Origin of the sequence: Curtobacterium flaccumfaciens UCD-AKU (assembly GCF_000349565.1) — a bacterium.
Lineage (GTDB): Bacteria > Actinomycetota > Actinomycetes > Actinomycetales > Microbacteriaceae > Curtobacterium > Curtobacterium poinsettiae.
The window spans coordinates 344,614-386,238 of the sequence record NZ_KB714609.1 but is presented as its reverse complement, the minus strand read 5'-3'; the positions used below and the strand labels follow the sequence as shown (position 1 = coordinate 386,238).

The window sequence follows — 41,625 nt, the reverse complement described above, 5'->3', positions numbered from 1 at the left end:
CAAGTAACACCCCCGCACCACGATCGGCCCGGACCACGCAGCAGCGCGGTCCGGGCCGATTCGCGTTGCGCGAACCGCACCGCGCCGCGGGCCCGCGCCTGGCAGAACCAGTCGTACCCGGCGGCCGTCGTCGCCCTCGCCACGGGCTGGGCGACACCTCACGCGCTCACGCTCGCGAGAACTGTCGCTCAGCGCGAAAGCCCGGCGACGGCCCGCGCCGCCGCGCCACGGCACCGCTCAGCGGCGGCGCCACCACCGCCGCGGCTTCGCGTCGGCCAGCGCCTGCTCCGCAGCCCGAGCGGCCGCCGCCATGCGCAGCTCGCGGCGCTCCCGCCAGGCGAGCACCTCGGCTTCGACGTCGCGCATCGGCGTGACCACCGGCGGCCCGCCGAGCAGCTGTCGCCGGGCCTCCTTCACCCGTGCGTTGAAGTCCACCAGGACGTCGCGCACATCGGTCTCGAGCGACAGGGCGTCGAGGGCGTCGTCGAGTTCGGCGTCCTCCGTCCGGAGCGCCAGGGCCGGTGGCGCGATGCCCCGGATGTCCTCGCGCTCGATCTTCGACTTGATCCACCAGTCGGGATCGTGTTGGCCGTCGATCCCGGGCAGCGGTTTGCCGTGGTAGGGGTTGCCCTCGAAGACTCCTCGGCGTTCGGCTTCGGCGATCTGCGCCCGCGCGTGGGCCGCGACGTCGGCGGCCTTGAGCAGCCGGCGTTCCTCGCGCTCCGACCGCACCTCGTCGGGGTCGAGTGACCCCCGCTCGATCTCCTGGTCGACGAGCTGCTGGTACCGGTAGCGCGCGGCCCGGCGGAGGCGGTCCATGCGTGCATCGACGTCGTTCATCGTCAGACCATGATGCCCCGCGCCCCCGACGGTTCGTCCAGCCCCGTCAGGACTTCTCTGAGACTTCTTCGATGGTCAGCGCCGCCTGGATGAGCGCCAGGTGCGACAGGCCCTGGGGGATGTTCCCCATGAAGTCCCCGTCGACGGCACTGAGCATCTCGCTGAACAGACCGACGTCGTTCGCCTGCGCCACCATGTCGTCCATCAGGTGCTTCGCGTCGTCGACGCGTCCGACGCAGGCCATCGCCGCAGCGAGCCAGAACGAGCACGCCACGAAGGGCGATTCCTCGTCCTGGATGCCGGAGTACCGGTACACGAGCGGGCCGTGCTGCAGCTGTTCCTCGATGGCCCGGATCGTGGACTCCATGCGGGGCCCACGGTCGAACGCCGACATCGCGTGCAGCAGGATCGAGCAGTCGAGTGCGTCGGTACCCGGGTACATGACGTAGTGGCCGAGCTCCTCGTTCCACCCGTTCTCGGCGACCCAGTCCTCGATGAGCTCGCGGTTCTCGATCCACTTGTCACGGGGGCCGTCGATCATCCCCGCGTCGTGCAGCTCGACCGCGGCGTCGAGCGCCTGCCAGCAGCCGATCTTGCTCGTCGTGTAGTGCTGCGTCTCCTGCAGCTCCCACATGCCCGAGTCTGCTTCCGGCCACCGGTGGCAGGCGTCGTCGGCCAGCCCCTGCAGCACCGACGCGGTCTTGCGGTCGAGCACGTTGCCGGCGCGGACGTACTGGCGCATGATCTCGAACACGTCGCCCCAGACGCCGAGCTGCAGCTGGTCGCCCGCCCGGTTGCCGATCGTGACCGGCCCGATGCCGTTCCAGCCGGGGACGTCGCGTTCCTCGACCGAGTCGCTCTTGGACCCGTCGAGTGCGTAGAAGATCGGCATCGTCTCGTCGTGCTCGGCGATCGTGCGCATCACCCACGAGACGGCCGCGTGGGTCTCCTCGCGCAGCCCGAAGCGGGTGAGTGCGTGCACCGTGTACGCCAGGTCGCGCACCCAGGCGAACCGGTAGTCCCAGTTCTTCCCGCCGGTGCGGTCCTCGGGCAGGCTCGTCGTCGGTGCCGCGGCGATCGCACCGGTGGGGGAGAAGATCAGGAGCTTCAGGGCGAGGGCGCTGCGCTGGACGGCATCCGACCACGGCCCGTCGTAGCTGAACTCCTTCGACCAGGTCGCCCAGTTCTCGATCGTGCGGTCGACCCCCTCGAGCGTGCGCTCCGGCTCGGGCAGGAAGATCGGTTCGTCGTACGTGCCGACGATCGTCAGGATCGACTTCGAGCCCTCGGTCGTCGAGAACCGGCCGGAGAACCGGGGTCCGTCGTCGTGAACGGGTTCGAAGCCCTGCTCGACGATCGCGATGGTGACGCCGTCGATCCCGATGACGGTGCCGTTCGCGGTGTCGAGGCGTCGGGGTTCCGCGGTGTTCAGGATCGTGCCGGGCACGACGGCCCACTCCATCTCGACGGAGCCCTGGACCCCCTGGACGCAGCGGCCGATCTCGGCCCACGGCAGACGTCCGGCGACACCGGTGACCATGGCGTCGGTCACGGTGGCGGTGCCGGACGGGGTGGTCCACGTCGTCACGAGCACGTTCGTCCCCGGCAGGTAGGCCCGGGACACCTCCGCCTGGTCGTCGACGGGTCGCAGGGCGACGTGTCCGCCGTGCTCGGCGTCGACGATGCTCGCGAACACCGGCGGCGAGTCCATCGACGGGATCGGCAGCCAGTCGATCCGGCCGTCGAGCGCGATGAGGGCGACGGTCCGCCCGTCACCGATCGCGCCGTAGGAGCGGAGCGGCACGTACCCGTTCGTCCGTTCCTCGTTCTCGGTCGCGTCGGGGGTGTCTCGCGTGCGCTCGGTCATGCGTCCAGCCTGCCCCGGCCCCGGCGGCGACCATCAGGCGGACGTACCCCTCGTGGAGAACGCGCGACGCGCCTCCCGCCTGTGGAGAACCGCCGGAGCACCACCGGCGCGCAGCCGACACGCCCACATGACTTGCGCACCCCGGGCGTGTCGCACTACCGTCGTCCTCCTGCCGATCAGGCAGACCGCCCGCCCCGGGCACACCGGAAGGACCGCGCATGCGCGCCGTGCAGCACAACGAGGAACGCGTCGAGCTCCAGCTCGCCGCGGCCGCCGTGCTGCCCGAGCAGCAGCGGTCCCTCCGCTATCCCGCGTAGGCACGCGACGTCCCACGACGCCTCGTGCCCACCCGGCCCGGGGCGTTCGTCAGCACCGCTTCCTTCCGTCCGCCACGTCCGGCGACGACCAGGAGGCCCGGCGTGCGACCGTCTCGGACCGTCACCTCGACCGTCACGAAAGCGAGACGACACCATGAAGAAGATCAACGACCGATTGCTCAGCTGGGCCTCGATGCTCGAGGACAACACCGAGCAGCAGGCCCGCACGACCGCGCGCATGCCGTTCGTGTTCCCGCACCTGGCCCTCATGCCCGACGCACACCTGGGCCTCGGGGCCACCGTCGGGTCCGTCATCCCGACCCTCGGCGCGATCATGCCGGCGGCCGTCGGCGTGGACATCGGCTGCGGCATGATCGCGGTCCGCACGCAGTTCACCGCGAGCGACCTGCCGGCCGACCTGCAGGGTCTGCGCGAGCAGATCGAGCGCGCGATCCCGCTGTCGGCCGGTGCGTCGAACCGGAAGATCGTGGCGACCGCCGCACCGCGGATCGCGGAGCTCGAGGCGATGGCCGAGACCGCCGGGTTCGACCCCGACGGCGTGCACGGCGGCTGGCGCAACCAGCTCGGCACGCTCGGCTCCGGCAACCACTTCATCGAGGTCTCCCTCGACGAGCAGGACCGGGTCTGGCTCTTCCTGCACTCCGGGTCGCGGGGTGTCGGCAACAAGATCGCGCAGCGCCACATCAGGGTCGCCAAGAAGGCCATGGAGCGCTGGTGGATCCAGCTGGCGGACCCCGACCTGGCCTACCTGGTCGAGGGCACGCCGGAGTTCGACCGGTACATCGCCGAGCTGCGGTGGGCCCAGCACTTCGCCCTGCTCAACCGCGAGGAGATGATGGACCGCGTCGTCCGGCAGCTGTCCGAGGCCGTCGGCACGCCCGTCGACGAGCGCGAGCGGATCAACTGCCACCACAACTTCACGCAGCGTGAGACGCACTGGGGCAAGTCCGTGTGGGTCTCGCGCAAGGGTGCGATCCAGGCGAAGGCCGGTCAGCCGGGTCTGATCCCCGGGTCGATGGGCACGGCGTCGTACGTGGTCGAGGGGCTCGGCAACAAGCCGTCGCTCGAGTCGTCCCCGCACGGCGCCGGGCGGCTGTTCTCGCGGAGCGCTGCCCAGCGGACCTTCACCCACGAGCAGCTGCGCGAGGCGATGGTCGGCATCGAGTACCGGGACACCGACGCGTTCCTCGACGAGATCCCGGCCGCGTACAAGCCGATCGACCAGGTGATGGCGGACGCCGAGGACCTCGTGTCGATCCGGCACACCCTGCGCCAGGTCGTCAACGTGAAGGGCGACTGAGACGCGCCCACCGACGGACGGGAGGCCCGTGGCGGCACCGCCACGGGCCTCCCGTCCGCCACGTGGCGGACCGCACGGCCCGGCGCGCCCCGGACAGGACGGCGCGCGTCGGGCACGCTTGTCCGTGATGAGCGACACGGCGGAGCACGCAGCGAAGGAGACCGGACGACAGGTCCGGCGAGCGGCCGACAGCCGTTGGTTCGAGGTCACGGCACGCGCCGGGTTCGTCGGCAGTGGCATCGTCCACCTGCTGATCGGGTACCTGGCGATCCTGCTCGGCATCGGGAACGCGTCCTCGGGCGGTGAGACCGACCAGTCCGGTGCGCTGCAGCAGATCGCCGCCGTGCCCGGTGGGGTGTTCCTGCTCTGGCTGATCGCCGTCGGCACCGCCGCACTCACCGTGCGTCTGGTCGTCGAGGCGATCGTCGGCGGACGGTCCGACACGACCCGCGGCTGGCTCGCCCGGCTGAAGGACGTGGCGAAGGCCGTGGTCTACGGCGTGATCGCGTACTCGTCGGCCTCGTACGCGCTCGGCGCCGGGTCGAGCTCGAGCAGCTCGTCGCAGAGCGCCGCGGCGAAGACCCTCGCGACGCCGGGCGGGGTGTTCGTGCTGGTGCTGGCCGGGGCGATCGCGGTCGCGGTCGGCATCGGCCTCGTGGTGATCGGCTGCCGTCGGTCGTTCCGGAAGCAGATCACGCGACCGTCGGGCCAACTCGACCGCGTGGTCACCGTCCTCGGCGTCGTCGGGTACGTCGGCAAGGGCATCGCCGTGGTGATCGTGGGCGTGCTCATCGCCGTCGCGGGGCTGCAGAGCGACCCCGACCAGGCCACCGGCCTCGACGCCGCGTTCGACGCCGTCCGGAGCATGCCCGGCGGGGTGTTCGTCCTCGTCGCGATCGGCATCGGGTTCCTGGCGTTCGGCGTCTACAGCTTCTTCCGCGCGCGCTTCGCCCGCCTCTGACCCGCTTCCGCGCCTGAGCGGGCGCGGACCCGCCCCGCGGTAGACGGGGTCGATGAGCACGAACGTCACCACCGGCCCCGCGACCGTCTTCGTCGACGCCCGAGCGGTCCTCGCCGAGAGCATCGTCTGGGACCCGTCCGCGCAGCTCCTCCGGTGGACCGACATCACCCTCGGCACCCTCAACACCGCCGGGGCCGACGGCACCGTCCGGTCGAGCGTGCCGCTGCCGCCCCCGCTGGCGAGCTTCCAGCCCCGCGCCTCCGGCGGGTTCGTCGCGGCCCTCGGCGACGCCGTCGTCGTGACGGACGAGCAGGGGGCCGTGGAGCGTGAGATCGCCTGCGTCACGCACAGCACCTCGGGCAACCGGTTCAACGAGGGCAAGTGCGATCCGTTCGGCCGGTTCCTGGTCGGCAGCATGAACGTGACCACCGGCGAACCCGACGCCGCGCTCTACTCGGTCGAGGCCGACGGCACCGTCCGGCTGCTCCGCGGCGGCTTCGGCGTGACGAACGGCATGGAGTGGTCGGAGGACGGCAGCACCATGTACGTCACCGACACCAGCGCCTCGACGGTCTTCCGGGGGTCGTACGGCCCGGACGGCGAGCTCGGCGAACTCGAGCCGTTCATCGTCGGCCACGCGCACGACGGCCTGGTCCGCGACGACGAGGGCTGCTTCTGGAGCGCGATCTACGGCGGTTCCCGCGTCGAGCGCTACGGTCCCGACGGCTCGCACCTGGAGACGGTGGAGCTCCCCGTCGCCAACCCGACGTCGGTGGCGTTCGGCGGCCCGGACATGTCGACGCTGTTCATCGGCACGGCCCGCGAGAACCTCACCGAGCAGGACCTGGAGCAGGCGCCGCCCTCCGGCGCCGTCTTCGCGGTGCCGACCACGGTGCACGGCTTCCCCGCGAACACCTTCAGCGGCTGACCACGGCGTCGCCGCCCGAGCGGACGGCGGCCGGGTATCCTGGGCGACCGCCCGACCGGAGGAGACCCACGTGGACGACGAACGCCAGGCACCCCGTCCGGACCCGGCCGGGGAGCTCGCCCAGGCCGAGGACGCCGACGTCACGGTGCAGGTCGACCGCGTCGCACTCGACGGCACCTACGTCCGGGTGAGTTCGATCGGTGAGCCGGGCGAGCGGGCCTTCGTGCTCGTCGCGGGTCTCGGCATCGCGTCGACCTACTACGAGCGGCTCGCGCCGCACCTCAACGAGAACGGACCGGTGCACGCGCTCGACCTGCCGGGCTTCGCGGGGGTTCCGCGGTTCCGTGGGAAGGTCTCGATCGAGCGGTACGCCGACGCGGTCGAGCGGGTCATCGACGACCTCGGGCTCGAGGACCCGGTGCTCATCGGGCACTCGATGGGCACCCAGGTCGTCACCGAGGTCGCCGCCCGCCGTCCCGAGCTCTCCGACCTCGTGCTCATCAGCCCCGTGGTCGACTCGTCGGCGCGCACGGTGCGGCAGTCGGCGTTCCGGTTCCTGCGGTCGACGCTGCACGAGCCGGCCGCGGTCCGCTGGCACGGCATCACGGCGTACGCGCTGTGCGGCTGGCACTGGTTCCGCAAGGTCCTGCCGCGCATGATCGCGTTCCCGATCGAGGAGCGTGCCGCGCACGTGCAGGCCCGCACCCTGATCGTCCGCGGCGAGCACGACGCGATGGTGCCGCGCGACTGGGTCCGCCGGCTGGCGCGCGTGTTCCCGTACGCGGTCCTGCGCGAGGTCGTCGACGGTGCGCACTCGGTGATGCACGCGCAGGCCGACGCGGTCGCGCGGCTCGCGGTGGCGCACGTCGACCACCGGATCCCCGACCGCGGCGTGTCCTCGCTGCAGCGGGTGCGTGACGACTCGACGGCGTCGGACCTGGCCCGGCTCAGCCCGGGGGACGCCTGGTTGCTGGTCAAGTCGCGGTTCATCGAGCTGTTCGGGATGGCCCGGAACGACGACGAGACGCTCGAGGCCGCCAAGTCCGCGCACGCCGTCGCGATGGCGGACGGCGACGACCTGCCGGTCGACCCGGCGGACCGCCGGGCGGTCGTCGACGAGGTCGCGCCGGAGTCGAAGTAGCCAGCACGGTCGAAGCAGCGAGCCCCGTCGAGGCGGCGGGCGCCGCGGTGTGCGGGTGACCGCCTGGAGGCCCGGTGCCGGTCCGACGGACCGGCACCGGGCCTCCAGGGCGTCGCGACCACCGCGACGGGCGAGCGATCAGGCCGTGATGCGGCCCGGCAGCATGTCGGGCGTCAGCGAGTTCGCCTCGGCGAGCACCTTGCGGGCCTCGTCGGTCTTGTCCCACACGTTCCAGAGCAGCACACCCCGGACCGTGTCGTCGTCGTCCAGGTAGTAGACGACGCCGGTCACGGTGGGGTCCTGCCAGTCCTCGACCGTGCGGAGCTTCGCGCTGACCTGCCCCACGGCCTCGTACCCCATGTCGAAGACGTCGGAGTAGAACATCGGCGTGTGGTCGTAGGTCTCGTCGGCGTCGGCCAGGTTGCGGCCGGCCTGTCGACCCTGCTGCTGGGCGTTGTCGACGTGTTCCACCCGGCGTGTGCCGAGGATCCGGTCCGGGTACTCGGCGACGTCCCCGGCGGCGAACACGGAGTCGTCGTCGGTGAGCAGCGTCGAGGACACCACGATGCCGTCGCGGACGGTGAGTCCGGCGTCGGCGGCGAGCTGCGTCGCGGGCTCGATGCCGAGCCCGGCGACGACCGCGTCGGCCTCGACCACGGAACCGTCGTCGAGCGTCAGTCGCACACCGTCGGCCGTCTCGGCGCCCTCGGACACCCGGCGGCCGGTGCGGAGCTCGACGCCGTGGTCGACGAAGCGCTGCTGGAACGCCCGTGCCAGGTCGTCGGGGAACATCCGTCCGCCGACGATCTCGTCCGGGTCGACCAGCGTGACGCGTGCGCCGTTCTGCACGATGCCCGCGGTGATCTCCTGCCCGATGTAGCCGCCACCGACGACGGCGACGTGCGCTCCGGCGTCGGCGAGCTCGCGCAGGCGGCGGTAGTCCGACGCGCTGCGGTAGTCGAGCACGCGTGCCGACGGGGACAGCCCCGGCAGCCCGCGGGGCTTCCCACCGGTCGCGAGCAGGAGCCGCTCGTAGCCATGGGTCGCACCGTCGGCCGTCGTGACGGTCTTCGCAGCACGGTCGATCGCCGTCACCGCGGTGCCCAGGACGAACTGCGCCCCGGTCTCCTCGGTGTGCAGGTCGACCTTGTCGTCCCAGCTGAAGTCCGGGTCGGTCCAGAGCTTCTTCGAGAGCGCGGGCCGGGCGTAGGGGCGGTCGACGTCCTCGCTGAGGATCCCGATCGACCCGTCGGTGTCGAGCTCGCGGATGCCGCGGGCGGCCGCGTCGGCGACCATCCCGCCGCCGACGATGAGGTAGCGGAAGTCGGTCATGACGCCTCCTGGTTGTGCTGTGGTGCCACGATCAGATCGTCGCGACCGAGCCGGAGTCGACCCGGTAGTTGGCGCCGTTCACGAAGCTGGCCAGGTCGGAGCACAGGAAGGCCACGACGTTGGCGACCTCTTCCGGCTCACCGCGCCGCTTGAGCTCCATGTACGGCCGCTCCTCGTCGAGGAAGCTGCCGATGGCCTCGTCGAACGATGTGCCGCGCTGCTTGGCCCGCTTGTCCATCATCGCGTCGGTCATCGGCGTGTGGATGAACGCTGGCGAGACCGTGTTCACCAGCAGGCCCTCGGAGGCGTAGGAGCGCGAGAGCCCCTTGGCGAACGAGAGCACCCCGGCCTTGGCAGCGCAGTAGGGCAGTTCGTCGTCGTACGGTTGCGAGGCGTCCTCGGACACCAGGTAGACGATGCGTCCCCAGCCGCCCTGTCGCAGGTCGCCGATGAACTCGCGGGTGATCCGCACCGGCCCCATCAGGTCGATGTCGATCGTCTCCGCCCAGCCGGCCTCGTCGATCTCGTGGAACATGCCCTGGGCGCCGGTGACGCCCGAGGACTGCACCAGGATGTCGATCTCGCCGACGGCGTCACGCACCTTGTCGTGCAGGGCGGCGAGGCTCTCGGCGCTCCGGACGTCGGCGGCGAACGCGTGCAGCTTGCCGAGGGGAGCCTCGAGCTGGTCCGCACTGGTGTCGAGACGGCTCTGGTCGATGTCGGTGACGACCACGGTCGCACCCTCTGCCAGCAGGATGCGCGCCGTGTTCCAGCCGATGCCGGAGTCACCGCCGAAGACGAGTGCGGTCTTGCCCTGGATACCGAGGTCCACCCGGGCCCCTACGCGTGCGCCGACGCGTCGGCGACGGCGGGCGTGGTGGCGGACGCCAGCGGGGTGCTGGGCGCGCGGTTCTCGGCGGAGACCATCCAGGCGAGCTGCTCGAGGCGCTCGATGAAGCCGTGGAGCAGGTCCGCGGTCGTCGGGTCTTCCTCGTCGACCTCGTCGTGGACGTCGCGCATGGTGCCGGTCGCCTGGTACAGCCGGAGCGTGACCTGGTCGATGGCGTCGTGCGTGGTGATCTCGCCCGAGGGGAACGCGTCGAGGTGGCTGCCCGCGGAGACGGTCGCCGAGCGGCCGTCCGGCACGAGGTACAGCGCGCGCATGCGCTCGGCGGTGTCGTCGGCGAACTCGCGAGCGGCGTCGACGATCTCGTCGAGCTGCAGGTGGAGGTCGCGGAAGTTGGTGCCCAGGATGTTCCAGTGGGCCTGCTTGCCCTGCAGGTGCAGGTCGATGAGGTCCACGAGGACCGCCTGGAGGTTCTTGGCCATCTTGTCCGAAGCGTGCATGGTTGTGGCTCCTTTCGCGTCGGTGTGACCGTTCCGGTCTACGCGGTGCCGCAGTGCACGTTCTCAGTGCGCTCGGAGGCAGCGTCCCCCGACGACAGTCGGAGGCCTCGGCGCGACGGTGCTCAGTGCGACGGCGCGGGGTCGACCTGGTCGACCGCCTGGCGCATCTGCTCCAGGAAACCGGCGACGACCCGGGCCTCGGACGCGGGGAGTCCCTCGGCGATCGACATCATCCGGCGGTGCATCACGCCGAGCGTGGCGCGGACCTCGTCGTCGGTCTCGGTCGTCGGCGTGATGACGAGGGCCCGGCGGTCGGTGGGGTGCGGATCGCGGCGGACGTGGTTCGACTTCACCAGGCGGTCGATCAGGATCGTCGTCGACGCGGACGAGATCTTGAGGTACGCCGCGAGGTCCTTGGGGCTCACGGACGTGCCGGAGCGCTGCGCCTGCAGCAGGAACCGTACGGCGAGCAGGTCGGTCTCACCCATGCCCATCGAGTCACGGGTCCGGCGGCGCATGGCGGTCTCGGCGGACCGGTACCGGCGCAGGGCGTTCAGCACGGCGACCCCGCGCTGGGTCGCGTCGTCGTCCGGGAACCAGTACCCGGACGCCTCGGTGATCTCCTGCGTCGACATGGCGTTCAGGGTAACCCGTCTCGTATCTCGGTCGTCTAGCGGACTCCCGGGTTCCGCCACGACCGGTGCGTCCGCACCGTCCGATGCGTTCGCAACGACCGTTGCGTCCGCACCGGACGGACAGGAGGCCCGTGGCGGGATCGCCACGGGCCTCCTGTCCGGTGGTTCGTCGCGTTACGCGGCTGCGGACTCGTCCGTGCCGGCCGCGGCCTCGGCGAGCGCGGTGAGCGCGCCCTGCACGAGCGTCGTGACCTCGGCGTCCTCGCGCGGGTGGGTCTCGGCGAAACGGACGACCGACTGCGGGATGGCGACCTTGACGTCCTCCAGGACCTTCGCGCCGGCGATGCCGGCGACCTTGCGGGCGTCGTCGTGGGCCCAGACGCCGCCGTACTGGCCGAACGCCGAACCGATGGCGGCGAGCGGCTTGCCGGACAGCGGCGAGGCGCCGAACGGACGCGATGCCCAGTCGAGGGCGTTCTTCAGCACGGCGGGGATGGTGCCGTTGTACTCGGGGGTGACGAGCAGGACGGCGTCCGAGGCGGCGATCGCGTCGCGGAAGGCGACTGCCGGGGCGGGCGGGGTGTCACCGTCGATGTCCTCGTTGTAGAACGGCAGGTCGACGATGCCGTCGAAGGTGTGCAGCTCGATGCCCTCCGGCGCGTGGTGCGCGGCGGCCTCGGCGAGCTTGCGGTTGATGGAGTCGGCGCGCAGGCTGCCGACGAGGACGAGGACGTTCGTCATGGAGCTCCTTCTGTTGCGGGATGCTGTTGCTGGACGGAAAGGTGTCAGCAACAACCAATGCGATCGTAGGGGGCGCTATTCCCGGTCCGCTGAGTACGGTGGCGTCGTGACCACGCTTCGGACCCCGGCCAGCACGCCACGAACCACCGACCCGACCTGGTGGCGCGACGCCGTCGTGTACCAGGTCTACCCACGCAGCTTCGCCGACACGGACGGCGACGGACTCGGTGACGTCGCGGGCATCACGAGCCGGGTGCCGTACCTGGCATCGCTCGGCGTCGACGCGCTGTGGCTCTCCCCGTTCTTCCCGTCGCCCCTGGCCGACGGGGGCTACGACGTCGCCGACTACCGGGCCGTCGACCCGAAGCTCGGGTCCCTCGAGGACCTCGACGCGCTGCTCCGGGCCGCCCACGAGCACGACCTGAAGGTCATCGTCGACATCGTCCCGAACCACACCTCGGACCAGCACGAGTGGTTCCGGGCCGCGTTGGCGTCCGCGCCGGGGTCGCCCGAGCGGGCGCGGTACGTGTTCCGCGAAGGGTCCGGTACCTCCGGCGAACTGCCGCCGAGCGACTGGGTGTCGAACTTCGGCGGCAGCGCCTGGACCCGGGTGCCCGACGGGCAGTGGTACCTGCACCTGTTCGCCCCCGAGCAGCCGGACCTGGACTGGTCGAACCCCGAGGTCCGTGCCGACTTCGAGGACACCCTGCGCTTCTGGTCGGACCGCGGTGTCGACGGGTTCCGCGTGGACGTCGCGCACGGGCTGGCGAAGGACCTGTCGACCCCGTACCGGCCGTCGGACGAGCAGGACCTGCCGCTCGACGGCTCCGACCCGCTGTACGACCGTGACGAGGTGCACGAGATCTTCGCCACCTGGCGTCGGGTGCTCGACGAGTACGACCCGCCCCGCGCGGCCGTCGCCGAGGCCTGGGCCCCGGCACCGCGCCGCGTCCTGTACGCCCGGCCGACCGAGCTCGGGCAGGCCTTCAACTTCGACCTGCTCGAGGCCCCGTTCGAGCCCGATGCGTTCCGTCGGATCATCGAGCGGAACCTGGCCGCCTCGGAGCAGTCCGGCGCCTCGAGCACCTGGGTGCTCTCGAACCACGACGTCGTGCGGCACCCCACCCGCTACGGCCTGCCGGACGGCACGGACACCGATGCCTGGCTCATGACCGACGGCACGACGCCGGAGCTCGACCGCGCACGGGGGCTCCGCCGGGCACGAGCGGCCACCATGCTGATGCTCGCGCTGCCCGGGTCGTCGTACGTCTACCAGGGCGAGGAGCTCGGGTTGCACGAGGCCGCGGCGATCCCGCGCGACCTGCTGCAGGACCCGAAGTGGCTCCGCACCGGGCACACCGTGAAGGGCCGCGACGGCTGCCGGGTGCCGATCCCGTGGACGCGTTCCGGGCCGTCGTTCGGCTTCGGGGACGCCGCGCCGCACCTGCCGCAGCCGCAGGACTTCGGGGAGTCCTCGGTCGAGGCCGAGGACGGCGACCCCGAGTCCACCCTGTCGCTGTACCGCGAGGCGCTCGCCGCCCGCCGTCGCCTGCAGCAGGGGGAGGCCCTGACGTGGCTGGAGTCCGGCTCCGAGGTCGTCGCGTTCGCACGGAACGACGGGTGGCGGTCGGTGACGAACTTCGGCACGGCCCCGGTGCCCCTGCCCGACGGCACGGTCGTCGCCGCGTCCGGGCCGCTCGACGGGGTCGCGCCGGGACTGCTGCCGGGTGAGACGACGGTGTGGCTGGCCTGAGCGGTCCGGTTGCGCCGTTCTTCCTCCACAGCCCGGAGGCCCGTGGGGGCGTTCCACAGATCATCCCGCCGCCGCCCGGGGGTGACGTCCCGGTCGCGAGCATCGGGGCATGACAGATCCCAGTGCTCCTGCTCCAGCTCCTGCCCCTGATCGGCGGTCGCGCCGGTCGTTCCGGTCGCTCCGCTCGCGGGTCGTCCGCCGTGTCGCCGCGGCCTGCGCCACGGTGACCGCGCTCGGCGTGCTCGCGGCGCCCGCCGTCCTGCCGTCCGGGTCGAGCGCCGCGGCTCTCGACTTCCCGTACGTCAACCAGTTCTCCAGCGCGTCCGGCGGCGCCCTGCACGGTGACGCCGCGGTGTCCGGCGGGCGGCTGCGGCTCACCGACGACGTCCTGAACCAGGCGGGAGCGTGGTCGACCAACGACACGTTCCCGTCCGACACCGGACTCGAGATCGAGTTCACCTACGCGATGTACACCGCGAAGGACGACCCCGGGGCCGACGGCCTGCTGCTGTACCTGGCCGACGGTGCCGCAGCACAGGGCGTCGGGTCCTTCGGTGCCGGCCTCGGGTACGCCTGCCGCAAGGAAGCGACCGAGGGCGGCGGGCGGCAGTGTGACCTGCCCGGCGTGCCCGGGGGCTTCGCAGCCGTCGCGATCGACCACTACGGCAACTTCTCGTCGCGCATCAACGGCTCCGGTCCGGGAGCGCAGCCCGACCACGTGGTGGTCCGCGGCTCGGGCAACGGGACAGAGGGGTACCGGTACGTCGCCGGTGCGACCGCTCCCGGTGGCACGGTGACCTCCGGCTCGACGCCCCGCACGGTCCGCATCACCCTGCTGCCCGACGACGACGGCGGGCTCTCCGTCACGGTCCGGCTGCAGGCCGGCTCGACCATGCGCACCGTCCTCGACTCGGTGCCGCTGCACGGCGACGGCCAGGCTCCGTTGCCCAGCACGCTGCGCCTGGGGTTCGCGGGGGCCACGGGCAGCCACGTCGACAAGCACGAGGTCGACGCGCTCCGGGTCTGGAAGCCGGCCGACCTGTCCGTCGAGCACGACCTGCCCACGACCGTGACGGCCGGTGAGTCGCTCCGCTACACCGTGACGGCGCGCAACCCCGGCCCGAACGCCGCCGACCCGAGCCCACTGCAGGTCGACGTGCCCGACGGCGTCGAGGACGTCACCTGGACCTGCACCGCCGCCGAGGGTTCCGCCTGCGCAACCGGGTCGGGCACCGGGGACGTCGCGACCGACCTGTCCCTGCCCCGAGGGGGTTCGGCCGTCGTCACGGTCGAGGGCCGGGTGGCCGAGGGCACGTCCGGAACACTGGAGAGCGTGGCGACGATCGCCCCGCCGACCTCGTTGTCCGACACGAACGAGGCCGACAACACCTCGCGAGCGAGCACGACGGCGACGGCACCGGTCGTCGCGGCACACGTCGAGACCGACAAGTCGGTGTCGCCGTCGACCGTCCAGCCCGGCGACGAGGTCGAGTACCTCGTCACCGCCCGGAACCGGGGCCCGTCGGTGGCGCAGCAGGTCGGTGCGGTCGACGACCTGCCCGAGGCGATGCGGTTCGTGGGCTCCGACGACGGGTGCACCGCCGAGGGCCAGCGGGTGACCTGCAGCTCCGACGTGTCGCTGGACGTGGGCGAGACCCTGGACTTCCGGATCCGTGCCGCGCTCGATCCCGCGTACCGGGGCGACGGCTCCGACGTCGTGAACGTGGCCACCGCGACGTCGCCGACCGACCCGGACGGTGGTGACCCGTCCACCGGCGTCGCGATCGTCGTCGGCCCGGACGACGAGGCGCCGGAGCCGAGCCCTTCGCCCACCACCGGTCCGGTGCCGACGACCGGCCCCGCCACGGACGACGGGGACGGTGACGCCGGTGGTGACGGCCCCGCGCCGGACGGTCGCGACGACGGGGACAGCGGCGCCGGTGACCCCGCGGCCGGTCGTGGTCCGGGTGCCCCCGTCGGAGCCCTCGCCTACACGGGCGCCGAAGGACTCGGCCTCGCCGCGGCGCTCGCCGCAGTGGCCGCCGCGGTGGGCTCCGTGTGCTGGTGGCTCGCCCGACGTCGTGTCCGGCTGGGCGCCCCGGACGACGACCCGCAGCAGCCCTGACACCACGGGGACGGCACCGCAGGACGGTGTCGTCCCCGTGCAGGGGGGTGTGGACGTCCACAGGGGGTCGAGTCCGCTCCGGTCGGGCGTTCACCACACCGGCGGTAGGATCGGATCCACGATCCGCATGCCCGAAAGAGGTCTCGTGTCCGACACCGTGGACGACGCCACCACCGTGGAAGAAGCGACCCAGCGCGCGCGGTACTGGCCGATCCCGATCCTCCGAGCGGTCCCCGCTGCGATCGTCGCGATGGTGATCACCTTCTCGACCAACCACGCCGCGGGCTACGGCCTGCTGCTCTTCGGCGGCTTCGCCCTGGTCGAGGGCCTCGTGCTCCTGTTCGCCGGGATCTCCCGACTGCCCCTCGACGGTCGTTCGCGTCGCACGACCCTGCTGCAGGCCGTCATCACCCTGCTCGCCGCCGTCGCCGCGATCGCGTGCAACGGCTTCGGGCTGCCGGCCTTCATCACGGTCATCGTCGCGTTCGCGGTGCTGACCGGAGCCCTCGAGCTGTCGCAGGGGCTCCGGGCCCGGCGGCGTTCGCCCTTCGCCCGCGACTGGACCACGATCGGCGGCCTCACGCTGCTGCTCGCGGTCGCCTTCCTCGTCACCCCGCCGGACTACTCCCAGCAGCTCGGTGGCGTGGAGAAGGTCACCGGCACCCTCGACGCCTCGATCGTGCTCGTCGGCCTGCTCGGCGCGTACCTCGCCATCACGGCCGTCTTCCACGTGATCGCCGGCCTCTCGCACAAGTGGGGCACGGCCACGCCGGCCGTCGCCCCGGACGGAGCACCACACGCATGACCACCCCCAGCCGACGTGACCGTCTGCGCCCGGTCGAGCTCCTCGGGATCTCCGCGATCATCGCGGTGTTCACCGGGCTCGTCGTGCTGTTCTCGACGCGGGAACTGCAGCTGGCCGTGATCTTCCTCGGCGTCGCGTTCATCGTGGTGGTCGTCGTGCTCGCGATGCTGCAGCTCGCCTCGTCGAGTGACCAGGACGACAACGACATGCTCGGCGGACACAAGACGCCGGCCGAGGGCGACGGCGACGACTTCCACTGAGTCCCGCCGCTGACGGCTGACGGCTGACGGCTGACCCCCAGTCCTGGGCGGACACGCCCGAGGTCACGAATCCGGAACGGTCCTGTCAGGATCGCCTGTCCTGCCGACACCTCTGAGTGAAGGGGGTGGGATGTGGATGTGACGACCGGCACCGACACGGACGAAGGACTCGTCCGTGCGATGGCACAGGGAGACACCGGCGCGCTCGCCCGGGCGTTCGACCGGTACGCCGCCACCCTCACCCGCTACGCGTGGGCGCTGGTCGACGACCGGTCCGACGTCGAGGAGATCGTGCAGGACGCGTTCCTGACGCTCTGGCAGCGCGCCGCGACCCTCGAGCTGCCGGCGGACACGGTGCTGCCGTGGCTGCTCGTCGTGTGCCGCAACCACGCCTTCAACACCGGGCGCAAGCAGGCCCGGCGCCGCACGGACGAGCTCCCGGAGCACCTCGCCTCGCCCGCCGACCACGACGAGGCCCGCGAGACCCTGCGCTGGGTCCGCGCCGAGATCGCCGCGCTCCCGGACCTCGACCGCCGCATCTGCGAGCTCTGCCTGCTCGAGGGGCACTCGTACGCCGAGGCCGCCGAACTCCTCGGACTCACGGTCGGCGCGGTCACCCAGCGGGTGTCCCGCAACCGTCGACGACTCAAGAAGGTGGTGATGCACGATGAACACTGAGCCTCCGCAGGGAGACGACCTGCAGCGCATGCTCGTCTCGATGAAGCAGAACGTCCTCGAACGTGCCACCCCGCTCCCGAAGCGTCGTCGTGGCCGGTCCGGGATAGTCATCGGTGTCGTCGCGCTGCTCGCCGTCGGCACCGCCACCGGCGCCGTCGCCCTGACCCTGTCGCAGCAGAACGCCGACCCGGTCGCCGCTCCCACCCAGACCCGGCAGCCCGAGCCTGCGCCGTCCTCCACGACGCCGAGCTCCGCCCCGATCACGGGTGCCCCGGTGCCGAAGCCCACCCCGACGTCGACACCGACCCCCGTCGCGGCGACGATCCCCACGGACTGTCGCGCGCTCGTCCCCGCCGAGGACTACGACCGCTTCTTCGGTGACACCCCGCTGACGCAGGCCGACCCACCGTCGGGTACCGATCGAGTGCCGGATGGTCAGGACCCGGAGGGCACCCAGTCGAAGGTCTCCTGCTCGTGGCGTGACCCGCGCGCGGACGTGTCCGGGATCGAGGTCCGGGCCGGGACCGCCACCGAGGCGACCATCCAGCGGGAGATCGAGGAGTTCCCCGCGTACGACGGCGGCGGGACCTGCACGGAGCGTGACGGCGGAACCTTCTGCCAGTCCCGCGGGATCGTCGAGCCGTACGGCGTCGAGAAGGCCTACACGTACTTCGCCCGCGGTGACACCTGGATCACCATCGAACAGACCAACGTCCCGACCGACGGGCTCCTGCCCGCCCTCATCGCGACGTTCTGGGGGGACTGACGGACTGGAGGCACGTGGCGGACCCGACCCGTGCCTCCAGTCCGTCGGTGGGGCCGAACCCACCGCCCCGCGTCACCCCACCCGCGCCGCAACGATGTCGCGCGCCAGCGTCCGGACCGCGCGGCTCGGCTCCGGGGACGTCCGGACCGCCAGACCGATGCGGAGCGGGTCGACCTCGTCCTCCAGGTCGAGCACCGCACCGTCGTACCGCACCCCCGAGTCCGGCACGACCCCGACTCCGAGCCCGGCCGAGGCGAACCGGATCACGGCGGGCATGTCGTTCATCTCCGCGACGATGCGCCGACGGATCCCGAGCCGCTCGAGTGCCCCGTCGAGGATGATCCGGTTGCCGAACCCGTGCGCCGTGTCGATGAACGGTTCGTCGGCGAGTTCGGCGAGCGACACCGACGACCGGCCGGCGAGCGGGTGGTCCGCCGCGGTGAACACCCGGAACGGCATCTCCCGCAACGGCTCCACGACGACGCCGGCGGGCACGGTGGGCAGGCCCGTGTAGGCGATGTCGAGCCGCCCGGCGACCAGGTCCTGCACGAGGCCGGTCGTCCCCGACGGCGAGGTCATCAGCTCCACGGCGACGAGCGGGTGCTGCCGCCGGAACCGCTGCAGCACGCCCGTGAGGTCGACGATGTCCATGCTCGTGAAGATGCCGAGCCGCACCCGACCCCGCAGGTCGGCGTCGTCGGCGGTGGCCAGGTCACGCATCCGGTCGAGGGACTCGAGCACCGCGCGGGCATGGGGGAGCAGGTCCTCGCCGGCGGGGGTCAGCACGAGCTGTCGGCCGGTGCGGTCGAAGAGCCGCACGCCGAAGCTGCGCTCGAGCGAGGCGATGCCCGCGGACACCGTGGACTGCGCGGCCCAGAGCCGTTCCGCCGCCCGGGTGACGCTGCCCTCGGCGGCGACGGTGACGAACTGTTCGAGCAGTCGGGTCTCCATCGTCCGAGTATCGAACAGATCGATCGTGCACATCAAGCGCATCCGTTGGACTCGATGCACCGCGAGCGCGATCATCGGAGCATGTCAACCGTCACCGACACCCCGACGGGCACCGTCCCCGCCACCACCGCCGCTCCCGCATCCGCGAGCGACCGTGTCGTCGCCCCGCGCGGACGCCGTGTCCACACCCGTCGGCGCCACGGTTTCGGCTTCTGGGTCGTCGCCTTCGCGTTCCTCGCGGTGATGGCCTTCGCGACCGTCCCCGCACCCCTGTACGTCATCTACCAGGCCCGCGACGGCTTCCCGACCTTCACCACGACGGTCATCTTCGCGGCGTACGGGGTCGGGGTCGTCGGGTCGCTGTACCTGGCGGGACACCTCAGCGACGTGCACGGACGCCGTCCGCTCATCCTGGTGTCGATCGCCCTCGAACTCGTCGCCGCCGTGCTGTTCCTGCTCTGGAACGACGTCACCGGCCTCATCGTCGCCCGGCTCGTGACCGGCCTCGGCGTCGGGACGCTGACGGCGACCGCGACGGCACACCTCGGTGAGCTCCGGGTCCGTGCCACCGGGTCGAGCGACTCCGCGAAGGGCGCGAGCGTCGCTGCCGGGGCGGTGAACCTCGGTGGCCTGTCGCTCGGCGCCCTGGTCGGCGGAGCACTCGCCGAGTTCGTCGGGCAGCCGCTCATGGTCCCGTACGTGGTGTTCGTGATCGCGCTGGCCGTCGCGTTCGTGCTCGTGCTGGCCGCACCGGAGACGGTCGACCGTCCCGAGCAGCCCGTGGCCTACCGCCCGCAGCGCATGCAGGCGCCGGAGGGGCAGGGTGCCGCGTTCTGGGCCGCCGGGGCAGCCGCCTTCGCCGCACTCGCCGTGCAGGGGCTCTTCACCTCGGTCGCGCCGAGCTTCCTCGGTACCACCTTCCACGTCACCGACCGCCTGGCCGCCGGCGCCACGACCTTCGGGGTCTTCGCCGCGAGCGCGTTGTCGCAGATCGTCTTCGCCCGACTGTCGCAGCGGGCGCAGATCCGGCTCGGCATGGTGCTGCTGGTCGTCGGGCTGGTCGTCCTGGCCGTCGCCGCGGTGCTGCTGCAGGTCGCCGGGTTCATCGGCGGCGGGGTCGTCGCGGGTGCCGGCGTCGGCCTGCTGTTCCGTGCCGCGATCGGCAGTGCCGCAGCACTCGTCGGACCGGAGCGTCGGGGTGGCGTGCTCGCAGCCACGTTCCTCATCGCCTACGCCGGGCTCACCGTGCCGGTCGTGGCCGTCGGGGCAGCGCTGCTGGTGATCCCGACGCTGCCCGTCCTGATCGGGTACGTGGTGCTCGTCGCCGTCCTGGCCCTCGTCGCCGGCACCCGGCTGGCCGCGCGCGCCTGACGGCGGGCGGGCTTGGCGTCCGCCTCCCGCACCCGGAACCGGGTTCCGTCCTCCGTGATCCGGCCTGGAGGCGCGACCCACCTCCGGCATACTGGGCGCGTGCCCCAGAACCGCAACCGTCCCGTGATCACGGGGATCGCGGCCGTGGTGGCCGCGGGTCTCCTCGCCGGCGGGCTGTTCCTGACGGCACGGCAGGGCGCGGACGACCCGACCATCGACGTCGGCTCGGCCGCGCGGACGCCGAGCGACGCGTCGACCGCCACCGGCGACGGCACCGTCACGATCACCCGCATGGGGCCGGACCTGCCCGGGTCCGCCGCCCTGGCGCGGTGCGACAGCACTACCCAGGCCGCGGTCGCGCAGTACGAGACCCAGGCCCTGGGCCGCGTCACCCTGCAGTGCGGCACCGCGGCCCAGGGGTACGAGCACATCCGGGTGCGCCACACCGCTGACTGGCGCGACGTCGTCACCGGGCACGGCTCGCGCGACTGGGACGACGCCATGCTCACGGCGGTGCAGACCGCGCTCGAGGACCCCCGCCCCGGGTTCCCGCTCGACGTCGGCGACGGCAAGGTCTGCTACGCCGCACCCGTCCGGTTCGACGACGGTTCGCGCCCCGACGACGAGCCGTGGGTGAAGGTGATCGTCTCGGCCACCACCGACCGGGTGATCACGGCGTACCCCACGCGCACCGACGACTGCTGACCCGGCACCCGCGGACACCCGTTCTGCGACAGACCACGCGTCGATCACCTGGTGGATCGTCGCGGAACCGGGGCGCTGACGCCCGCACGCCCGAGCGCGGGACCCTACGCGTGCACCTCGTACTCGTGCCGCCGGTGCGACACCGGCTCCAACTGGAAGGTCGAGTGCTCCACCGGCACGTCGAAGTGCTCCGCCACACACCGCTGCAGCTCGTCGAGGATCGCAGGGGCGTGCGCTGTCGAGAAGCAGTGGTCGTCCACGACCACGTGCGCGGTCAGGTTCGGTACCCCGGTCGCCACGAGCGTCGCGTGCAGGTCGTGCACCGCGATGACGTGGTCGAGCTCGAGGATGTGGCCGCGCACGTCGTCGAGGTCGAGCCCCGGCGGCGTCGACTCGAGCAGCACGTTCGCGGTCTCACGCAGCAGCCGGATCGCTCGCGGCAGGATGAGCAGACCGATCAGGATCGCGGCGACGGAGTCCGCCCGCTCCCACCCGGTCAGCATGAGCACGATCGCCGCGATGATGACGGCGACCGACCCGAGTGTGTCGTTGAGGACCTCGAGCCGGGCGGCCCGCGAGGTGAACCCCTCGCCCGATGCCCGCAGCAGCACCGCGTAGGCCACCAGGTTGCCGACGAGGCCGACGATGCCGAACACGAGCAGCGGCCCGGAGTGGATCTCCTCCGGCACGACGAGCCGCTGGGCCGCCGAGATGATCACGTAGACCCCGACGGCGAGCAGGATGGCGGCCTGTGCGGTGGCCCCGAGGACCTCGGCCCGCTGGAAGCCCCAGGTGCGCTGCGCGGTCGGGGACCGGCGGGCGAGCCGCGTCGCGACGAGCCCGATGCCGAGTCCGCCGGTGTCGACGACCATGTGCCCGGCGTCGACGAGCAGCGCGAGCGAACCGGTGACCACGGCGCCGACGACCTCGGCCAGCAGGATGCCCGCCGAGATGCAGAACGCGATGAGCAGGGCGCGCTCCGAGGCGTGCCCGACGCCGTGCCCGTGGTCGTGTCCCATGTGCGACATCGTAGGGATCCGCACCGACGACATGCCAGGATCGAACCGTGAGCCGGTCGCGCTGCGCCTGGTCCCCACGCGTGTGACGCTCGTGGAACGATTCGATGACGAAGCCGACCTGCAGCGCGTGTCCCTGGTGCTCGCGGCACCGGTGGTCGGCACGCTGTACCGGTACGAGGGGGCGTTCCGGTACGAGATCGCGCCGGACACAGAACGGGGATGAGATGAGCGACCAGAAGGGCCGCGTCGTGATCGCGGGAGCGAGCGGCTTCGTGGGGCAGTACCTGCGGGACGCCTTCACGGAAGAGGGCTACCAGGTCGTCACGATCGGGCGGACCGGCGACGCCGTGTGGGGCAACACCATGCGCATCCGGGAACTCGTCGACGGCGCCGCCATCGTCGTGAACATGGCGGGCAAGAGCGTCAACTGCCGGTACGGCCGACGCAACCGCGCCGAGATCATGCGCTCGCGGGTGGACACCACGCTCGAGCTCGCCGAGGCCATCCGGACGTCCGAGCACCCGACGCCGCTGTGGTTGAACGCCTCGACCGCGACGATCTACCGGCACGCCGACGACCGCCCGCAGGACGAAGCGACGGGGGAGATCGGCGAGGGGTTCTCGGTCTCGGTGGCGCGCGCGTGGGAGGACGCCTTCTTCGGCGCCGACCTGCCCGGCACCCGTCGTGTGGCACTCCGGATGGCGATCGTGTTCGGCGACGGCAGCGCCCTGCTGCCGCTCCTCCGGCTCGCCCAGGCCGGCCTCGGTGGGCCGCAGTACGACGGGCCGTGGGTGCCGACCCGATCCCGGCTCCGCGCCGGCACCTACCACCACCACCGGCCCACCCACGGTCGGCAGCGGTTCAGCTGGGTGCACATCGCCGACGTCCTCGGGTCGATCCGGTTCCTCCGCGACCACCCGGAGATCGAGGGGCCGGTGAACGTGTCGAGCCCGAACCCGTCCGACAACCGAACCGTCATGGCGACCATCCGCGACGCCGTCGGGCGCCGGTTCGGGGTGCCGACGTTCCGGTGGATGCTCGAGCTCGGGTCGTTCGTGATCCGCACCGAGACCGAACTCGTGCTGAAGAGCCGGTGGGTGGTGCCGACCCGGCTGACCGAGGCCGGCTACGAGTTCCGCTACCCGCACCTGCGTGGGGCGCTCGCCGGGATCATCGCGGAGCGTCGCCAGCACCGGGGCTGAGCACCGGAACCGGGACCCCGTCGATCGGGGCCGGGGCCGGTGCCGGGGCCGCGGCTGGCGCCGGGTACGCTCCCGGCCGTGGCCCGCGGGCCGGGCGCGACGACCACAGCACGGCGGCCACGACGACCGCGCCGGCGAGCACCTCGACCAGGTCGGGCACCTCGCCGAAGGCCGCCCACGACGCGAGCACCCCGACCACCGGCACGAGCATCGAGAACGGTGCGACCGTGCTCGACGGGTAGGCCGCCAGCAGCCGTGACCAGATGCCGTAGCCCACCAGGGTGGCGACGACCACGATGTACAACAGGCCCAGGTCAGCGGGCAGCGCGGCCGCCGTGAACGCCGAACCGAGTGCGGCGCCGATGCGGTCCGGCCCCTCGACCACGAGCGACAGCACAACCATCGGGACCGGTGGCACGACGGACCACCACAGGGTCAGGTGCAGCGGGTTCGCGGCTCCCGCTCGTCGGGTCGCGACGTTGCCGATCGCCCACCCGAGCGCACCGCACAGTGCGAGCACGACCGGCAGCAGCGCGGCGGTCTGCGAGCGGTGCAGGGCGATCGCGGCGAGGGCGGCCACGGCGACGGTGACCCCGACGACCTGCCGTCCGGTCAGCCGCTCGCGCAGGAACACCCCGGCCAGCACCACCGTGAACGGCGCGGAGGCCTGCAGCACCAGCGAGGCGAGCCCCGACGGCATGCCGGACGCCATGCTGAGGTACAGGAACGAGAACTGCAGCACCCCGAGCCCCAGGCCGACGAGCAGCAGCCGCCCGAACGGGATCCGGGGCCGCGGCACGAACAGCAGCGTCGGGACCGCCAGGATCGTGAACCGCAGCGCTGCGAGCAGGAACGGCGGGAAGTGCTCGAGCGCGAGTGCCGTCGCGGGGAAGTTCAGTCCCCAGACCACGGCGACGACGACGGCGAGGAGGCGGTCTCGGGCGGTCATGCTCCTCATCGTCCCGGGCACGACGTTGTAGGTCCATCGAAACCTTCGCGAACCACGATGTAGGGTCCCTGCATGGTCGACTTCGACGTGCAGCTGCTGGCGGTCCTGCGGGAGCTCGCCGAGCGGGGGAGTGTCACCGCCGTCGCCGAGGCCACCCACCGCACACCGAGCGCCGTCTCCCAGCAGCTGCAGACCCTGCAACGGCAGGTCGGGGTCCCGCTGGTCGAACGCGTCGGCCGCGGGGTCCGGCTGACCCCGCACGGCGAGGTGCTCGCCGGCCTCGCGTCCGGGGTCGCCACCGCCATCGCGCGGGTGGACGCCGCCTGGCAGGAGCACCTCGGCGGCACGACCGGACCGGTGTCGCTGGCGATCTTCCCGTCGGCGGCGGAACTGCTGCTGCCCGGCGTGCTCACCCGGATGCAGGCACACCCGGGCATCGCGCTGACCCTGGTCGACGTGGACGTCAGCGAGGGGGAGTTCGCACCGCTCGCCGCCGACCACGACGTGGTCGTCGGGCACCGGTCCGACGGCGTCCGCCCGGCCGACCAGGGATCGGTCGACACCGTGCCGCTGCTCCGCGAACCCCTCGACGTGGCCCTGCCGCCCGGGCACGCCCTGGCCGGCCGCGCACGCGTGGGCATCGACGAGGTCGTCGGGGAACGCTGGATCGGCGTGCCGGAGGGCTACCCGATCGACCGGGTGCTGCACGCGATGGCCGCGGCGACGGACACCCCGCCGAGCGTCGCGTTCCGCACGATCCACCTGCCGGTCATCGAGAACCTGGTGGCGGGCGGCCACGGCATCGCACTCGTCCCGCGGTACACGTCGGGCACGCGGGCCGCCGGGCGCTTCCACCTGGCGGAACTCGCCGACGTCCGTGCCGGACGCCGCATCGAGGCCCTGGTACGCCCCGACCGTGCCGTCCGTCCCGTGGTGCGCACCGTCCTGGAGGCGCTGGTCGCCGTCGCCCTGGACGTCACCACCTGAGACGGTGGCGCCCACTGCCGGGCGCACGCCGCGCCTCCAGGCCGCCTGTCAGCGCACCTGGAACGTCAGCGAACCTGGAACGTCAGCGCACCTGGAACGGCGTGCCGAGCGGCAGGCGCTCCGCCAGCGCGGTGATGTCGGCGTTGTGCATGCGGATGCAGCCGTGCGAGGCGGCGGTGCCGATGCTCGACGTGTCCTCCGTGCCGTGCAGCCCGATCTGGCCGGGGCCGCCGCCGAACGAGTTGAGCACGTCCGAGAACGCCGTCGTGCCGTACGCGTACGGGCCGTAGCCCTCGTTCGTCGGCGCGAGCAGCTCGGTCAGGGCGAACCGACCGGTCGGCGACGGGGTGCCACCGGTGCCGGTGGCGACGGGGTAGCTGTCGACGACCTTGCCGGCCTTGTACAGGTCGAGGGTGTTCGTCGAACGGGTGACGACGATCGCGTACGGGTCCTCGGACAGGGTGACGGCGCTGGTCGGCACCCAGCCCGTGCTGCCGTTCGGGCGCTGTGCGAGCTGCACCTCGGCCCAGCCGTCCTGCTGGTCGACGACCCGGAGGACGAGCGGGGCTCCGGACGCCTGCGGGTTCTCGAGGGTCTGCGTCGCCTTGCCACCCGCGCTCGCGCTGACCGGGACGGACGCGCCCGTTGCGGCAGCGACCGTGGTGCTGGTCGGGGCGTCGATCCCGTCGACCGGTGCTGCCGATCGGGTCGGCTTCGGCGTCGTCGGGGTGGGGGTCGGTGCGGCGGCGGACCGCGTGGGGGTCGGGGCGGGTGCGGCTGACAGGGGGCCGAACGCGACGAACGCGACGGCCCCCGCACAGACGACGGCCACGGCGGCGGCGATCACAGTCGCACGCCGCCGTGGCTCGGTCGGGAGGATCGGCAAGATCAGCCCGTGAAGGTCGCCGTTCCGGGCACCGGGACGGCAACCGGAGCCGTGCCCGGGTCGCCGGCGGCGGCCGGGTCGGCGATGAAGGAGCCGTCGGCCGAAGCGGTCTGGCTCGAGGATCGGCCTTCGAGCGTGGCGGTGTACGCGCCGGCGCTCACGGCACCCTCGGGCAGGACCACCACGACGACGACGTCGCCCTCATCGTCCGCCACCGAAGCATTGGTGCGGATCGAGTAGGTCTCGCCGCCCTGCGTGACGGTCGCCGCGACGGACTCGTTCGGGGCGAAGCCTGCACCCGTCACCTGGAATCCGGTGAGGGTCTGCGAAACGCGCAAGGACGTCGGCGCGTCGGCGGTCGCGGTGGGCTGCGGCGTGAAGTACGTCGTGGTGTCGTCGACGCGGAGCGCGGAGATCGAACCGCTGGCGTCGGCGGCGAGGGCCTGGCCGTTGACCTCGAGCGGCGAGGCGAGGCTCTTCAGCTCGGTGCCGGGCACCTCGGCGGTCGGAGCCGGAGCGCCGTTCACGGTCGGGGCCGGGGTGGGCTGGTCGGTCGGGGCCGGCGTCTCGGTGGGCTCGGTCGGCGGAGTGGTGATCTCGCCGGCGATGTCGAGGCCGACGTACACGACGTAGCCGACGACCTCGGCGTCCGCGTCACGCAGGTCGGCGGCGAGCTCGGCCGACGACTCGACGTCACCGGTGGAGGGGTCGATCCAGTTCTTGGTGCCGTCGACGCTCGCGCCGCCATCCGTGACGGGCTCGTCGGTGGCGAAGACCACGGACTGCGCGGTGGAGTCGCCGCCTGCCTGCACGGCGAGACCGAACGACGTCGCCCCGGTCGTCGTCATGCTGATGCCGGAAGCGAGGGCCGGGACGGCGCTCGGGGCCACGGGCTTGTTCAGGCCACGGATCAGTGCAACGGCTTCGCCCTCGGAGACCGACAGGCCGTCCTCGTCGATCGTGGCGTGGTCGGTGATCGTGCCACCGCCGCCCACGTCGGTGATGTCCGCCCAGTACCACTGGTCGGTCAGCGGGAACGTGCCGGTCGGCGCGGCCGTGAAGTCGTCGGCCGAGTCGGTCCAGGTGACGATGGCCGAAGCGGAGCCGTCCGTCGACAGGGCGGTCGAGACCGTCGGGACGAGGGCGGCGGAGACGCCGAGCACGGTGGCGCCGACGGCGGCCGCGGTGATGCGAGAACGAAGCACGGTGTGGAGATCCATCCGGTCAGTGGACAGGGTGCATCCACTGCGACGCCCCCCGTGCTGAGATGTACTCAGCAGCTCCAACCTATCGAACCGCTCAGGTTTCCGCATCCCCCAGCTCGCGCCGCCGCGCTCAGACGTCGAGGTGGTCGACCAGCTCGTCCGCCAGGCCCGTGTAGGTCGCCGGCGTCAGGTTGGTCAGCCGGGCCTTCGCGCCGTCCGAGATGTCCAGGCGGTTCACGAAGACGATCAGGTCCTGCTGGCTCACCCGCTTGCCCCGCGTGAGCTCCTTGAGCATCGCGTAGGGGTCCTCGATGTTCGACTGTCCGGCGGTGACCTCGGCGCGGATGACCGTCTGGATGGCCTCGGCGAGGACCTCCCAGTTGTGGTCGAGGTCGTCGGCGAGCTTGGCCTCGTTCACGGCGATCTCGCCCAGACCACGGCGCAGGTTGTCGAGCGCGAGCAGCGAGTGCCCGAACGCGACGCCGATGTTCCGCTGCGTCGTGGAGTCGGTCAGGTCGCGCTGCAGGCGGCTCGTCACGAGCGTCTCGGACAGCGTCGAGAAGATCGCCGACGAGATCTCGAGGTTCGCCTCGGCGTTCTCGAACTTGATCGGGTTGATCTTGTGCGGCATGGTCGACGACCCGGTGGCACCCGCGACGGGGATCTGCGTGAAGTACCCCATCGAGATGTAGGTCCACACGTCGGTCGCCAGGTTGTGCAGGATCCGGTTGGCGTGACGCACCCGGTCGTACAGCTCGGCCTGCCAGTCGTGCGACTCGATCTGCGTGGTGAGCGGGTTCCACGTCAGGCCGAGGCCCTCGACGAACTCGCGGGACAGGGCGGGCCAGTCGGCCTCGGGGTCCGCGGCGAGGTGCGCGGAGAAGGTGCCGGTCGCGCCGGAGAACTTGCCGAGGTACTCGCCGCCCTCGATCTGGGCGAGCACGCGCTCGAGCCGGTAGACGACGACCGCGAGCTCCTTGCCGAGCGTCGTGGGGGTCGCCGGCTGGCCGTGCGTGTGCGAGAGCATCGGCACGCTCCGCAGCTCGACGGCGAGCGTCCGGAGCTTCTCGAGCACGGCCCGGAAGCCGGGGAGCCAGACCTGCTCGACGGTGTCCCGCACGGTGAGCGCGTAGGACAGGTTGTTGACGTCCTCGCTCGTGGCGGCGAAGTGGGTGAGCTCGGCGATCGCGTCGAGCCCGAGCTCGGACAGTCGGCGGCGCACGAAGTACTCGACGGCCTTCACGTCGTGACGGGTCGTCGCCTCGAGCTCGGCGAGCTCCGCGATCTGGTCCTGGCCGAAGGTCTCGACGATCCGACGGAGTGCCGCCTTGTCGTCGACGCTGAGCGGCGACGTGGTGAACATGGCGTGGTCGGTCAGGAAGATGAGCCACTCGACCTCGACCACGATGCGCGCGCGGTTGAGGCCGGCCTCGGAGAGGTGCTCGCCCACCGTGTGCACGATCGGGTAGTAGCGCCCGTCGAGCGGGCTGATCGGCTGCGGGGGAAGGGGGGTCATGGGGCTCCCTGACGGACTGCCGGCTCGAGCTGGTGGAAGAGCGCCCGGCAGGCCCGTTCGACGGTCGAGAGCACTCGGTCGAACTCGTGCCGGTCCGCGTAGTACGGGTCCGGCACGTCGGCTTGCTGGGGCCAGGCGGCGTCGTACCGCAACAGGAGCGTCACCTTGGCGGAGTCGTCCATGGTCGGGGCCCACGAACGCAGGATGCGCTCGTGGGAGCGGTCGAGTGCGACCACCAGGTCGAGGTCCGGGAACCGGTCCGGGTCGAACTGACGGGCGCGATGCCTGCTGCCATCGTATCCGCGCGCCGCCAGCGCTGCGATCGTGCGCTCGTCGGCGGGTTCACCCACGTGCCAGTCACCCGTGCCGGCCGACTCCACCTGGAAACGGTCGGCGAGACCGGCGTCGGCGGCGATCTGCGCGAACACGACACCGGCCATGGGGGAGCGGCAGATGTTGCCGCTGCAGACGAACGAGACGCGGAACGGGGCGTCGACGTCCTGGGTCATGAGCACATCATGACGCAGGGCGGGGTCCTCCGCGAGGTCCGCCGACCTCACGCCCGCTGGCGGTTGAGCACCGGCCGGGCGAAGAGCCCGATCAGCCAGGCGAAGACCGCGAGCACGAAGGCACCGACGATGCCCCAGCCGAAGGAGTCGACCTCGAGCCCGAAGCCGAACGCCTCCGAGATGCCGGCGACGATGAGCAACAGGATCGCGTTGACGACGAACGAGATGAGCCCGAGCGTCAGGATGTAGATCGGGAAGGCCACGATCCGGATCAGCGTGCCGATCACGGCGTTCACGAGGCCGAACACGAACGCCACGAGCAGGAAGGTGAGCACGGTCGCGGTGGTCCCGCCGTCACCGAACGGCGTCACGGAGACGCCGCTGACGATCAGCGTGGTGAGCCAGAGCGCGAGGGCGTTGACGACGAGGCGGACGAGGAATCGCATGCGTCCATGATGCCCTCCGCCACCCGCGCACGGGCCGGTAGCCTGAACCCGTGACCGAGCAGCGTGTGCACATCCGGCCCGAGGTGGCCGTCCTCCCCGCCTACAAGCAGGGACGTCAGGCGTCCGACTCCGCCTTCAAGCTGTCGAGCAACGAGAACCCGTTCCCGCCGCTCCCCGGGGTCGTCCAGGCCGTGCAGGCCCAGACGTCGTTCAACCGCTACCCCGACGCCACCGCCCTCGCCCTGCGCGCCGTGCTGGCCAACCGCTTCGGGCTGACCGCCGAGCAGGTGCACGTCGCCCCGGGCAGCGTGGCGATCCTGCACGAGCTCGCCCGCGCCACCTCGGGCCCCGGTGACGAGATCGTCTACGCCTGGCGTTCGTTCGAGGCCTACCCGGGGGTCGTCACGGTCGCCGGTGCCACGAGCGTGCAGGTGCCGAACCGTGCCGACGGCGGGCACGACCTGGACGCGATGGCCGCTGCCGTCACCGAGCGCACCCGCATGGTGCTCGTCTGCTCACCGAACAACCCGACGGGGCCGATCGTGACCGCCGCGGAGTTCGACGCGTTCATGGCAGCGGTGCCGCAGTCGGTGCTGATCGTGCTCGACGAGGCATACGCCGAGTTCGTGACCGACGAGGCAGCGGTCCACGGCCACCCGCTGCTCGCCGCGCACCCCAACCTCGTGGTCCTCCGCACCTTCTCGAAGGCGTACGGGCTGGCCGGCCTCCGGGTGGGCTACGCGCTCGGTCCGGACTACGTCCTCGACGCCGTCCGTGCCTGCGCCATCCCACTGTCCGTGACCGCCCAGGGCCAGGCTGCAGCGCTCGCCAGCCTGGAACGCGAGGCCGAACTGCTCGAACGCGTGACCGAGATCGCGGCGCTGCGCGACCGGATCGTCGCCGAGCTCCGGGCCCAGGGTTGGGACGTCCCCGACGCCCAGGGCAACTTCCTCTGGCTGCCGACGGGGGACCGCACGGCAACCGCCGCGGCCGCGTTCGAGGACGCCGGGATCATCGTCCGGGCCTTCCCGCCGGAGGGCATCCGCATCTCGATCGGCGAGCACGAAGCTGTGGGAACGCTCCTCGAAACAGCCCGCTCACTTGTGGGGGACCTCCAGGTGGCCGACTAGTGCCTGGCGCTACGCTGGCCCGCATGTCATTCCGCGCCGCGGCTCCCGCGACGACCACCGTCCGGCTCCTCGACCCCCAGGGTCGGTTCGTGGAGACCGACGAGAACGCCGAGTTCGCCGCCGCCGCGCGAGCGATCCCGGACGAGACCCTGCTGGCGATGCACCGCCGCATGGTGCTCACCCGTCGGTTCGACCACGCCGGCCACAACCTGCAGCGCACCGGCCAGCTCGGCCTGTGGGTGCCCAGCCACGGGCAGGAAGCTGCGCAGACCGGCTCCGCCTTCGCCCTGCGCGCCCAGGACCACGTGTTCCCGTCGTACCGCGAGCACGCCGTCACGATGCACCGCGGCGTCGAGCCGATGGAGATCATCGCGATGTACCGCGGGCAGACCCACGGCGGGTGGGACCCGGACCAGCGCGGCAACACGCACATCTCCACCCTGGTGATCGGCTCGCAGACCCTGCACGCCACCGGGTACGCGCTCGGCCAGAAGCTCGACGGCGACGTCGGCACGGGCGACCCGGACCGCGACGCCTGCTCGATCGTCTACTTCGGCGACGGCGCCACCAGCCAGGGCGACGTGAACGAGGCCTTCGTGTTCTCCGCGTCGACCAAGGCGCCGGTCGTCTTCTTCCTGCAGAACAACCACTGGGCCATCTCGGTGCCGGTGTCGGTGCAGTCCCCGACGCCGCTCGTCGACCGCCCGCGCGGCTTCGGGATCCCGAGCGTCCTGATCGACGGCAACGACATCCTCGCGTCCTACACGGCCTCGGTCGTCGCGACCGAGCACGCCCGCAGCGGCCAGGGCCCGGCCTTCATCGAGGCCGACACCTACCGCATCGGTGCGCACACCAGCTCCGACGACCCGAGCCGGTACCGCGCCGACGGCGAGCTCGAGGAGTGGGTCCTGCGCGACCCGATCGTCCGGTCCGAGGCGTACCTGCGCTCGAAGGGTGCGACGGACGAGCAGTTCGCCGCGTTCGACGAAGAGGGCGAGGACATCGCCGCCGACGTCCGACGCCGCACCGTCGCCCTGACCGCACCGTCCGTCGACGTCATGTTCGACAACGTGTACCGCGAACCGCACCCGCGGATCGCCGAGCAGAAGGCCTGGCTCGCCCAGTACGAGGCCGGCTTCGAAGGGGGCGCCCACGCATGAGCACCACCGAGCAGCTCTTCGACTACACCCTGCGCTCCCACCCGGGCGCCGGCGAGGTCCCGAGCGACCCCACCCCGACCCTGCCGATGGCCAAGGCCCTCAACGCCGGGCTCGCCGCGGCCATGGAAGCGGACGACAAGGTCCTGCTGATGGGCGAGGACATCGGCCAGCTGGGCGGCGTCTTCCGCATCACCGAGGGCCTGCAGGACCGCTTCGGTGCCGAGCGCGTGCGGGACACCCCGCTCGCCGAGGCCGGCATCATCGGCACCGCGATCGGCCTCGCCCTGCGCGGCTACCGCCCGGTCGTCGAGATCCAGTTCGACGGCTTCGTGTGGCCCGGTTTCGACCAGATCACCTCGCAGCTCGCGAAGATGGCGAACCGCCTGCCGGCGCACATGTCGCTGCCCGTCGTCATCCGCATCCCGTACGGCGGCCACATCGGCGCCGTGGAGCACCACCAGGAGTCCCCCGAGGCGTACTTCGCGCACACCCCGGGCCTGCGGGTCGTGAGCCCGAGCACCCCGAACGACGCCTACTGGATGATCCAGGAGGCCATCGCGTCGAAGGACCCGGTGGTCTTCCTCGAGCCGAAGTCCCGCTACTGGCCCAAGGGCCAGGTGGACCTCGTCGACGGCCACGTCCCGATGCACACCACCCGCGTCGCCCGCACCGGCACCGAGGTCACCCTCGTCGGGCACGGCGCGATGGTCGCCACCCTGATGCAGGCAGCGGACATCGCCGAGGCCGAGGGCACCAGCTGCGAGGTCATCGACCTCCGCTCGATCTCGCCGATCGACTGGGAGCCGCTGGTCGCCTCGGTCCGCAAGACCGGTCGCCTGGTCATCGCGCAAGAGGCCTCCGGCTTCGTCAGCGTCGGCAGCGAGATCGCCGCGACCGTCGCCGAGCGGGCGTTCTACACGATGCAGGCACCGCCGCTCCGGGTCTCCGGGTTCGACGTGCCGTTCCCGGTCTCGAAGCTCGAGCACCTGCACCTGCCGGATGCGGACCGCATCCTCGAGGCCGTCGACCGCGCCCTCGCCTACTGACCCGTCCGACCGAGGACCCGTCCGACCGAGCTCGACCAGATCCACGAAGGAGCCGTAGTGGCCGCCGCCGAATTCCCCCTGCCCGACGTGGGTGAAGGTCTCACCGAGGCCGAGATCGTGCAGTGGCGCGTCGCGATCGGCGACGAGATCGCCGTCGACCAGGTGCTCGTCGAGATCGAGACCGCGAAGTCGCTGGTCGAGCTGCCGTCGCCGTTCGCCGGCACCGTCACCGGCCTGCTGGTGTCCGAGGGTGACACGGTCGAGGTCGGCAAGCCGATCATCCGCGTCGACTCGGACGCGTCGGTCGCGTCCGGAGCGGCGCTCACGCCCCCTGCCGAGCAGCCCGTCGAGCAGCCTGGAGGCGCGACGCCCGTCGCCCAGACCGCCCCGGTCTCGCCGGTGGTCGCGTCCACCCCTCCGGCCGCCGCCGCCCCGTCGGCCCCGGTCGCGCAGACCCCTCCCGCTCCCGCGGCAGCCGCGGCCCCGGCACCGGTCGCGCCTGCTCCGGCTGCTGCCCCCGCGGCAGCTGCGGCACCCGCGACGCCGGCCCAGCCGGTCGCGGTCGACGCCTCCGTCCACGGGACGGACGAGTCCTCCGGCGCCGTCCTCGTCGGCTACGGCTCGGCGACCTCGTCGCCGTCCCGTCGCAAGCCGGGCGCCCGCCGGGCCGCAGCGCTCGCGGCTGAGGCGAGCCGTGCCTCCAGTGCGGACACCGCGGCGGCGGCCGAAGCCTCCGTCGACCCGGGCGAGGAGCGCACGGCCGAGGCCATCAGCGCTCTCGGGACGGGCTCCGCGCACAAGCAGAGCACGGCGACCAACGTGCTGGCGAAGCCGCCGATCCGGAAGCTCGCGAAGGACCTCGGCGTCGAACTGACCGAGATCGTCGCGACCGGTCTCGCCGGCGAGGTCACCCGCGACGACGTCATCCGGCACGCGAAGCAGGCCAGCGTCTTCCGCAACATCGAGACGCCCGAGTGGGGCGAGGTCCGCAGCGAGACGATCCCGGTCAAGGGCGTCCGCAAGGCCATCGCCACCGCGATGACGACGTCCGCGTTCACGGCACCGCACGTGTCGCTCTTCGTCGACGTCGACGCGACCCACACGATGGAGTTCGTCAAGCGGCTCAAGGCCTCGCCGACGTTCGCCGGCGTGAAGGTCTCACCGCTGCTCATCGTCGCGAAGGCCGTCATCTGGGCCGTCCGCCGCAACCGTTCGGTGAACTCGACCTGGACCGACCGCGAGATCATCGTCCACCACTTCGTGAACCTCGGCATCGCCGCGGCGACCCCCCGCGGGCTCATCGTGCCGAACATCAAGGACGCACAGGACATGTCGCTGCTCGAGCTGGCGCAGGCGCTCGAGGAACTCACCCTGACCGCCCGCGACGGCAAGACGACGCCGAAGCAGATGGCGAACGGCACCGTGTCGATCACGAACATCGGCGTGTTCGGCATGGACACCGGCACCCCGATCCTCAACCCGGGCGAGGTCGCGATCGTCGCCATGGGCACGATCAAGCCGAAGCCGTGGGTCGTCGACGGCGAGGTCCGCTCGCGCATGGTGACGACCATCGGTGCCTCGTTCGACCACCGGGTCGTCGACGGTGACGTGGCCTCCCGCTTCGTGCACGACGTCGCTTCGGTGCTCGAGGAGCCCGCGCTCCTGCTCGACTGAGCGTCGGTCAGCGGCTCTCTCGTCGGTCGTTCCGCTTCGTGAGCAGAAATGGTCGGGTTGCTTCGAGCCACTCGACCATTTCTGTTCCCCATCTGCGGGCTTCCGCAAACGTCGCGTGGTGTTCACACGGATGTCGGGGGTCGGCGGCATGATCAGTGCATGGTCCACCAGCTCCTGACCCCCTCGCAGGAGATCCGAACGGATCGCCTCCTGCTCGCCCCGCTGACGCCGGCCGACATCGACGACGTGCACGCGCTCTTCTCGGACGCCCGCACGTGGCAGCACCTGCCCACCGGACGGCACGTGGCGCGGAGCTCGAGTGTGGACATGGTCCAGCGCAAGATCGGCGGTCGTGCGCGGCACGGCCTCGGGTCGTGGGCTGTCCGCAGCGCCTCGGACCACGCCTTCGTCGGCGTCGGGGGGATCGACATGACCGCCGGCGGGGTCTGGAACCTCGGCTACCGCCTGGCGCCGGCCGCCTGGGGGCAGGGTTTCGCGTCCGAGATCGCGCTCGCTGCCGTCCGTGCCGCCGGCGACACCGCTCCCGACGCCCCGGTGACCGGCCGGGTGCTCACGAACAACCCTGCTTCCGCCGCTGTACTGCGTCGAGCTGGGCTGTCGCTGGTGTGGCAGGGGGCTCCCGCCGCGCAGAACCGTGCGGCCGCCGGCGTCGAGGGGCAGGTCTGGACCGATCGGCTGCTCTCCGACGAGCAGTTCGCCTGGCTCGTCGCCAACGCCTGACCCGTCAGCGAGCGGGTCCACTGAGCGTGATGCTCCGTGCGGCGCGCGCTTCGACCGATGACGAGTGTGTCGCGATCAGGACGGCCGCTCCGTCGGCCGCCAGTTCGTCCAGCAGGTCGAGCACCATCGCGGCGTTGCCGTCGTCGAGGGCACTCGTCGGCTCGTCCGCGAGGATGACCGACGGACGCTTCACCAGGAGCCGTGCCATCGCGACGCGCTGCTGCTCGCCGCCGCTGAGCTCGTGGACCCGGTCGGTTCCGCGTCCGGCCAGACCGACACGTTCCAGGGCCTCACCCGTCCGGAGGCCTCGGTGTCTCCGCCGTCCGTCCGGCAGGCGAACCACGTCGACGTTCGACTGGACCGTCATGTCGGGTACCAACCCGAAGTCCTGGAACAGGTACCCGAGGTGGCGCCGCCGGATCAGTCGTGCTCGCCGCTCGTTCGAGCCTGCCGACTCACCGTTGATCCGGATCGTGCCGCCGTCGAGCGCATCGATGTGCCCGACACAGTCGAGCAGCGTCGACTTCCCGCAGCCGCTCGGCCCGACCAAGCCGACGATCTCACCCCGTGCCACATCGAACGTCAGGTCGTGCCACAGTGCATGGCCTCCGCGACGCTTCGACGCGTTCCGTACCTCGATCATCGTGATCCGTTCCCTCGGTTGCGTGCAGTCCTCCGTGCCGTGACGGCCATGACGACGAGGCTGGTGGCGCTCACCGCCGCGAGTGTCACGAGGGCGAGCGCCGCGGCGACTCCGGCCGACTGCACGACCGGGTCGAGTGCCGATCTGAGCCCGCTTCCGTCCGGCCGTTGCGACCACCAGGTGTTGACGACGGCGATGACGGCGATCGATACCAGGCCGGCTTCGATCGTCAACAGGCCAGCATCGGTGCGGACGGGCGAGACGCCACTGGTGAACTTCGCGAACATCGCGCGGCCGTGACGGCGTCGGTGCGCGATCGTGGCGACCATACCGAGCATGACGCTGACGGCGAGGGTGCTGACCAGGGTGCCCGTCCCGATCGCCACGGTCATCGCTGCATGCCGTGCCTGTTCCGCCGCAGACTGACCCACCGCGACGACCGCGCTGAACTCGGTGCGGAGGCCCGATGCGCCGATCGACCGCTCGGCGGCAGCACGGGATGTGAAGACGACGTCTCCGGTCGACAACCACGATCCGAGTTCATCGGCCGAGAAGACGTCGCCCGGTGTGGGGACGACCACGATCACGGCGTCTTCGAGCCACGCGCGCGACGACGCGTCGTCCGGGTACGAGTAGACCTGCTGACGTGCCAGCGTGCCACCGGTGACGTGCTCGAGGAGGGCCGCGGGTGCGTCCCGCAACTGCCATTCGGTCAAGCCCTCGACGAGCCGCTCGCGGGAGAGGCCACTGTCGGCGGGCATCCACACGGCGATCTCCGCGCCGTCGGTGGTGATGCGGGCCCCGTCCTCGGAACGGACGTCCTGCAGGTCGAGGTAGCCCTGGTCGACGACGAGCGCAGGGACCGTGGACTTCCCGCTGCCACTCGACACCTCGACCGCAGCGGCGAGGAACGCATCATGCCGTTCGAGTGCCCCGCCGGCGAAGTCACCGATGCTGTCCCAGTAGGCCTGCTCCTCGACCGGGCGCGGATCCGGGGTGACCCAGAGCTGGACGGTTTCGCCGGCCGCCCGCAGATCCCGTTCAGCCGTCCCCTGTCGTGCGGTGGTCACCGCGCCGGTCAGTTCGAAGACGGCCGCGACGAGCACCAGCAGCGCGGGCACCCGCGCGATCTGTGCGACGAGCAGGAGCGCGCCCGCTGGTCGAGCGCCTCGCAGTGCGCCGACCAACGGCTGTCGGCACGCGACCACCGTGCCCATCGTGTGCGCGACGACGACCGGTACGAGCAGCCCCACGCAGAACGCGGAGATCGCGACGGCGAGGGTCGCCGCCGAAGCGAGCCCGTTGTAGAACCAGAGCCCGATGGCGGCGACGGGTACCCCGATGGCGGTGACGAGCACGGCGGTCCGGAGCTCAGCCAGTTCCTGGATGACGATGGCGGCTGTGGTGTCTCCGTGCAGTCGGCGGACTGCGCTGCGGCGAGGGGCCCCGACGGTCGTCATCAGACAGAGCGCCACGCATCCCGAGACGAGTGCTCCGACCAGGGCCAGGGTCTGATCCAGGCCGTCGGTGACGCCGATGCGTTGCAGGAGCGGCACGCGCTCCACGCTGACCTCGTACCCGGCGTCGGCCAGTGCGCGCACGGTGGCTCGCCGAGCGTCGTCGTCCCCGAATACCGAGTACGAGCCGGTCGGGTCGAACTGGTCGAGTTCCGACATCGGACGGACGGTGGTGACCATCGACCTCGTGAAGTCCTCGTACCCGTCGAGGAGCCAGCCGGCACCGCGGCTCGAAGGCGCGTCGGTGACGAGCGCCACGCGGCGCGTCGTCGGAGCCGCGCGGTCCGCCACCATCCGCGCGATCGTCGCGTGCTCGGCCTCGGCGACCTGCTCGAGTGCGGTCGCGACCCGCTGGTTCGATCCGGTCTCGGCACCGGCGGCAGCGGTCACCACGGACGAGGCGCCCACGATGCCGGCTTCGCTGACCTGCACCAGGCCGACGAAGCCCAGGACGGAAGCCAGGAGGGGTGGGACGAGGTAGGCGAGCGTCACCGAGCGGATGTTCATGGTCCCCCTTGCGGCGAGCGTGAGCCGGAGTGGACGGTCGCTCGGGACCGCCCGCTCCCGGTCTCAGCAGTTGTGGTAGTACGCCTTGTTGCCGCTGCGTGCCTTCGGTGTCATCGCCATCGCGTACCGGCCGCCTGGCACGTTCGTGACGCGCTTCGACTTCTTGCCGACCGCAGTCGCGCCGTGGCACCGCTTCTCGCGGAAGTAGTTCGACCAGGTGTCGTCCTTGCCGACGCCCCACTGCCAGAAGCTCCCGCCCCCGCCGTCGTTGTTGGTACCGATGCCGCTGGTCTCACCGCTTGCACTCCCGCCGGATGCAGCGACGGCCACTCCGCCGGCTTCCGACCCTGATCCCATGACCTCGAACTGCGCAGCTGAGGCCGCCGTCGCAGTGCCCGTGAACAGGCCGACGGTGAGACCGAGGCCGACGAGCATCTTCGTTCTGGACTTGCGCACGACTGTTTCCTCCCATGTGCCCCCCGATGAGGCTCGACCGATCGTGGCAGCCATGCACAACTGATGTCAAGAATCTGAAATGCATGTGTCACCGAGACCGGGTTGGCTGACGTTGGTCTTCCCGGCCTGACTCGCTACTGTGATGGGGACTGGTCATGTCCGCGCATGACCACCGCCCAGGACCAGCAACGGAGCACGAGGGACGCATGACGAGCCGCATCACCGAGGGTGCCGAACCGAAGCACCAGCAGCTGCGGCGCATCCTGCTCGACCTCGTCACCACGCGGCTGGCTCCCGGTGCTGCGATCCCGTCCGAACGGCAGCTCATCGCCGAGTACGGCGTCTCACGGATCACCGTGCGTGAGGCCCTCGGGCAGCTGGTCAACGAGGGCTACCTGGAGCGCGTCCGTGGCAAGGGCACCTTCGTGGCGCACCGGCCCGTGCAGTCGACGCTGCACCTCGCCTCGTTCACCGAGGAGATGCGGGCGATGGGGCACGAGCCGACCACCGTCGTGCTCGTGCGCGAGGAGCGGGTGCCGCCGGCCGACACTGCGGCGGCCCTGCGGATCGACCCCGACGTGCCGGCCTTCCACGTGAAGCGCCTGCGGATGGCCGACGGTGCGCCGGTCTCGATCGACGACGCCTGGCTCGTGGCCGATGCGTTCCCGGGCCTGCTCGACCACGACCTGTCGGGGTCGGTGTACTCGATCATCGCCACGGAGTACGGCACCCCGATCGACCGCGCGCAGCAGACCGTCGCGGCGAACCCGGCGGCCGACGACGTCGCGACGCTGCTCGGCACGAAGACCGGAGCGCCGGTGCTCGAGTTCGACCGGGTGTCGTACGCGGGGGAGCGGCCCGTGGAGCACACCCGCAGTTGGTACCGCTCGGACCGCTACCGCGTGCAGATGGAGGTCACCGCGACCCCCGCGGTCGCGTAGTCCGCTCAGCAACGCGAAAGCGACTGGGTGCTGCGGGTGTTCCGCAGTACCCAGTCGCTCTGGCGAGGAAGAACGCCTAGACCTCGTACAGGGTGTCGCCGTCGAGCACCGTGGTGCCGACGGTTCCCTGGTCGATGCTGTCCGGCGTCGAACCGAGCACGACGACCGGGCAGATCGGCGAGTACCCGGCAGCCGAGATCACCGAGGGGGTGAACCGGACGACGGGGTCGCCGGCGGTGACGGTGTCGCCCTCGGTCGCGAGGAGCTCGAAGCCCTCGCCGGCGAGCTTCACGGTGTCGATGCCGACGTGCACCAGGACGTCGGCGCCCGCGGCGCCCTGCAGGGCGAACGCGTGCGGGTGCAGCTTCACGATGGTGCCGTCGACGGGGGCCACCGCGGTGACCGCACCCTCGACACCCGTCGGGTCGACCGCGACGCCGGCGCCGACGAGCTGTCCGGCGAACACGGGGTCGGGCACGTCGGCGAGCGCGACGACCGGTCCGCCGAAGGGGGTGCGGACGACGGTCACAGTTCGTCCTGGATGTCCTGCGCGAGGTTGTCGGCGACCGTGCCGACGATGACCTGCCAGCCGGTGCCGCCACCGACGACGGCCTGGGCCCCGGCGGCCTGCAGGGCGGCCTTGTCGACCAGGTCCCCGTCCTCGACCTCGACGCGGAGGCGCGTGATGCAGCCCTCGACCTCTTCGATGTTCTCGGCGCCGCCGAGTGCGGCGATGATGTCGGCTGCCTTGATGTCGGCCATCGTTTCCTCCTCGTTAAGGGTTTGCGTCGCAGGTTGACACCGGACCGCTCTCGGATCAGACTACGGAACTGGTCATGACCGGACAGGACCGGACCTGGCGACACCGCCGAGGTTACCTGCGCTGGCTGCACGACTCAACTCACCCCGACAGCTCCACCCAATGACGAGAGGACCTCCGATGAGCGCCACCACTGCCGCGGATGTGCCGGAGAAGAAGAAGCCGAAGAAGCAGTCACGGCTGTTCGCACAAGCCCAGCGCCTCGGACGGAGCCTGCTCCTGCCGATCGCGGTCATGCCCGCCGCGGGCATCCTGCTCCGCATCGGCCAGCCAGACCTCCTCGGGGCGATCCCCGGCTTCGGCAAGTGGGCCGGAGTCATCTCGGCTGCTGGCAACGGTGTCTTCAACTGGCTGCCGTTGCTCTTCGCGGTGGGCATCGCGATCGGCTGGGCGAAGAAGTCGGACGGCACCACCGCCCTCGCCGCGGTCGTCGGCTACATGGTCATGTTCGAGGTCTGGAAGGTGATGTCGCCGATCGTCCTCGACGGCGTGAAGGACGCCAACGGCGACCAGGCGATGATCAACTTCGGGGTGCTCGGCGGCATCGTGATGGGGCTCGTCTCCGCGGTCATGTGGGAGAAGTTCCACCGTACGAAGATGCCCGACTTCCTGGGGTTCTTCTCGGGCCGCCGCCTCGTCCCCATCCTCACCGCGGTCGCGGGTCTCGTCATCGCCGTCGCGATGTCGTTCGTCTACCGCTACTTCGACATCGCGCTGACCGCGGCGGGGACGGCCGTGGCCGACAACGCCGTCATCGGCGGCGGCATCTTCGGCTTCGTGAACCGCATGCTCATCCCGATCGGGCTGCACCAGCTGCTCAACTTCTTCCCGTGGTTCCAGCTCGGCAGCTTCACGGGCGCGGACGGCGTGATCTACCACGGCGACATCGCTCGGTTCCTCAACGGCGACCCGACCGCCGGCATCTTCCAGACCGGCTTCTTCCCGATCATGATGTTCGCGCTGCCTGCCGGTGCCCTGGCGATCTGGCGCAACGCCAAGCCGCAGAACCGCAAGCTCGTCGGCGGCATCATGATCTCCGCCGCACTGACCTCGTTCGTCACGGGCATCACCGAGCCGCTCGAGTACTCGTTCATGTTCGTCGCGTTCCCGCTCTACGTGATCCACGCGGTGCTCACGGGCACCTCCCTCGCCCTGGTGAACGCCCTGGGGATCCACGACGGCTTCTCGTTCTCTGCCGGTGCGATCGACTACGTGCTGAACTTCGGCAAGGCGGACGGTGCGATCTGGCTCATCCCGATCGGCCTCGGCTACGCGGTCGTCTACTACTTCCTGTTCAGTTTCGTGATCAAGAAGTGGAACCTCCGCACGCCCGGGCGTGAAGAGGACACGATCGCCGAGAACACGATCGACGCGGCCACCAAGCCGTAGACGCGAGCGTCTCCGAAACGGGAGGCCCGGTGCCAGCT

Annotated in this window: 42 protein-coding genes; 22 read left to right on the top strand and 20 right to left on the bottom strand. The window is 71.4% G+C overall.

The window, feature by feature from the left end; translation table 11 throughout:
- Nucleotides 1-237: 237 nt before the first annotated feature.
- Nucleotides 238-840 carry a DUF1992 domain-containing protein gene (locus H489_RS25320; protein WP_017886505.1) on the bottom strand — a complete coding sequence of 201 codons (603 nt, stop codon included), beginning with the start codon at nucleotides 838-840 and terminating at the stop codon, nucleotides 238-240.
- Nucleotides 841-886: 46 nt separating this feature from the next.
- The gene (locus H489_RS25315; RefSeq protein ID WP_017886504.1) at nucleotides 887-2,707 is read right to left on the bottom strand and encodes a glycoside hydrolase family 15 protein; all 1,821 of its coding nucleotides are present in this window, start codon (nucleotides 2,705-2,707) and stop codon (nucleotides 887-889) included.
- A 471-nt stretch (nucleotides 2,708-3,178) separates the two neighbouring features.
- Here H489_RS25315 and H489_RS25310 point away from each other — a divergent pair, with 471 nt between their 5' ends.
- The 4 genes from H489_RS25310 (at nucleotide 3,179) to H489_RS25295 (ending at nucleotide 7,375) form a co-directional block, all read left to right on the top strand.
- Entirely contained in the window at nucleotides 3,179-4,345 is a 1,167-nt protein-coding gene (locus tag H489_RS25310) for an RtcB family protein (RefSeq protein ID WP_017886501.1), read from the top strand.
- Between the two features lie 127 nt (nucleotides 4,346-4,472).
- Complete coding sequence (locus H489_RS25305) at nucleotides 4,473-5,306, top strand: DUF1206 domain-containing protein (protein ID WP_017886500.1); 834 nt, start codon at nucleotides 4,473-4,475, stop codon at nucleotides 5,304-5,306.
- Nucleotides 5,307-5,358: 52 nt separating this feature from the next.
- Nucleotides 5,359-6,234, top strand: a complete 876-nt coding sequence (locus tag H489_RS25300; RefSeq protein ID WP_017886499.1) for an SMP-30/gluconolactonase/LRE family protein — start codon at nucleotides 5,359-5,361, stop codon at nucleotides 6,232-6,234.
- Nucleotides 6,235-6,304: 70 nt separating this feature from the next.
- Nucleotides 6,305-7,375 (top strand): alpha/beta fold hydrolase, encoded by a 1,071-nt coding sequence (locus tag H489_RS25295; RefSeq protein WP_017886498.1) that lies wholly within the window; start codon nucleotides 6,305-6,307, stop codon nucleotides 7,373-7,375.
- A gap of 138 nt (nucleotides 7,376-7,513) precedes the next feature.
- On the opposite strand, the gene H489_RS25290 is transcribed toward H489_RS25295, so the two are convergent.
- From H489_RS25290 to H489_RS25270, 5 genes are all read right to left on the bottom strand, one after another.
- The gene (locus tag H489_RS25290) at nucleotides 7,514-8,707 is read right to left on the bottom strand and encodes an NAD(P)/FAD-dependent oxidoreductase (protein WP_017886497.1); all 1,194 of its coding nucleotides are present in this window, start codon (nucleotides 8,705-8,707) and stop codon (nucleotides 7,514-7,516) included.
- A gap of 31 nt (nucleotides 8,708-8,738) precedes the next feature.
- On the bottom strand, nucleotides 8,739-9,539 hold the full coding sequence (locus H489_RS25285; RefSeq protein ID WP_017886496.1) for an SDR family NAD(P)-dependent oxidoreductase: 801 nt from the start codon (nucleotides 9,537-9,539) through the stop codon (nucleotides 8,739-8,741).
- 8 nt (nucleotides 9,540-9,547) lie between these two features.
- Nucleotides 9,548-10,054, bottom strand: a complete 507-nt coding sequence (locus H489_RS25280; RefSeq protein ID WP_017886495.1) for a Dps family protein — start codon at nucleotides 10,052-10,054, stop codon at nucleotides 9,548-9,550.
- 122 nt (nucleotides 10,055-10,176) lie between these two features.
- Complete coding sequence (locus H489_RS25275) at nucleotides 10,177-10,689, bottom strand: MarR family winged helix-turn-helix transcriptional regulator (protein ID WP_017886494.1); 513 nt, start codon at nucleotides 10,687-10,689, stop codon at nucleotides 10,177-10,179.
- 174 nt (nucleotides 10,690-10,863) lie between these two features.
- Nucleotides 10,864-11,430: an NADPH-dependent FMN reductase gene (locus tag H489_RS25270; protein ID WP_017886493.1), complete on the bottom strand. Its 567-nt coding sequence runs from the start codon at nucleotides 11,428-11,430 to the stop codon at nucleotides 10,864-10,866.
- Nucleotides 11,431-11,536: 106 nt separating this feature from the next.
- Between H489_RS25270 and H489_RS25265 the strand changes: the two genes are divergently transcribed.
- From H489_RS25265 to H489_RS25245, 6 genes are all read left to right on the top strand, one after another.
- Nucleotides 11,537-13,183: a glycoside hydrolase family 13 protein gene (locus H489_RS25265; protein WP_017886492.1), complete on the top strand. Its 1,647-nt coding sequence runs from the start codon at nucleotides 11,537-11,539 to the stop codon at nucleotides 13,181-13,183.
- Between the two features lie 109 nt (nucleotides 13,184-13,292).
- Complete coding sequence (locus tag H489_RS0118610; RefSeq protein ID WP_139179715.1) at nucleotides 13,293-15,308, top strand: lectin-like domain-containing protein; 2,016 nt, start codon at nucleotides 13,293-13,295, stop codon at nucleotides 15,306-15,308.
- Between the two features lie 145 nt (nucleotides 15,309-15,453).
- Nucleotides 15,454-16,113, top strand: a complete 660-nt coding sequence (locus H489_RS25260) for a DUF308 domain-containing protein (protein ID WP_017886490.1) — start codon at nucleotides 15,454-15,456, stop codon at nucleotides 16,111-16,113.
- Complete coding sequence (locus tag H489_RS25255; protein ID WP_017886489.1) at nucleotides 16,110-16,373, top strand: hypothetical protein; 264 nt, start codon at nucleotides 16,110-16,112, stop codon at nucleotides 16,371-16,373. The genes H489_RS25260 and H489_RS25255 overlap by 4 nt, the downstream gene beginning before the upstream one ends.
- A 138-nt stretch (nucleotides 16,374-16,511) precedes the next feature.
- The gene (locus tag H489_RS25250) at nucleotides 16,512-17,051 is read left to right on the top strand and encodes an RNA polymerase sigma factor (protein WP_017886488.1); all 540 of its coding nucleotides are present in this window, start codon (nucleotides 16,512-16,514) and stop codon (nucleotides 17,049-17,051) included.
- Nucleotides 17,041-17,817: a hypothetical protein gene (locus H489_RS25245; protein ID WP_139179716.1), complete on the top strand. Its 777-nt coding sequence runs from the start codon at nucleotides 17,041-17,043 to the stop codon at nucleotides 17,815-17,817. Before H489_RS25250 ends, H489_RS25245 begins: the two co-directional genes overlap by 11 nt.
- A 72-nt stretch (nucleotides 17,818-17,889) precedes the next feature.
- Here the strand turns inward: H489_RS25245 and H489_RS25240 are convergent, their stop codons facing one another.
- Nucleotides 17,890-18,768, bottom strand: a complete 879-nt coding sequence (locus H489_RS25240) for a LysR family transcriptional regulator (RefSeq protein WP_017886487.1) — start codon at nucleotides 18,766-18,768, stop codon at nucleotides 17,890-17,892.
- A gap of 81 nt (nucleotides 18,769-18,849) precedes the next feature.
- On the opposite strand from H489_RS25240, the gene H489_RS25235 reads away from it, so the two are divergent.
- Nucleotides 18,850-20,139 (top strand): MFS transporter, encoded by a 1,290-nt coding sequence (locus H489_RS25235; protein WP_017886486.1) that lies wholly within the window; start codon nucleotides 18,850-18,852, stop codon nucleotides 20,137-20,139.
- A gap of 99 nt (nucleotides 20,140-20,238) precedes the next feature.
- Nucleotides 20,239-20,844, top strand: coding sequence for a hypothetical protein (locus H489_RS25230; RefSeq protein WP_017886485.1), 606 nt, complete (start codon nucleotides 20,239-20,241; stop codon nucleotides 20,842-20,844).
- A 104-nt stretch (nucleotides 20,845-20,948) separates the two neighbouring features.
- Here the strand turns inward: H489_RS25230 and H489_RS25225 are convergent, their stop codons facing one another.
- A complete protein-coding gene (locus tag H489_RS25225; RefSeq protein WP_017886484.1) occupies nucleotides 20,949-21,863 on the bottom strand; it encodes a cation diffusion facilitator family transporter in 915 nt (304 codons plus the stop codon).
- Here H489_RS25225 and H489_RS25220 point away from each other — a divergent pair.
- A complete protein-coding gene (locus tag H489_RS25220; protein ID WP_017886483.1) occupies nucleotides 21,862-22,086 on the top strand; it encodes a hypothetical protein in 225 nt (74 codons plus the stop codon). The two genes, H489_RS25225 and H489_RS25220, sit on opposite strands and share 2 nt — an antisense overlap.
- A gap of 1 nt (nucleotide 22,087) precedes the next feature.
- Nucleotides 22,088-23,065: an epimerase gene (locus tag H489_RS25215; protein ID WP_017886482.1), complete on the top strand. Its 978-nt coding sequence runs from the start codon at nucleotides 22,088-22,090 to the stop codon at nucleotides 23,063-23,065.
- Here H489_RS25215 and H489_RS25210 read toward each other — a convergent pair.
- The gene (locus H489_RS25210) at nucleotides 23,034-24,014 is read right to left on the bottom strand and encodes an EamA family transporter (RefSeq protein WP_017886481.1); all 981 of its coding nucleotides are present in this window, start codon (nucleotides 24,012-24,014) and stop codon (nucleotides 23,034-23,036) included. The two genes, H489_RS25215 and H489_RS25210, sit on opposite strands and share 32 nt — an antisense overlap.
- A gap of 72 nt (nucleotides 24,015-24,086) precedes the next feature.
- Here H489_RS25210 and H489_RS25205 point away from each other — a divergent pair, with 72 nt between their 5' ends.
- A complete protein-coding gene (locus H489_RS25205; RefSeq protein ID WP_017886480.1) occupies nucleotides 24,087-25,001 on the top strand; it encodes a LysR family transcriptional regulator in 915 nt (304 codons plus the stop codon).
- Between the two features lie 82 nt (nucleotides 25,002-25,083).
- Here H489_RS25205 and H489_RS25200 read toward each other — a convergent pair whose 3' ends face one another.
- From H489_RS25200 to H489_RS25180, 5 genes are all read right to left on the bottom strand, one after another.
- The gene (locus H489_RS25200) at nucleotides 25,084-25,848 is read right to left on the bottom strand and encodes a L,D-transpeptidase family protein (protein ID WP_017886479.1); all 765 of its coding nucleotides are present in this window, start codon (nucleotides 25,846-25,848) and stop codon (nucleotides 25,084-25,086) included.
- 41 nt (nucleotides 25,849-25,889) lie between these two features.
- Nucleotides 25,890-27,107, bottom strand: a complete 1,218-nt coding sequence (locus H489_RS25195) for a hypothetical protein (protein ID WP_017886478.1) — start codon at nucleotides 27,105-27,107, stop codon at nucleotides 25,890-25,892.
- A 115-nt stretch (nucleotides 27,108-27,222) separates the two neighbouring features.
- On the bottom strand, nucleotides 27,223-28,608 hold the full coding sequence (gene purB / locus H489_RS25190) for an adenylosuccinate lyase (protein ID WP_017886477.1): 1,386 nt from the start codon (nucleotides 28,606-28,608) through the stop codon (nucleotides 27,223-27,225).
- Nucleotides 28,605-29,117, bottom strand: coding sequence for a low molecular weight protein-tyrosine-phosphatase (locus tag H489_RS25185; RefSeq protein WP_017886476.1), 513 nt, complete (start codon nucleotides 29,115-29,117; stop codon nucleotides 28,605-28,607). Before H489_RS25185 ends, purB begins: the two co-directional genes overlap by 4 nt.
- Nucleotides 29,118-29,164: 47 nt before the next feature.
- Nucleotides 29,165-29,563, bottom strand: a complete 399-nt coding sequence (locus tag H489_RS25180; protein WP_017886475.1) for a phage holin family protein — start codon at nucleotides 29,561-29,563, stop codon at nucleotides 29,165-29,167.
- Between the two features lie 50 nt (nucleotides 29,564-29,613).
- On the opposite strand from H489_RS25180, the gene H489_RS25175 reads away from it, so the two are divergent.
- The 5 genes from H489_RS25175 (at nucleotide 29,614) to H489_RS25155 (ending at nucleotide 35,314) form a co-directional block, all read left to right on the top strand.
- Nucleotides 29,614-30,693, top strand: coding sequence for a histidinol-phosphate transaminase (locus H489_RS25175; protein ID WP_017886474.1), 1,080 nt, complete (start codon nucleotides 29,614-29,616; stop codon nucleotides 30,691-30,693).
- 23 nt (nucleotides 30,694-30,716) lie between these two features.
- Nucleotides 30,717-31,853, top strand: coding sequence for a thiamine pyrophosphate-dependent dehydrogenase E1 component subunit alpha (locus H489_RS25170; protein WP_017886473.1), 1,137 nt, complete (start codon nucleotides 30,717-30,719; stop codon nucleotides 31,851-31,853).
- An 86-nt stretch (nucleotides 31,854-31,939) separates the two neighbouring features.
- On the top strand, nucleotides 31,940-32,899 hold the full coding sequence (locus H489_RS25165; protein WP_031259385.1) for an alpha-ketoacid dehydrogenase subunit beta: 960 nt from the start codon (nucleotides 31,940-31,942) through the stop codon (nucleotides 32,897-32,899).
- 57 nt (nucleotides 32,900-32,956) lie between these two features.
- Entirely contained in the window at nucleotides 32,957-34,573 is a 1,617-nt protein-coding gene (locus H489_RS25160; protein WP_017886471.1) for a dihydrolipoamide acetyltransferase family protein, read from the top strand.
- Between the two features lie 159 nt (nucleotides 34,574-34,732).
- Nucleotides 34,733-35,314 (top strand): GNAT family N-acetyltransferase, encoded by a 582-nt coding sequence (locus H489_RS25155; RefSeq protein ID WP_017886470.1) that lies wholly within the window; start codon nucleotides 34,733-34,735, stop codon nucleotides 35,312-35,314.
- 4 nt (nucleotides 35,315-35,318) lie between these two features.
- On the opposite strand, the gene H489_RS25150 is transcribed toward H489_RS25155, so the two are convergent.
- The 3 genes from H489_RS25150 to H489_RS36685 all read right to left on the bottom strand — a co-directional run bounded on the left by H489_RS25150 (nucleotide 35,319) and on the right by H489_RS36685 (nucleotide 38,437).
- Nucleotides 35,319-35,957 carry an ABC transporter ATP-binding protein gene (locus H489_RS25150; protein WP_017886469.1) on the bottom strand — a complete coding sequence of 213 codons (639 nt, stop codon included), beginning with the start codon at nucleotides 35,955-35,957 and terminating at the stop codon, nucleotides 35,319-35,321.
- Nucleotides 35,954-37,981, bottom strand: coding sequence for a hypothetical protein (locus H489_RS25145; protein ID WP_017886468.1), 2,028 nt, complete (start codon nucleotides 37,979-37,981; stop codon nucleotides 35,954-35,956). The genes H489_RS25150 and H489_RS25145 overlap by 4 nt, the downstream gene beginning before the upstream one ends.
- Before the next feature lie 63 nt (nucleotides 37,982-38,044).
- Nucleotides 38,045-38,437, bottom strand: a complete 393-nt coding sequence (locus H489_RS36685; RefSeq protein ID WP_159557176.1) for a lactococcin 972 family bacteriocin — start codon at nucleotides 38,435-38,437, stop codon at nucleotides 38,045-38,047.
- A 206-nt stretch (nucleotides 38,438-38,643) separates the two neighbouring features.
- Here H489_RS36685 and H489_RS25140 point away from each other — a divergent pair, with 206 nt between their 5' ends.
- Nucleotides 38,644-39,378 carry a GntR family transcriptional regulator gene (locus H489_RS25140; protein WP_017886466.1) on the top strand — a complete coding sequence of 245 codons (735 nt, stop codon included), beginning with the start codon at nucleotides 38,644-38,646 and terminating at the stop codon, nucleotides 39,376-39,378.
- A 76-nt stretch (nucleotides 39,379-39,454) separates the two neighbouring features.
- Here H489_RS25140 and H489_RS25135 read toward each other — a convergent pair whose 3' ends face one another.
- Both H489_RS25135 and H489_RS25130 read right to left on the bottom strand, forming a co-directional pair.
- Nucleotides 39,455-39,907, bottom strand: a complete 453-nt coding sequence (locus tag H489_RS25135) for a PTS glucose transporter subunit IIA (protein WP_017886465.1) — start codon at nucleotides 39,905-39,907, stop codon at nucleotides 39,455-39,457.
- Complete coding sequence (locus tag H489_RS25130) at nucleotides 39,904-40,140, bottom strand: PTS transporter subunit EIIB (protein WP_017886464.1); 237 nt, start codon at nucleotides 40,138-40,140, stop codon at nucleotides 39,904-39,906. Before H489_RS25130 ends, H489_RS25135 begins: the two co-directional genes overlap by 4 nt.
- Before the next feature lie 178 nt (nucleotides 40,141-40,318).
- Between H489_RS25130 and H489_RS25125 the strand changes: the two genes are divergently transcribed.
- Entirely contained in the window at nucleotides 40,319-41,587 is a 1,269-nt protein-coding gene (locus tag H489_RS25125) for a PTS transporter subunit EIIC (protein WP_017886463.1), read from the top strand.
- Nucleotides 41,588-41,625 lie beyond the last annotated feature (38 nt).

Excerpts from the sequence above, each read along its gene's own strand:
- H489_RS25320 (WP_017886505.1), bottom strand. The coding sequence starts at position 840 with ATGAACGACGTCGATGCACGCATGGACCGCCTCCGCCGGGCCGCGCGC.
- H489_RS25305 (WP_017886500.1), top strand. The coding sequence starts at position 4,473 with ATGAGCGACACGGCGGAGCACGCAGCGAAGGAGACCGGACGACAGGTC.
- H489_RS25170 (WP_017886473.1), top strand. The coding sequence starts at position 30,717 with ATGTCATTCCGCGCCGCGGCTCCCGCGACGACCACCGTCCGGCTCCTC.
- H489_RS25195 (WP_017886478.1), bottom strand. The coding sequence starts at position 27,107 with ATGGATCTCCACACCGTGCTTCGTTCTCGCATCACCGCGGCCGCCGTC.
- H489_RS25240 (WP_017886487.1), bottom strand. The coding sequence starts at position 18,768 with ATGGAGACCCGACTGCTCGAACAGTTCGTCACCGTCGCCGCCGAGGGC.
- H489_RS25245 (WP_139179716.1), top strand. The coding sequence starts at position 17,041 with ATGAACACTGAGCCTCCGCAGGGAGACGACCTGCAGCGCATGCTCGTC.
- H489_RS25125 (WP_017886463.1), top strand. The coding sequence starts at position 40,319 with ATGAGCGCCACCACTGCCGCGGATGTGCCGGAGAAGAAGAAGCCGAAG.
- H489_RS25235 (WP_017886486.1), top strand. The coding sequence starts at position 18,850 with ATGTCAACCGTCACCGACACCCCGACGGGCACCGTCCCCGCCACCACC.
- H489_RS25220 (WP_017886483.1), top strand. The coding sequence starts at position 21,862 with ATGTGCGACATCGTAGGGATCCGCACCGACGACATGCCAGGATCGAAC.
- H489_RS25150 (WP_017886469.1), bottom strand. The coding sequence starts at position 35,957 with ATGATCGAGGTACGGAACGCGTCGAAGCGTCGCGGAGGCCATGCACTG.
- H489_RS25140 (WP_017886466.1), top strand. The coding sequence starts at position 38,644 with ATGACGAGCCGCATCACCGAGGGTGCCGAACCGAAGCACCAGCAGCTG.
- H489_RS0118610 (WP_139179715.1), top strand. The coding sequence starts at position 13,293 with ATGACAGATCCCAGTGCTCCTGCTCCAGCTCCTGCCCCTGATCGGCGG.
- H489_RS25205 (WP_017886480.1), top strand. The coding sequence starts at position 24,087 with ATGGTCGACTTCGACGTGCAGCTGCTGGCGGTCCTGCGGGAGCTCGCC.
- H489_RS25130 (WP_017886464.1), bottom strand. The coding sequence starts at position 40,140 with ATGGCCGACATCAAGGCAGCCGACATCATCGCCGCACTCGGCGGCGCC.
- H489_RS25165 (WP_031259385.1), top strand. The coding sequence starts at position 31,940 with ATGGCCAAGGCCCTCAACGCCGGGCTCGCCGCGGCCATGGAAGCGGAC.
- H489_RS25315 (WP_017886504.1), bottom strand. The coding sequence starts at position 2,707 with ATGACCGAGCGCACGCGAGACACCCCCGACGCGACCGAGAACGAGGAA.
- H489_RS25310 (WP_017886501.1), top strand. The coding sequence starts at position 3,179 with ATGAAGAAGATCAACGACCGATTGCTCAGCTGGGCCTCGATGCTCGAG.
- H489_RS25300 (WP_017886499.1), top strand. The coding sequence starts at position 5,359 with ATGAGCACGAACGTCACCACCGGCCCCGCGACCGTCTTCGTCGACGCC.
- H489_RS25280 (WP_017886495.1), bottom strand. The coding sequence starts at position 10,054 with ATGCACGCTTCGGACAAGATGGCCAAGAACCTCCAGGCGGTCCTCGTG.
- H489_RS25275 (WP_017886494.1), bottom strand. The coding sequence starts at position 10,689 with ATGTCGACGCAGGAGATCACCGAGGCGTCCGGGTACTGGTTCCCGGAC.
- H489_RS25180 (WP_017886475.1), bottom strand. The coding sequence starts at position 29,563 with ATGCGATTCCTCGTCCGCCTCGTCGTCAACGCCCTCGCGCTCTGGCTC.
- H489_RS25185 (WP_017886476.1), bottom strand. The coding sequence starts at position 29,117 with ATGACCCAGGACGTCGACGCCCCGTTCCGCGTCTCGTTCGTCTGCAGC.
- H489_RS25290 (WP_017886497.1), bottom strand. The coding sequence starts at position 8,707 with ATGACCGACTTCCGCTACCTCATCGTCGGCGGCGGGATGGTCGCCGAC.
- H489_RS25225 (WP_017886484.1), bottom strand. The coding sequence starts at position 21,863 with ATGGGACACGACCACGGGCACGGCGTCGGGCACGCCTCGGAGCGCGCC.
- H489_RS25270 (WP_017886493.1), bottom strand. The coding sequence starts at position 11,430 with ATGACGAACGTCCTCGTCCTCGTCGGCAGCCTGCGCGCCGACTCCATC.
- H489_RS25210 (WP_017886481.1), bottom strand. The coding sequence starts at position 24,014 with ATGACCGCCCGAGACCGCCTCCTCGCCGTCGTCGTCGCCGTGGTCTGG.
- purB (WP_017886477.1), bottom strand. The coding sequence starts at position 28,608 with ATGACCCCCCTTCCCCCGCAGCCGATCAGCCCGCTCGACGGGCGCTAC.
- H489_RS25255 (WP_017886489.1), top strand. The coding sequence starts at position 16,110 with ATGACCACCCCCAGCCGACGTGACCGTCTGCGCCCGGTCGAGCTCCTC.
- H489_RS25155 (WP_017886470.1), top strand. The coding sequence starts at position 34,733 with ATGGTCCACCAGCTCCTGACCCCCTCGCAGGAGATCCGAACGGATCGC.
- H489_RS25145 (WP_017886468.1), bottom strand. The coding sequence starts at position 37,981 with ATGAACATCCGCTCGGTGACGCTCGCCTACCTCGTCCCACCCCTCCTG.
- H489_RS25215 (WP_017886482.1), top strand. The coding sequence starts at position 22,088 with ATGAGCGACCAGAAGGGCCGCGTCGTGATCGCGGGAGCGAGCGGCTTC.